A 57,671-nucleotide genomic window follows, 5' to 3' on the forward strand; every position below is an offset into this window, starting at 1 on the left:
CGTCATGGCAGGTATGCTGGCAGGCGCTCATGCTATGGACGAGCATTTTCGCACGGCCCCCATCAATCGCAATGCGCCCGTCCAACTCGCCTTGGCAGGCGTGGCTAACCGCAGTGTGCTTGGATTTAGCTCTCTAAATATTTCCGTCTACGATTCACGTCTATTTCATTTGGTGCCATATCTGCAGCAATTAGAAATGGAATCCCTCGGTAAGTCGGTCACGCTCGCCGGTGAGCCGGTGGGCGTCCCGACCGGCCCCGCTGTATGGGGTATGCCAGGCACAGACGCACAGCACACGTTCTTTCAATGGTTACACCAGGGTGACGGCGCTGCCGTGGATTTCATCGTTTGCCAGCAAGCTGACCATCGCTGGCCCGATCACCATCAACAGCTAATTGCTAACTGCCTGGCACAACGAGAGGCGCTGCTTCGCGGCAAATCGTACGAAGATGTGCTGGCCGAAATGGACAAGAATAGCGACCCCGAATATGCCAAATGGTTGGCTAAGCATAAGGTATATCCCGGAGGGAGACCCTCTAGCCTGATCGTTCTGCCGCGCCTAAGCCCATATACGCTCGGGGCATTGATAGCGCTATACGAACACAAGGTATTTGTGCAAGCCCTCATTTGGGGAATCAACCCCTTCGACCAATGGGGCGTCGAATTGGGCAAAACACTAACCGCACGTATACGCAAAGATTGGCAAAATATGGCGGATGGGAAGAACCTCACTAAGATGTCCCATGATGCATCGACGCAGCATTGGTTACAACGCTTCGCCCCACGTGCCTCACCGGAAAATAGCTGATCGAGATATACTCATTAGTTGTCCAACAATAACAAATCCACCGAGTGTCTTTGAAATTAAGTATAGCGGCCATCGTAAAAAACGAGGCCGACTCATTGCTGGAATGGATAGCCTTTCATCGCGTTATCGGCGTACAGAGCTTTTTTATTGCCGATAACGATAGTACCGACGGCACTAGCGAAATGCTGGAAGCGCTGGCCGAGCTTGGACTCGTGCAGCGGATTCCCTTCCCCACCCCTGAGAACGGCAATGTGCAAATGCCGGCCTACGCAGTACTTCTAGCGAACGCAAGAGGGAAATGTGACGTCGTCGCTTTCATTGATGCAGACGAATATCTATTGCCAACGGATGGCAGCACATCTCTCCTCCCTCTCATCGATCAACTGTTTGCCCGTCCAGACGTTAGTGCCGTAGGCCTAAATTGGGCAAACTTCGGATCTGGCGGCGCCTTGTTTGCTGAGGACGGGCTTGTTATTGAACGGTTCACTAAAAGGGCAAAGCAAAACTTCGGCGTCAATTTCCACATCAAGACACTGCTGCGCCCCGAACGTGGCCTAAAGTTTGCAAACCCTCACTTCGTAGATCTATCTAGCGGTCGATACGTTGACGCCACTGGCGGCGATATCGCGCCACACACCAAACACGGCAAAGGCCTGAGTAGCGAGATCGTATGGATCGGCGCACGTATAAATCATTACGCGACTAAATCTCTTGAAGAATTTCTTGTTGGCAAGAGCCGCCGCGGGAGCGCTACGAAAAAGGCTCGCATTAAGCACAAAAAATACTTTACCAGCCATGATCGTAACGAAGAGGAATGCTTGATCGCAAAACAATTCAGTCCTCAAGTGCGTGTAGAACATGAAAGATTAAGAGAATTGATTGAAGCGAAATTGAGCCGGCCAGAGAAAAAACCACCATTTACATCTCGTTGGCATGCTCTAACTCAACGCTTACGACAAAAAAATATAGGCTAGAGACGGCACTTCGAACCACACACTGCCAGGTCAACCGTCGAGACGCCAATTGATAAAACGCTGTGCATAGCGGAATAACGACCATGATCATGGCAGGCTTCCAGCCATGCGAGGCGCTGCCCCTCTATGACATTGCCCAGGATAACTCAAAGGAACTTAGCGGCCCCTCGTCGTTCGGGCAATGCCCCGTATTTCCTGGCCTGAATTGATTTAGGGCACGAAAGAGGCCAATGCCGCTTAGGACGTTACGCCCATTTCCAACTCCAACTTTCTATGTATATCCTTATCAACACCGTGTTGTAGCGCGCAAGCTAGATCAATCGCAGCACCGTCAGCATCTTGCATGATCTGGACCCTCAAAATAGCGCTAAACAACTTAATATAAGGGTAATCACCTTTCACTGAGAAGACAAAATTAAATTTTGGCTGGAAGTAATATCGTTTCTTATTGCTAACTCTTCTAATAAAAGCCGCTTTAATAACGTAGTCGTTCAGTATGCTCCCATTCAACGAAGCATTCCTGAATGCAGACTCCAAAATGCTCTCGCATCGGGAATACGCCATATTCTCGACAGCACTAAACAAACGATTCATGGCATAGAATCCGTTTTGCGGATCGAAAGATACCGCTTTACTCAAAACGTGATCAATACTCTCCGAATCTAGCTTCTCTCGCCCCCAATAGAATGCCGACCAATAAGCAAATGCCGTCTGTAATGAGGTATATTTTTCAGCGTTCACATTCAAGTCATCAATAATGATTGACGACTGCTCGCGACCACGAAAAAATTTTCGTGGTTCATGTATCTTAACGCTCGCCATCTTGCTTGCTATCTCGGCGAAACGACTGTCGCCAGCAACAATAAGTTGGCAACGCGACATCAAGGCAATTTCAAAAAGGGCTTTTTGATGGTCCGCTGTATCTCCTGGCAACTCAAAATCGTCAGCCAAGAAAACGGAATATTCTTTCTGCAAATAGCTGATAGTCTCGCTGTCCTGGCCATATAGTATTATCGAATATCCATCTTTCTGGAGTTTTTCAATTATTCTCTTTGCGACAGGCACTGAGATCGCCTTGTTAGTAAACTCCCCCCTATGTCGATGTGGGCCGTAAATCAAATCACCTGCACGTAAATGAATTGCAGCCGGATTATCTGGAAGGGTAAGTTGATAGGCAAAATCTATATATTTTTGTGCATCTGGATGAAATTTAATTAGGGAGAATGCCTCCGCTTGCGACAGGGCCCCACCTTTCAGCAGAATTGAATCAATATCCTCTAAGCCAGATATAAACCAGCCGCGGCGCTCTTCTAGCGCCAACTGCTCGCGTAACTGCTTCAGAGTTTGTTTACTTAGACTCATTCTCGAATAGCCCGCATCATCAAACGATGCCAGGAAATGCTTCTCGAGAAACCCCGCTGCAAACATATCTTTTGCCGCAGCTATGGCATGAAACTGCGCAGCAGTATTGCCGCGGGTTTGCCAGGCGAACTTGAATGAAGCACCCAAGATCGAGGCTAAGGAAATACCATTGACAATCGCCAATAGTCTTGCACCCAAGCCATCAGTACGCGCTACAACAATATTTTTATCAATCGTCTCTTGCGGAGTTGCCAACCGCTCACTCTCTACTTGCAGATTCATATTATGCGCCCCAAATAATATTTTTTTTGATATAACGACCGGTATTCACTTGGCTGTCTACTCTCACTGCACAAACGTATCTAATCAACAATATGCCACGAGGCCTACATACTCGGGCATGAGGAAATCCCTCGGAGCGCCCTATTTTTATTTCAGCATTGTAGTACTGAGCCTGCCAATCCCCCTAATATAGCCGGACACATCGTCAAGAAGCATCATGCCGGCGATAGGGCACACCTAATGCCATTCTCGGGATTCTAAAAAAGCATTATCTAATGCGCTCATTATTATGAGCCCGTCCGCCAGACATAAACCAATATCCCTGAGCGGGCCAATTATTCTTTTTCCAATAATATTCCTATCTCTTTGATAAGCGATCAAATCAATAGAAACAAGTGGCGCCGCCAAAACTACGCACTAAAAACGTTCGTCGCTCAAATACACATCCCATCTCTATTGTACTTTCCACTTACTCACATAAATTTCTCACATACTCAAGCTCGTTCGATACATCGTAGTGATGATTTCCTACAAAAAAACCTTTCTCGTCTATATAGCTAGCGACGTCAAGATTTCCCACCGAAGTATAGTCAAACCATTTTAATACTTCATTTTTGGCAAAGTTACCAGCCACAATAGGACGAACATCCACGCGGGCGTGCTCTAATTTCTTCATCAAGTTTATTCGATCGACGTTCGCATCGGGTTTTATAATCAACGCAAAACCGAACCAACTGCTTTCACCTATTTCCTCTTGAATACCGAGCCATGGATGATTTCTAAAAAGCGCCTGAAACCTCTCCGCATTTTTTCGACGACCAGAAATAATGCTCGGCAATTTCTTTAATTGCTCTATGCCAATAGCTCCGCTCATCTCAAGAGGGCGAAAGTTGTATCCCGGCAGTACAAAACGAAATGATTCCTCGAAAGCGTTGTCACTTTTAGTTCCACACACTAGGTTGTTCTGCGGTAGATTTCGAGTCCATCCGTGAGCACGAAGGCACAGCGAAATGTGGTACAGCTCTTCATCGTCAGTAACTAGTACCCCACCCTCCATCGTCGCAATGTGGTGACTAAAAAAGCTGCTAAACGTCCCCATTAAACCAAAAGTACCCGCCTGGGTGCCGCCCAACGTGGCGCCTAATGACTCACAATTATCTTCGAGCAAAATAATATCTCGATCGCCTATTATTTCCCTAATAGCCGAGAAATCATTCGGGTTTCCCAACAGATTTACTGCGAGAATAGCGCGTGTATTTGCGCTTACTGCCTCACGCAAATCAGCCAAATTAAAATTTAGAGTTTTCGCATCAACATCCACGAACTTTACCTTCAAACCATATTGTTGAAGGGGGTAATAAGTTGTACTCCAAGACACAGCGGGGACAATTACCTCGTCCCCGCGAGCTAACGGTGATTCCTTCTTGAAGAACAGCGCGGCAATCATCAGTAAGTTTGCAGACGACCCTGAATTGACCATAACTGCATATTGGCTGCCTACAAAGCTGGCAAATCGCTTTTCAAACTCTAGAACCTCCTTACCCATAGTGAACATGCCCGATTCAACAACTCGCTGAATTGCAGCATATTCTGCATCGTCCCAAGTAGTAGTCGCCAAAGGATAATGAATAGTCATTTTTTTCGGAGCTCGCTAAGATAGAATTCATACGTGGCCTCCAGTCCTGCTTTAAGCGTCGTAGTGGGAGACCATCCCCAATTTCTTGCTTTTTCAATACTGGTTAGCTTTTTACTCATACCGACCGGCTTAGTGAGATCGTGCTTAAAAGAACCGGTGAAGCCAATTACTTCAGCAGCGACTTCGTAGTACTCGTTAATCGTATAGTCCACACCCAATCCGATATTCAGCATATTCGGCAAATTTCGAGTATCTTCGACAGCGGCTAACACCGCCCCCGCCAAGTCTTGGGCGTATAAGAATTCCCGCCGAGCGCAACCATCTCCCCATATTTCTATTTCGCCTATTCCCTGCATCTTAGCTTGGTGCGTCTTGTGTATGATTGCAGGGATCAAATGCGACCTTATAGGGTCAAAATTGTCGTATCTTCCATACAAGTTGCATGGAATAAGGGAACGGTAACAAAGCTCGGGGCGTTCTCGTGAAATATAATCAGCGAGCCTTGCCACCGCAATTTTTGCAAGAGCATACCCTTCGTTAGTGGGCTCTAACTCTCCCGTCAGAACCTCCTCTTCAACAAGGGCATTTTGGCGATTTCGTGGGTAAATACAGGAGCTTGCGAGGTTAATTAAACGCGAGACGGAGTGCTGTTGGGCCGCAAGTAGCACATTGCGACCCATATCTAGATTATCTATAAGAAAGCGCACAGGCTCACGAATATTCGCATGGATGCCGCCTACCTTGCCAGCCGCATGCACAATGGCGTCAGGTCGCTTCGAGCCAATGTAATCAGATACTGCTGAAAACATCGCCAAATCGAGCTCTGCATGAGACGGCGTGAGCCATTGAAATTTGGCAGCCTTTGGATGTTCAAGCAAATTGCGGCCCACCATGCCTGTACTGCCCGTCAGCAATATCTTCATTTCCCAGGCTCGTTTATATTAGCGTTCAACACCGATATGTACATCGAAACCATGCCTCTTAAGCAGCGCATGCTGTTTTGCTTTTTCAAGATCGTGCATCACCATCTCTCGACATAGCTCTCGAACCGATATTTCTGGAGTCCAGCCAAGTTGCCTCTTAGCCTTGGTGGGATCACCTAACAGCGTCTCCACTTCGGCAGGGCGGAAATATCGTCGGTCGACTCGCACAACGACGTCACCAACCTTTGACGCTGGGGCTGAATCACCAATAATAGACTCCACCACTCCGATCTCGTCTACACCCTCACCTTCAAATCTCAATCGGAGGCCTAACTCCTCCGCTGACCAATGAATGAAGTCACGCACAGAGTACTGCACGCCGCTCGCGATGACATAATCATCAGGAGCTTCCTGCTGCAACATCAGCCACTGCATGCGCACATAATCCTTGGCATGCCCCCAATCCCGCAACGCCCCCAAGTTTCCCATATATAGGCAACGCTCGATGCCTTGGGCTATATTGGCCAATCCACGAGTTATCTTTCTGGTGACGAACGTCTCGCCGCGTCTAGGAGACTCGTGATTAAAGAGAATTCCGTTGCATGCATACATGCCATAGGCTTCGCGATAATTAACGGTGATCCAATAAGCATATAATTTTGCTACCGCATACGGTGACCGCGGATGAAACGGGGTAGTTTCCTTTTGAGGGATTTCTTGCACTAGCCCGTACAATTCTGATGTCGAGGCTTGGTAAAAGCGTGTGCTCTTTTCTCGACCCAATAGTCGTATAGCTTCTAATATACGCAATACGCCCATAGCGTCAACATCAGCCGTATATTCAGGCGCCTCAAAACTCACTGCAACGTGCGATTGAGCACCAAGGTTATATATTTCATCAGGTTTGACATCCCCGATTATGCGTATCAGGTTCGACGAGTCACTCAGATCCCCATAGTGTAAGAAAAACTTTGGATTGTCTTCATGGGGGTCTTGAAAAATATGATCGACCCTTTGCGTGTTGAAGGAGGAGGCGCGGCGTTTGATACCGTGTACTTCGTAGCCTTTGTTAAGCAAAAATTCGGCTAGATAAGAGCCGTCTTGGCCGGTTACTCCAGTTAATAAAGCTCTTTTGGGCATATGCACTCCAAAATTTCCTTGAGCAAGGATAGAAAGCTTCTACTGCCGCCTAACGTACCGCACTTTAGTTACATTACCACAATCTTATTACTAAAAAACCTTTGATCGCGGCAACCTAGTAACTCTGTTAATCGCTGCTCGTTTGCAAACAACAGATCCTCGAACGTGCGGAGCGAGCAATCCCCCACACGGGGCACGGCAAAATCTGGAACAGTTAAGAGCTTGGGAGCAGGCACTGTGTATCGCTTATTGCGACGGCTGCGCAGTAGGCTGGCGGCACACACGCCGGGCCCAGTCATGTCGCGGATGACGTTCAATCAACTTGACATACATCGGTAAATCACAACGATCTCATCGAACGGCCTAACGATCGACCGAAGGCCAGTCCGATGCTACCGGCAGTCCGGATTCCGTCATTCGCCTAATTCGTTCGGATATGCCTGCAGACCCCATGAAAAGCTACAGAGAACCTTTCCTGGCCTACTCACTCGCCTGTCAACCTCCGTAAAACTCTGCAAGTCATTGGGGATGAACCGCATGCTCGATTCGACATTCGCATTGGAAACGTAACTATTCAATACAGAGTCGTAGTAATTTCTCGAGTGTTGTCAACCACTGAAGAACTCAATCCGCTGTCGCGTGCGTGCGGGGCGTGCGTCGCTGCGACGCGCCGTATGTCCTCGCACTTGTTAGACGACGCGCCCTAGTCCCAGGTGCACCTTGAACCTCCCAATCAAGCGACGAAACACAAATTTACACTCATGACTTTGGGCGAAGAAAAAGATATTATTAGGATCTATTTTTTTCTGAATGTATCAATGCTGCCCCGCTTGGTAACGCTTATCTCGGCAATATCGTCGCCCTTCTTGCGAAGGCCTCGCCCGCCACCATTCAAGCAAGAGGCCACACCGGTCGCTATTCGGGTGGCCTACGGGCAATCCAATGCGCTCGGGGCCATCCCCGGATCTGCTCCAAACCCTATTTATCGAACAAACCCTTGGCCCGAGGCATTATGGATGCCGGACACAGGGATCGGCATGGGCTTGCACCGTCGTGGCCCAGTGTCACGCCTGCAACCTGATCAAACCAAGGGATTCCGGCCATTGGTTTCTCAGCCGAGTCTGAAGCGAACGCAAAGCACTACTATCGCCGAGGGAGCAGCGTTTCAAGTATGCGCATACTGGGCTCGCGTGCACAAACGAATTCCAAAGAGCGTCGTGGTCAACCTCGCATGGGGCGGAAGCAGTATTAAGGCCCTCTCCCCGGACACTGAACTATACGAAGATGCACAAAAAGCGCTCGATCGGGTTTGTTCGTTACTAGAAGCACAAGGTTTTAAGCCATACGTCGAATACATTGATTTTGATCAAGGGGAAGCTGACAGCACACATCAATACTGGGACAGCGCCATTATCGCGCTGCGAGATCGCTTTAATGCTGATGTCATGTTGCGTACTGGGCAGCATACGGACATTCCTTGGCTCCTCGCGCAGCCATCGTCTTTCGTGGTCGATTGTCATGAGATGGTTCGAGGCCAATATGCGTTATGCAAAGCTCGACCTCGCGAGTTCATCCAGACAGGCCCAAGCTACCATCTTCCTTACCAGCCTGACTTGCTACATCGGCGCGAACACAGCCACGCAATGAAGGGGGAATTTAACGGATTATGTTTGGCGCGAGCGCTTTATCAAAAACGAGAGAAAGCAATTCTCCAGTGGGATTCCGTTGAATATGATTCGAAGGCCTACATTATTCGGATGACTCCGTCGATCAGAGTAGCACGTGATCAGACCATAAAAGACCCGGGGAATTGGGGCTTTAATGTCTACAATGGTAAGGGCGAGGAAGTGCCCATCACTGCTGTACGAATAGTCGACAAAGGCATGTGCGTGACATTAGAAATGAGCGCTGCTGTTGAGCCGGGCCCCCACCGTTCCGTAGATTATGCACTCAACTCTCACCACGTACGCAAACTTAAACGAACTCGGACGAGCGATATTCCACGCGGGCAAATACGAACACGCCATCCTTTTGGCACCAGTTATCATGACCGATTACCATTACATGCGTATATGCCGCATGCCCGAGAATATTTTTAACTCTGCAATTACCCTGATCGTTTCTATCTAATAATAGATACGCTATTAAATTAGACTAAGTCATTCAACAATAACGCTTTTCCAAATTTCACATTGCAAATTCCGGATGTAGAACATCAGAGAGCCCCATCTTATGGGGCGATCGGCATAAAGTATATTTATTGCCTCAGCTGATGAATCGCACTTCATACTCCTAGATTTGAGTAACCAACACCGTGGTGAGCACTCGCAATTACTTCGGCTTTGTATTCAGAGATAAGGCCGCAAAATTACAAACGTCTCCACCCAGCCTTAACATATCCGGGCACTTGACGCCCCTGCGTACAAGAAAATTCGTTTCCCCAGCGACCAGACGTTCATAAACATTGATCCATGAAGCCTTAGAAATTCGTTGCTGCTTTACTCCAGCTTTTTCTGCTATATAGCCAGGATCAACGGCAGTCTTTTTCAACAATTCAACTAAATTCCCAAATCTACCTTTATTTAGCTCACTAAAATTCGCATCATGAATTAAGGCTAAACCAAAAATAGCTTGTGCTGCGAACCCATGATAAATTGAAGCTCTTTGCCCCCTTCCCAACTCGAAAGACAAAGTGCCATCAGGCTCTATAGAACTCAGCGCAAAATTAAAAATCTCTAGAGATTTTTTCTGATAATCGGCATTGTGAAGTACTCGCCCCATAACACCGAGCGCATAGCCCGACCAATAGTACAAGTTATTTTTCACTTCTCTCTGATTGATATAATCTTCTATTTCGTTGCCAAGAGCACGCAACCAATCACGAACGGCCGGTGAAAGGCTCTTCTCGTCCAAGCCCAGCTTCAATACGGCGACGCCAATCGACCCTGCAGCCCAAAACCTTACTAACTTCCCCTGGTTTGAAACGTTACCACCGATCAGCGCCTGCTCTTCGGCCCATTTCTCCAGATAGCTCTTCCCGCACGCCAATTTTTCTGGAGATGGCTTTCGATAATAATCATCAGCGACATTTTGAATGTCATCTATGAATTTATTAATGGGGGCACGTACCTTTTCGTTCGCCAACTCTCTCTCAGGGTCCACGATCGATCCACGTTTATCGACGTAGACGGCACGTGTCTCAATATTCTTTACAGCTGCTGGTGCCATAGGGCAAGAGAATGCATAAGCCTGTGCCGTAGCAAGGAAAGCCCCTGCGCATACAGCAATTCTCAATCCACGATGTGTTAAAGGGCTGGAGGTTCGAAATGTACGCAGAGTCTACACCTTTCACGTTATGTCGGCTTAGTCAGCAGCCGATATTAGACACACAAAAAAATACTTCCCCTGCTTTACCATTTTCTATTTAAGCAACATAGCACATGAAAAACAACCAGGACGAGCAATTATTTGCGCCTGACTAGTCACTGCATCCTGGCTTCTAATAAGATGACGATTTTATTTGTAGCACGTCACTGATCTGCACTCAACACTTCTCAAAACGGCCGTAAGAAAAGAGCCGTAGCTCTTTTGACGCGACCGTCAACGACGTATACAAATCGCCAGCCAGCTCATGAGTTCTAAGACACCACCTTTTCACTAGATGTTGATTTATGCATGCAAAGTAAATGCTCTACAGAATATCGGACAGAACGAGGCACCAGGACTTGCGAATCGTAATGTCCCACCGCAACAAACGAGATCAGCACCTCGTCTTCGGAGATTCTCGATACTTTCCTGATGGCATCCTCACGATCTGCGTCCATTGTAGTATTGAGCGGGCAAGCACCTAAGCCAACTTGCTCAAGTCCTAACAGCAACCCCATCAAGAATAAACCACCATCAACAAAGGCCTGATTTCGCTCCTTAGCCAGAAAGAACGCGGTCAGGTCGCATGTAACTAGAAGCAATATGGGCGGTTTACTGTACCCGCCAAACCCCTTTTGTAAGTCCACCAACGCGCGAATCTGCTCAGGATCACTAAAATGATGCACACGAGGACCTTGTCGATTGCAAACCGACGGCGCTTGAGACGCAATCTGTACCGCACGTCGGATATCTGCAATTTCAACCTTTGCATCAGTAAACTCTCGGACGCTACGGCGACTATAAACAACATCTATAAATGTACGATCTTCTCCCGCATTGATGATAGGCTCTCGATTGGCAGCAGCCGGAGCGACGCCACCATAAATATTATCAGCCTCAGCGATCATCTTTTGGACAGCAGGCGAAAACTGCTGGTGAAAGTGTGACACGTCAAAGTTGATTTGCCTGTGACGTTCAAAATAGGAATACATCACAGAAATTGCCGATTTAAAGAACGGATCGTCGATGCTATTATTCATCGCCAGCCATTGGCGAGTCCCGTTAGCCAAACGTTCAATTGCTGTTTTTCCAAATCCTGCTCGAAAATTGGCGTGACTCAGCCCCTTTTCAATCGAGTGAGCAGAATACATGAGACGGCCTCGCGCTCTGCCCAACGGGTCACCATGAGCATAGGCAGCGGAATAACGGTTGCTGTCCCTTAGAGCAAGCATACGAGCTTTATCCGCGTATTCCGAACGAGGAGATAAAGATTCATTCGGCTCCGCGACTGAAACCGCCAATTGCTGTAAGGTCATAGCCTCGATTTTCGCCCCGCCACTTGGTCCAGGGAAACTAGCGGCCCCTAATACAAACTGCGAGAAACCGTCACCCGGTGGAGAGAAGTCGATAGTATCCGTATGCATCTCAGCCATCTTAGCTTTCATACGTATAGCCGCCAGTGTGTGAATCTTCCCGGTCTTAGGATTGCGAATGCAAGGCTTAACCACCGAACCAGTAGAAGATACCGACCACTTTATAGATAATCGGTAGGACGAGCCGGCTTGAAGCCGCACAGGTAACTCACACCAAACAAGGTTACGGAGCTTGGCTGCCGCTCCTTCTGCGACCGAGAGTTCGACTCCCTGCCGTAACTTGTTCACGGACCAAGCTGAAGTATTATGTACGAACTCACTTCGAACTTTGAGAATTTCATTAGTTTTGGGCAACGCCACTGCCGGGGAGACTACACGCGCCTTTCCCTTACCAGCGAGTGCATTCGCTAAAAACTCATAGGACGAGGCTCGCCACTTAGCGAGCCGTTCATTAACTGAATCCCAATCAATGGGTTGCATCATCTGACTGACGTCAACATCAGATGATTTGGTAACTAATCTACTCTCCAATCCAGCAATTTTTAGCAACGAAGTAAAGCGGGACATACCTCGGCTTGGATTTCCATATGCAATAAAAGGCTTGTTAAACAGAATGGAGAAAGCTACACCATGAAAAGAATCAGTGACAATAAAAGCTGCTTCGTTTAACGAAGCTAGCCAATGTTGGACAGACTTGTCTGCCCCTTCATTCTCCGTTTCTTCCCCGCCCGGAAACGACTGCCCTGTAGTAGCAAATGCCTGCAGATCGAGCTCTCTTGCGAGTTCCTGCACAACCGCAACTTTCCCGGGAGTCACGTCAAGAACATAAGCAACGATCTGCCCGGCATTCGATCGCTGCGGCGCTTCGCTAATTATCGGCGCATAGGCATCTCGGTCAAGCAACAACGTCGGATCCAGAACGAGCTGGGCTTCAACTCCCAAGTGTTTGGCACAAAGCTCAACAGCTCGATCCTCGCGAACTCCAACCGCGTCAAAATGCTTTACTAATAGAGAAGCATCACGGGTCTGTTCGTCACTGAATTCCCAAGTAGAAGCCCCGAAAGAAGCAGCGTAACTGATCCGCTTGATTTTACTTTCCGGCGACAGAAAGTTAAAAAAGAAGCTACCCAGGTGAGCTCTTGCATATCTCGGACGCCATATTTGATCACTACCGGCCACGATCGCATCAAGCCCAAGGCGTTCTACGTCCCGTGCTAGCAGCTCCGACGAATTAAAAGGCACAGTGATTGGGACAAGATACTTGTCTACAAACTTCGTATTCGGCTGCGCTCGCCCCAAGCCGACACTTTTTGTCAAAAGAGGTCGTGACAGATCTGGCGAGCCAAGGGAAGATTTCCCTGTAGCATCACTCGGCAAGCGCTTACTATTAATGAAAACAGGCGAATGCCCTAACCGTCTCAGCGACTCCATCATTGCATAAGCTTGCAGGTTACCGCCTATGTTGCTGTTAAGCGGTAACGTAAGAATTCCTACCCTGAGGCTCTTTGCTGAGACTATTGGGCGATTTACTCTTACGTTAACACTTAAAGCGCCAGGATGTGACCGAGAGTGATAGGCATCGATATCCGCGACCAATTGCGCAGCACGCTCGCCAATTAGTTTCACAACTTCATTCGCAGACGCACTTCTAGATAGAAGTTGCTTTCTATTCGCAGCGTCGACTAAGACAATATCGGCGTCGTGGCGGCGCTCAATCAATTCCAAAAGGAACTGCCCGTTGGCCAACGGAGATACATCAAAACCGAACTTAACATCTCGATAAATAAAATCTACAACATAAGATACTTTTCTATACACCCATTTTCTGACAACGTGCTGGTCCAATCCAGTCCTTTGCAGAAACGAACTAAGCTTTCCTGATATCTCTTTGAACATGTATTGGTACCAACCTTTCTAAATATAACGGGTAACTACCGAGAACTGACGACGTTCTTCTAATCTTATCGATGATACCGTAAACCTCTCACCACCGACTAGATACCCGGTCAGGCGTCGGCTCCATCGCCTGGAGATCAGGCCTGAGAAAAAAGTCACACAGGAGATCACATACTTTCACCGCTGTCCTCGTGATAAACCGAGAATCCTCGGATTCTACGCGCATGTCTGCATCCTAAATTTGACCCTCTCGATATTTCAAGCTCATTGCTACTATGATGGTTTCAACTCATGCTTGAGTCAAACCGTATACCGAGGCGATAGCGTAAAACTCTGTAAATCCATCGTACCGGCTTGCCATCGCTTGTAAGCTATATCACGGACAAGTCGGTATGCCACAGCTGTTATGAAACGATATGCATTACGCATTCTGGGAAAGAATACTAACCAAATAGAAGGCAGCATTATCAATTGGCACTGGGTCAGGCGCCGCGAATGCATATTGACCTACGTATTTGTGAGTTAAATTGGCGCGGACATCTTCGGCAATAGCAGTAAATCGAATTTTCCTACGCCCAACACAACTCCCCCAACGCTTCCACGCCAACGGTAAGTTCTTCAGTGTAAATCGGGAGTGGTCTGCCTGCACCCATTTATGACGACAATCAATAAAAAACGGAGTTTCTCCTTCCTCTTCTACAAGAACAGATAAACAATCAAAAGTAGAAATAAAACTAAAACTAACAACTGAGCCAGGAACATCTAGCTCTACAGAATTACCGGCACCTATAACAAGCGCAGAAACTTCGAGCTTACTATTCTTAAATAATCTATGCGCGGCCCCAAACTGGCGAGCCGGAATAACGACACTGTGTTCAAAACTGTTGGTTGCCTGATCGCTTTCCAACGAGGAAAATTCAATTTTCCCTTTTTGCAAGCCGGCAACGTAGTGATTAAGCAATAAACTACCAATCAATGACGCGGCGACCGGCAAACTATAATGCGCGCCATCTTTATACATAGATGCATAAAGATCTTTTCTATTTTCGGAAATCTCCCACAATATCTTGGTTGCATCGAGAACTTCTACGTTAGCATATTTGGAATATTTCTTTGAAAGGCCGTGTATTTCCTTCGCCAGTCTTTTTTGTCGAAAAAATGTTTTGGGGTCACGGCGGCCTAGAATCAGACTGATAATCCGCACTTCAGGCGAGCAATTTTTTATCAAGAAGCGGATTATCCCTTCATATGCTTGTCTCCAAGTGTCAATTGTGCTGCTAGGGGCAAGCTTATGATCATTGACCACATACTCTACGACAATACAATCATACCCAGAAAGACTATTTTCGTTTTTTAGCAACTCAAGTCCGTGCACACAACTATTTGCCCCTATTGCAATATTCTTTATATTTATTTCTTCATTTTGAAATGTCTTATATAGCTTCTCAAACTGATAAACATAACCCCGCTGCATTAGGGTATTAGAGCCACCAACAAAAAGGAAATTCATAATCTGGGATTACCTTCGAACGTTGATTAAATACGACCACGATCCCCTGACGGCATCAAAATAAATCTAATTGGATATATAGAATGAATAAACCTACCGGGTCAACGCACGAAAATTACTGATCACTATTATCTAGGTTCTTTTTCTCGACGGGAGGCTGTTCCAGTCTGTTCAAAATATTTCTGTACAGTCCTACGGCGTACGCGCCATCTAAACGCGCTCGCTCGGCTACGAGTTTATTAGCATGCTTGATATTTTCAAGAATCAACTCGTCTGAAAAACCAGCCCTAACATTTCCCGCCAGAGTAGTTTTTACAAGCTCGAGTGCTAACTGCTGATTGGACAGCGGTGCGGCAGCAGCTTTGGAAACACGAGTTGCCATGACTTTACTCTCTCAAATTGGTTGTTTAAAAAAGAACTACGCAAATATGCCACTCATCTCACTTGCAAGCGAGATTAAGCCACGGTGTCTGGGAAGGCCGACCCTAACCCGTTGTTTCACCAGGAAATGTCTGCAAGGGAGCAGCACTAATATTTATCGCGTGACGAATCAAACTCGGAAATACCTCCGGCGATTCCCCTTTTCCATGCCCACCTTCATTTTCAAAAAAAATCGTCTTTATGTTCTTATTAGAATAAGATGATTCTTTCTCTAATCCTACCTGGGCAGCAAAAGGGAGAAAATGATCATTAATATGATGAGTATCTATTAAGTTCTGAGCGTAGATTATTTTTCGTGCCTTGAGTTTTTCAATATCAGGAAACACGCTAAGCCGATTTCGATACTGCTCAATCGCTCGCTCCCGAGTCAATCCATTAAAGCAAGTACGGAGAAATCTCTCCACGCCCGGGTTGTCGTACTTCGTAATCTCAGTCTGAGGGTTGATCACGACGGAAGTTACCTCCGGAATTAATGCCGCCAATTTCAATGCGGCAAACCCTCCCCCTGACGAAGCATAAATTATTACGTCACTCAACGGAATATCAATTTTCTTTGCAACCCGCAGAATCAATTCGGCCACGGACGGAAGAATATAATTCGCTTCTGTACCCACATACCATGCTAATCCTAAGTTCGCCTCCAAATTCAAACTAGGATCAGCGATGTAAAGGCTATGCCCGGGAAAATACTTTGCCCATGACCATCGTTGAAAAACTGGCGGAGAAAGTAGTTTTCGATCAACGTAACCACTTAAGAGCACAAAAAGTCGTCGTGTACTTGATGGCCGATAAATGAAATCATATTGGAAATTATCTTCAGCATACGTGTACAGACCCTTATTCAAGTCGTTCGGAAGGCTTGAAGATTGCAGATGAATGCGCTCCAATTGCTGCAACGATGCCGCGCCCGACTTCCCCGGTGCTTTAGATGGAATTTGTATTGTCTCGCTCATAACTTACTTGGCCTGTAACATAGGTAGTACATATAAATCAAAATCAACTAGTAACGAATCCTAGCACAATCATCTGCTCTACTTATGAGCCTTGTAGGGATGCTATTTAGAAATCTTCAATCCAGACTGAGCGGACCTTCGTATCCGCTAGAAATATCAAGCAGAGATCGTCTAATAATCACATCAAGGCCGCGAAGGAGATACGGTCCGTGCCATATGCCGCCAATTAACGCAGATAATTTGTAAAGAGCCAGTTCAACCTACTTTTGCCTATGCAATTCGGGGCGACCAATTTGATCTAAATATAGTGTGCTTATAAAATAATATTAAATTTATCCACAATATCACTCGCCTCCATCTCCTTCATTTTTAAATAAACACTAGCGCCTCTCTCTATCTGCGTATCTGCATGCTCATGGATCGTGCGAAGGAAACTGTGGCTTTTGGAATCCAAAATAGTCGGCACTTTCTGGTCGACTTTCAGATGATTGCCAATACCATATACAGATTTGAACCTCACAGGCCCATTCTTCGATTTATAGTTCACAAAAGCCATACCCATTGCAGCTTTGGGAGCATAGTAATCACGGAAAGACGTAAATTTTCCGTTCGTCATTAGTCCTGCCACGCCTTTCCCGAAAGAAATACAAAATCCATTAAACTGCGGCCTTATGTACCTCAATAAATTCTCAAAATAATCAAATGCCAACGCATCATCATCATCCAAACGAACAGTTGCGTAGGTCAACTCGCCTTTTTTTTCCGCTATCGCGGCTTTCACCGGACGCCCTAAAAGGGTGTTCTCTACAGGCAACGGCACAACCTTGATCCAGTCGTAGCCGGAGACTAAGCTCGTTAACGCATCTTTATGCTGAACGGGCATCTCTTCCGAAATTAAAAGAAATACTGTTAGCCATTCTGCCGAAGGCGTTTTTGACTGATGAACTAACGACGGCAAAGTTATCTTTTCGAATAGATCTTGCCTTGCATTTAGCCGCTCTGAAGCAAACAGTTTTTCTCTATACTCCTCGAAACCGGTTCTACCCACCACCCAGGTATCGCCGATATTTTTTGAGAGGACCGAGTACCGAATCATTACATAGATATGTTGTGACATGTCGTAGAAAAATATCAAATATAATTAAAATTGAGCACTTTAGGATCGATATATTTTCTTAAAGGGCGCGGAATCGACCCATGAAGCTCTTTACGTCACAATTCTTACTAACGAATTTTTTTGATTTTTTGCTAGCTTCAGAATATTTTTCTGTATCCATCCAATATTCAGTGCAAATAGACGAGACCCGTTCCGGCGCGGAATAGATTGCCGCGTCCTTAAATATTTTCTCTAACTTTGGGTATGTAATTACAGGAATACCGTTGCTCATAGCTTGCAACATTATGGGGTCACATGCGCCGTCGTAATTACGGTCTGGGTAATAAAGATAAAAATCAAGTTGACGTATGAAATCCTCGACGCTCGTGTCGTCGGTGAGCTCAAATCTCCAATTTTCGGGATTTCTGCCAAAATGACTGCATACTATGTCAGGATTACCAACGAAATGGATTTTCATCGCACTATCAGCGCAATATGCTCGCTTCACATCTCTAAAGCTCATAGGCCACGTCTCGCCTATCGTAACTTCATCATAATAGCGCCCCAGAGTTGGAGTCTCTTTCTTAGACTTCCGCCAATTCGATTTTTCCGAAAATTTGAATAATGGCCACCAAATATCGTTAGCAACACGCAGACTGGGCTCTATACTTTTAAGTTTCGATTGAACAGCCATAGAAATAGGCTGCCATTGACCCTCAGTACCTAGAAACTCTTGCAAATGGGACTTTATAGCGTCAGAAACCGTGTCTGTGCGCGACGCATTTCGAGCATCTTTAAACACAGTCTCAGTAGCTATGATAGTCGCTTGCTTTGCTTTTACCTGCGGAAATTGATCAAGTCTATATTCAAAAATTTCAGGGTGAGGCACGAGAGCAGAGCGCACATGAACGACGTCACCATTAGTGATAATTTCTATATCGAATTGCTGACATGCCTCATAGACACGGGGGTCAATTGGCATATGTACGTATCCGTCGTATCGAGGCCAGTGACATAGCGCCGTGCTCCAACCTGCTTGGTGCGCTGCGCTAATGTACAACAAGAGATCCGGGACCCAACTCTCTACACTCAAATCACTCACTATCAGAAAATCAAATGTACTCTCTTGATTTGAGCGGGATCGAAGAATCGTTGGCACAGGAAACGGACGGCGAGCGGATTTGGCCTTTATTGTCGGACTCTGTTTGAAATAATCAGAGCCATGCCAATATTGATATGCGTCCCGATAGAGCCAACGCAGCCCAAAATCCAAGCTCCTCAAATGCGTTATTTTCGTTTGAGTTAACGAGTCGTCTCTCATTAAGGACAGGGATAACAGATAGCCTTGAGATATTTTGACTATTGACTCTTTTCCATACCTACGGGCTATTCGCGCCCGAAACTCTGCATCGCCACTAACACGCACCTCATCCCATCCGCCGATTTCATCCAGAACTTCGCGTCTGAACATTAAGGAGGAGAAGTTCAAGTCAAAAAAACTACCAGTCGGACGCCACGCACCGAGCGGTCTAAGATATTGATCAAATCTAACCCAATGCGACACTACAGCAATTGGGTTATCTGCCGCTTTAAATCCGTTCATCTGGATTTCTAATTTCTGCGGATGCGACCAGTCGTCACTATCGTGCACCATGATGAAATCACCGGTCGCATGTTTCAACCCAAGATTACGGGCGGGATATGCTCCGCCGTTCATTTCCATACGGATCAACTTTACTCGACTATCTTTCCGAGCGAGCTCTTTGACTATCTCGCCGGTGGCATCAGGACTGCAATCATCGACTACAATAATTTCCAAATTTGACCAAGTCTGCTTTAGTAAGCTCTCAATTGGAATATGTATTGTCTCTTCCGCTCCATATGCAGGGATAATCACCGATATTTTTTCTGGTGTTTCAGACGATGGCAGAGGAGCGATGTCCACCGCCGTAAAATTGAAAAAACTGAGTGGCGCAGTTTCATCCCTTTTTCTTAATACGGCCAACCCTCGTTCTTCAAAAAGTCGATTAATCCACGGCAACGGCGCATCTCTGTCCGGCATAGAATGCTCGTCTATGACGTTTTTTTCCCCAGCAACGGCAGCCCAAGCCAAATTTAGATTCGAACTTCCTGACATACGTGACGTAATATTCACTAGCGACTTTCTAGCTCGCTTCAACTGCCCCATCTTAGTCAGGCATTGACTCTCCACTACTGCCAATTTCATTAGCGGAACAGTCAATTTTCGATAGTTTTTGATGCAGTAGTATTTAGAGAGCAGCACATTCTTTAGCGCCTCTTCGTATTTTCCCTCAACAAAATACCATCTGGCCAAATGCCAGCCAATATTTATCTTTTCAACAACACTGGTGGAGGAAGAAAATTTCATCCGTTCCAACGCTGAGATGGCATACGACGAGTATCCTCCCCATAGCTTAACTTCAAGATCCATCACTGAAAAAGGAGTCAGCACTTGATCTTTAGAAATCAAGGTCGCACGAGGCAGATGCCAATCTGGTAATTTAATTAGATTTTCATTTTCATCAGATTTCGCCAACCCCTCGAGCAATGAGGAGTCAAAAGCCGATGACAAAGATTTCTTGCTTAATTCTGAAAAACGTCTACCAGCATTCTTACTTTCCCGTCCTTCCTGTTCCCCCCAAACCAGATAATGATAGAGAGGATTAATTCCGGCGCTCAACACATCTGGGTTCTCGGCCAAATATGCGCTAGTCGAAAATTTTGGGCCGGGATCCCTATATAGTAAAGCGCCCAATTGCACGTAGTGAACGGCTGGATCTATGTTCATAGCCGCTACATCAGGATATTCTGACAGATACCATTTCTGGTCCAGAAGATCAGAATTCCTAATAGTCGATATCACTTTATCCATTGATCACTTCTCTTTTGCGCAATTGTTAGCCATTCTTCTTAATGTAATGTATTAACGGATTTTCACCTGACTCAGCCAGACCAGAATTTCTTCTCAAATACTCTGAGGTATTAAATTTTGGCCCCGGATTCCGCCCCTCCTTAGCCCCAAATTTTAGATAATGCCAGACTGGGTCAATACCGCTCTCTCGGACATCAGGATATTTTTCCAGATACCAGTCTTTATCAAAAAGGGGACTCTGCTTTAGTAGAGCAAGATCGTTTTTGTGGCTCGACGATACTCGGCGAGGAAAATAAGAGGAAATTCCCCATAATTTCCGTTTCTGAGCTTTATGGAGCTTTGGTTCTACCACCTGAGTTGACGATTCGATTTTTTTTCTGAGATCAAATACTATTTTGCTGAGAATAACAATCTCTTGCAATCTAGTATCCGCCAACGTCTGAGCATTAACCAACTGTTCAGACAAGTCCTTAATATGCTCAACCGCACTCTTATCTTTAGGGCTCATTTCAGGACGGCTTGGTTTTGCAAGCAGGCCTGGTCCTTTGGCTAGCCCCTTCCCCGCTGCGCGTTTATGGGGTTTCGGCAAGTCTTTCATAGTTGTATTCTGCTACCTATCGTCAGATAAATTAATCACTACCGAAAATATCTCTCGTGTAAACCTTGGCAGCAACATCATTGAGTGCATTTGACATGCGATTAGTAATAATCACATCTGACATTTCCTTGAACTCGTCGAAACTTTTTATAACCCGTGAGTGGAAAAATTCGTCCCCATCAAAAGTAGGCTCGTAAATTACGATTTCAATGCCTTTAGCCTTGATTCTCTTCATCACGCCCTGAATACTAGAGGAACGAAAATTATCAGACCCACTTTTCATGATAAGTCGATGAATGCCAACAATACGGGGGTTTCGATTCAACACGTCGTCCGCTATAAAATCCTTTCGTGTGGTATTAGACGCAACAATTGCCTGAATCAGGTTCTGCGGCACAACTTGGTAATTTGCTAGAAGCTGCTTAGTATCTTTGGGAAGACAATATCCGCCATAACCAAACGAAGGATTATTGTATCCCGGCGCTACGCGGGGATCTAAACATACACCATCAATAATTTGTCTCGTACTTAAATTATGAATTGCGGCATAGGTATCTAGCTCATTGAAAAATGATACTCGCATAGCCAAATAGGTGTTGGCAAATAGTTTTATCGCCTCCGCCTCTGTGGATCCGGTATAAAGCACTGGAATGTTTTCATCGAGAGCTGCTTCGCAAAGCATTCGCGCAAAAATTTCGGCTCGCTCCGATTTTTCACCGATTATGATCCTCGAGGGGTGTAAATTATCGTATAACGCTTTACCTTCTCTCAAAAACTCAGGGGAAAAAATTATTTTGTCGCAGCCGAATTCTTCGCTGATGCGTGTTGTGTAGCCAACAGGAATAGTTGACTTTATAACCATGACTGCGTTTGGATTAATGGCGATAACATCCCGAATAACTGCTTCGATAGACTTGGTATTAAAGTAGTTGGTGTCTGGATCGTAGTCGGTTGGGGTCGCAATAACTACATAGTCAGCTCCCAAATAAGCTTCCGTCTTATCGAGGGTCGCTTTAAAATTCAATGGCTTATTTTTTAAATAAAACTCAATTTCAGAATCAACGATTGGAGATTCTCTACGTTCGAGCATTTGAACTTTTTCGGGAATGATATCTAATGCCACAACCTCGTGATTCTGAGCAAGCAGTATTCCATTGGATAGCCCAACATAACCAGTACCCGCAATAGCAATCTTCATAAATATTCCTTAATATTGGCCCGAAACGCCAATGAACAACATATTCCTGGAAACTAATGACACATAGAACGTATCAAGTTCGTACGGACTAATCAATAAAACAGTCGGAGTGTCAGCTGTTCAGTAGATAGCACCGCACTAGCTACAATCCCATGGCCGAGAGCGGATTTTCAACTCATCTTTGAGCTGATCAGGCCATATATTATTCACTAGCATAGTGCGATACTCATTCTCTATATCTTCAGAATTCTTACTTAATGTATTCGTAGATATTTGTACTGCATGATGCACTTTTGCATCAGGTATATAGACAATTCGCTTGTTATGCACCTGCCTAACAAGATCACACATTATGCGGTCCGATCGATAATGGCGACCATTCTCATAATCAAGGCCTCCGCAAATATCCCATATAGATCTCTTTATATAGGCACAAAAGAAAGGTGCAAAATTTAGCTCAACCCTAACCCCATCGTGAAAGAGCCCCACCGACTCAATATTTCTATGATGGGATGAAAGGCTTACATCACACGCCACACTTGACGTAGCATATGGAACATGCAAGTTTATATTGTCCGTACCACCTGGCACGATTTGCCGTGGTATCGTTATCGCAATATCTGGGCTCTCATAAGCAGCTTGTTGCAATATTTCCAAACTATCGCCTTCGCACCAAGCATCGTTATTCAAAATAACCACATCTGCATCAGCAGACGCACGATCAACACCTTGGTTTACCGCATACGAAAAGCCGTAGTTCGTACGATTCAAAACTATTTTTATCTTATTCCCAGCTATCCCTCTCAAATACTCTCTAACATCTTCCGTTGAATTGTTATCAACAATAACTACTTCAAAGCCCGGATTCGCTAGATAGGGAGCCAACGACCTCACACACTTTTGAAGGTGATCGAGAGCCCGATAGCTGGGAATAATTACACATACCTTTTTTGACAACTGAATTTCAGAAGATACTTTTTTTTGTTTTTCCCGAGCCAGCAATATGCGATTAGTGGGATAGCCCACAGGCACTGTTTTTGTTATAGTATTTTCTGCAGCATGCAAATAGTACTTGGACAACAGAACTGGAATAGAACATATTTTAGAAACGTCGCTTATTTTTAAGATAAAGTCCCAGTCAACCAAACGTTGCAAATTTTCGTCAAAACGGATTTTTTTCTCAATTACAGAACGACGATGAACAAAACAGTTTAGATCGATATAATTATGCTGCTCTAATAACGAAACATTCATGGGCCCAAAGCGGATTGCAGAGAGCTTACTCAGATCTGCTTCGGCGTATACATATTGTCCGCTGTAAACAGCATCCGCGAGCGGTAATCTGTTAAGCGCACTAACGGATGCACCCAAATAATCTTCCAACCACAGATTATCCGAATCTAAATATGCAATTACATCGCCCGTCGAATTGTCCAAGCCCGCGTTGCGGGCAGCACAAACGCCTATGTGCTCGTTGAATTTCAGCACACAAACTCGCGGGTCACTTTCAGCAATTTTCTCCGCCAGCGCACAAGAGCCATCATCGCTAGCATCATCAATAACAATCAGTTCAAAATTGCTGTATCGCTGCAGGAGTACTGACTGAATAGCGGCTGGCAAGGTCTGGCGACGGTTTCGTACCGGCATAATGACAGACACCTTGAGGGGCTGCTCTCCATTCAGTTGGCCAACGAGATGTCGTGCAAGGCCCTCCATTACAGCAAAACAGCGCCTATCCTCTTCTCTGAAAGGGGCAGAGACCACGGGATTCAATAGCATGACCTTGAGAAAGTCCGCCAAATTTGAATAACCTCTCTTCCCCTGTATACTTTTTCGTGCAAATACTTCCCGTCGCTCAAGATAATCTAACAGTGGGTTATCGTTCTCGACCCCATCTCCCATAAGCTCACAATAGCTATCGACATCAAACCAAGGCCCGGGTTTCCTTCCCTCGAGTGCACCGTGACGCACATAGTGCAACACCGGATCAAACCCAGCTTTCAGAACATCGGGATATTGGTCAAGATACCAAGCAGAATCAAAAAGGTCGCTATTCCTGATCAAACTGCACGCGACTGATTCTGCGCTTGGCGGGCTCTGATTACGGCGTCGAAAAATCATCATTGACTCAATAATATGGATACCACCAATAGCTAGATGGGATCGTATCGTGCTGCTGTCCTATATTCTTGCCTCTACAGCGTTGGCGAGGATGTCGTAACCCAAACAAAGCCAAGTGACATATTTCAGATGACATTTATTTAAAGTCAGCTGATCCGAAGTGCGGTTAAAACCCATTCTGCAATGTTCTGCCAGCTGCTATAGCCTGAACGATCGGCGTAATTATTTTTTGCCATTCATAGACTGCAGCATTCGTCACATACACGGCGTCTTCAGGCTGTACCAAAAACTGTTTTGCCAAAAATATTGCTGCCGGATCACGCATATTGAGGGAAAACACCTCGGGGGTGGCTTCGGCCGCACCGGGCATTCGTGACAACCGGAACACGAAAACCCCATGAGGATCAGCCTTGGCTTCATCCAACCATCCTGCTTGTCCAAGCACCTCTAATAAGCTAGATTGATCTGAGGGGAGATCATGCAAACCAGGTTGGCCGACCGCACCCATGGCAACGAAACGCTTCTTCGATCTGGACACCACAATTTCCGAACGTGGTGAAACAGGCCTATTCAGTCCATTCAGCAAACTTTGGTAGGAATACACTTGCGCATCTTTACCATTGCGTACGGTCACATCAACAAGATGCGGTTCTAGTACCGGACCGCCCGCCAAATTAATAGCGTCCAATAACGTCAGCGGGCCCTGAAGAGCAGAAAATCTACCAGGCTGCTTCACAGCGCCGGCAACCAAAACTGAGCCCGAAACATCCCCGAGTAGACTGACCATTACCTGTGGATCAGTCGCCACATTACGCAAACGGCCCCGGATTTCGCTCACCACTCCCTCCGGCGTTTTGCCGGCTACCGAAAAACGTCCGGCATATGGCAGCGAGATTTTCCCGGCAGAATCAACACGAGCTTCGAACTTTGTCCCGCCTGTCGCCAACGGTGCAAACATGGCATTCTGCTCACCAATATCAGCGATGATGACCTGCAGCACGTCACCTGGCACCAACCGGATCTCAAAGGCTTTTGTCGGAGACACTGTCGTTGCAACTGGCTCATTAATAGGTCGGGCATAAGCAGCGATTGTCTCAGGCCCAAGCTCTATTAATTCATATGGCACTGTCCGGTCTTCCACATCAGTCGACACGATAGTCGTCATGCGTGGTCCTGCACCCGATAAAATCCCTCCAGCACAACCGGACAGTAGTACTAACATACCCAGCGCCCCAAAAATTCGAGAGGGGCATCTCGAAGAAAAGATATGGCTAGTCACGATGATCCTCAATACTGGCGATTACAAATCGGGTAATTCCATAAATGAATAGCAAGACAATAAAAAAAGTAAATAGATTATAAATTTTCCGAGGATAAGACGAGTCTTCCGGCATATTCGGTTGAACCACCGTCACCAAGCTATGTATATTTTTATTCGCTTCAATCTTGGCATTTTGCAATGCTGAAACGCTAAGCTTATAGGCCTCTTCCGCAACTTCCGCATCGACAGTTAATTTTCTAAAATCAGCTGCGACCACGTTCAGATGACCGTCCACCGATGAGGACACAAGGGCTTTTTTCTCAAAGGCCAATTGTTTCTCTATTGCGTTCACGCGATTCTTCTGTTGGCGAACCTGCGGAGAATTTGAATTGAGCGTTGCCAGCAACCCGTTCAAATTAGCCTGCTCCGTCGCCAACGTCGCTTCCAGCGTAGCAATTATCCCTGCTTGGGATTTGGCTGCCGCTTCTGCATCCAATATGCTGTTCTTGCTTTGAAAATCAATTAATGCAGCTCGCTTACTCTCATAGTCAGTACGTGCCTTAATTAATTCATTTTCTGCAAAACGTACTTGATCCGTTGCTAGCTGACGCGATAAATCATTAATGAATTTTTGACTTTGCCCTAACATTTCCATCAAGGTTAAATGCGCAAACTCCGGCGTTAGTCCCTGAACTTCGATTGTCAATAGGCCGGTCAACTCATCAACATGAACCGTTGTCAGGCGTTGGTAGTACTTTAGCAAGTCTTCGCGTGATACTTTCTGAGAGATCCAATAGAACGGATCAGATAACTGCTCAGCGAAATGTTCATGCCATTTGAGCTTTTCTTCCAGCACTTTCAGCAGATCTGGCGAAGTCAAATAAGAGAGCAAAAAAATGGTTTCTTGTTTCGAAACCTGTTTAGCAGTAGAAGCTAATATTGCAGCTCCAGCAGTCTGTTGAGTCAAGCTGGACGCCCCACCAGTTGAATCGACCACTACCACCTGCGCGGTACTAGCATAACGATTAACCGCAAAAAAAACATAATAAATTATTGCAATGGCCATTGGCACCACAATAATAAATAGCTGGAGAAGCTTATTTCGTCGTTTGTTATTTCGATCCATTATCTATTCCATGCATCATTTTGTTCGATATGCTTCGATACCCTTCGCAACGTCGTCATAAAGCTTTAACTCCCCGTTATCCACCAGAAGCACAATATCACAGAGGCGTTCCACTTCCTTCATATTGTGCGTAGTGAGAAAAATTTTTGATTTCCCCAGTTTTTCACGAAATACTTCTTCGCACTTTTTCCGGAAAGAGTTATCCCCGGCAGCCATGACTTCGTCAATCAAGTAGTAATCAAACTCGAAGGCCATGCTTAGGCCAAATGCGATACGGGAACGCATCCCGGAGGAATACGTGCGGATGGGCTCATCAAACCAAGCCCCTATTTCTGCAAACTCTTCAACATAACGCACTCTGCGCGTCATTTCCTCGCCAACAAAACCATAAATGCGGCAGACAAACTTTACGTTATCTCGCGCACTTAAGCTTCCTTGAAAGCCGCCCGACTGTCCTACCGGCCATGAAATACTCTTGTCAGTTCGAATTACACCGGAATCAGGAGTGTCCACCCCAGCCAACAATCGCATTAGCGTCGACTTTCCTGCACCGTTCTTACCGATTAGACCTATATTTTTGTCTGGCGGCACTACCATGGATAGGTTTCGGAAAATAAATTTCCTCCCACTACCAGTGAGATACGATTTCGTAATGTTATCTAAAGTAAACATCGACTAGACGATCCCCTTAATCGCCAACATCCTCGAACGTCTAATTCTAAATAGTCCGAGACCGACGCAAAGAAGGAGTGCCATGCAAATCAACACATACGGGAGAGACACTAATTCAAGGGCTTGATAAAATGGAAAGACAGCCTGTCGTATCAATTCCGTCATATGCAGGAACGGATTCCAAGCCAAATACGGCAAAATATAGCTCGGAAAACGTGACACAGGAAATATTGCACCAGACGAGAAATAGAGCACCATAAAGAAGAAGCGAACAAAGGTGCGTATTTCAGGAATTGCATCCGCAATCACGGCAAGCACCATACCCATGCCAAAAGACAAGGCAATCCCTATCAGCAACAATCCAAGCCACTCCAAAGGCCTATGAATACTCACATCATATCCATACCAAGCGAAGGCGGCTAATACAAACATGTACGAGATACTGGCGATACAACACTGCATTATCGTTCTCGCCACGAAAGTATCCATCGGAGTCACTTGCTTGTACGCAAATAACCCACGGTTGGCGGATAGGCCTTCCATAATTAGCATTGCGATACCTCTGAACATAACAAAGGGCGCAACACCCGTTAACAGAAATACGGGGAATGGGATGCCTTGAGTAGGTCCGCGGCCACGAATTATCCCCATCACGACAACCATGACTATCAGCTGAATAATGGGTTCAGCTAGCATCCAAAATGCCCCCATCCGCCGCTGACCAAAGCGCGTGCGCATTTCACGCAACACCAATGCGAAAATTACGGCACGGGTAATTTGGAACGAAGTACGTGGAGTCATAAGGACGGAACTCTAGTAGATCGATGTTGCATCGCAGTATACCTATAAAACATAGAAGTACGTTCAGAGAGTGTTGCAGACTGCTAAGTAAACAGCGCTTTACTCCATCCTGTGGGCGATCTACTTTCTATCCCAAGGCAACATCACATGTGGCATGCCACTCAAACTGAAATCAGGATGTTGGTAGTTAAGATTTGGGTTATAGAACGGGTCATGGTGCATCAAATGAGCCCAACGCATACGCATATACTCCACTTCCATCCGTGCACGCAAGATCTGCGCCGGACTCGTATCTTTACCACGGGTGATCGATTCGTGATGGTAGAGCAGCGCATGTGGAGTCCATACGACCCGCAGGCCTTTGTCTCGTACGCGCAAACAGAAGTCTACGTCATTGAAAGCAACGGTCAGATGAATCTCGTTCAAACCGCCCAAGGCTTGATACAGAGACTTGTGCGTCAATAGGCACGCAGCCGTCACCGCAGACAATTCTTGTGACACCAACGCTCGGCCACAGTAGCCCGGCTCGTCTCTTCCAATACCTGTGTGTAGATGATTTGCACATCCACCAGGCCCAACCGTATCTCCACCATGCTGAACGGTGTCGTCTTCATATAATAGCTTAGCACCAACGACACCTATACCGTCCTGCATCAGCAAACGAACCATTTCGTCCAGCCACTCAGGTGATATCACTTCAGTATCGTTGTTCAACAAACAAATAATCTTACCCCGAGCCTGTTCAACAGCGCGATTGTTTATTTTGGAATAATTAAATGGCTCGTCAAATGATAGAACGCGAATGTTTGGCTTGAACGCAATTGCCTTCAGATACGCCAAAGTCTCGGGCTGAACGCTCTGATTATCCATGACGATAATCTCGTACGCAGAATAGGAAGTCTTTTGCAAAAGACTATCGATACAACACTGCAGATGAGCCAAACCATCTCGTGTTGGAATCACGATGGTAACCAGGGGAAGAGGCTCTGGCAGGTCATAACGGACATGACAACGGCCTGTGCCGGTAGCCTCCACCGACGCCCTAATGCCTTGCCTCTGCAGATGTGCTGCAACAACATCGCGGGTTTCTGTATCGAGACTGATGACGCGGCGTTGAGTTTCCTCATTTAAATGACAAATTGGCGCAAGTACATGCTCCACCCGCGGCGTATCAGCTGTTAGGGCCAATAGCAAGCTATGCAACGCACCCGTTGTGCTATAACTCGCAGCCTGTGCAACGTCCCAAATAGGCGCTAACGGCCTAGTACGCCACGTGAACACTTCGCCTATATAGTTAGTTGCGCGAAGTAGCTCGGGCGACCAATCAGGCTTGAAGACCGGCTGCGACAGGCGATTATCAACCCCAATGCTATCGTGATCTGCGTAAATAACTCCCGGGTGGTTGGCATTTACAATACGATGTGCAAACCAATACAGGGCAGCCTCAGACAACTGCGTATCGTGCCGCAAGATGATCGTCCACGCAGTACCTAGAACAGGGGCTTGGGCGCCCCCCGGCATCGCATCTAGCGCAGGAGCTTGAGACAATGCTACCAACGCCTGAACCCAGCCCTTGTAAGGCAGGCGGATCCGTGAAAAATGCGGATAGATCTGTTTATCCAAGGTTTGGTCGGCTAACGAACTCGCCCCATGACTCTCATTAGTTAAGATAAATATCTGAAAATGAGGAGGCTGCGCCCAGTGGCGCAAATGCTTGAGCATTAAATGGCGGTCCTCTGGAGACACGCTATAGAATTCGGCATGCCAATCCGCGTAGCTACGCATATATGCGTTCGCCCTAAACCGGCAAGACACGCCATAGGCATGATTCAGATTGGTAAACAAAGTGCGCAACTTAAGACCAGCTCGAGCCCGACGTTGCTGTGATTGTCGAAAAAATACGGGTACTATCCGCCGCAACTGCCGAAAACGATATTCCAGCCAAGACAAACGCTGCAATGACACAGAGATATTACCTGGTGTCGTTAAATCGGATGCAGGATTGACTTTCAGAGCTCGAATACCGCCCGGCACATTGACCATCTCTTGTATCTGGCCACGTCGAGTCACTAGAATATCAACATCTACCGTTTGCCCATCCATCAAGCTCAGTTTCAGTACGGCGCTATAGGCGCGGTCGTGCCCAGAAACCTTGCCTTTAATCAAGTAGACACCACCAGCTGATGCACCATCTCCCTGCCTGGCCGGAGTCAGCCAGGCATTTGGGGCCTGTTGCGTGAAAACAGTGCTCTCGGAAAACATCGCTTAACTAACCCCGTTGCAAGCCGGATTTCAAACTATGTAACCACTGTCGCCAAGCCGAGCCCGGCGCTCTAGCGTCCAACTCGGGGGCAACCAGGGCCTCTAAGCGAGCGACCTCTTTTTTAACGGCAGGTACAAAAATCAACATATCGTCGCACTGTTCGTTATTTTTATCGTGCAGTTCGAAATACTTACGATGCTTAATACGACCGATTTTAGTAGCGCTGCCCTTTGGACTTTTGCGCAACACAAACTCTTCGAATGATTTTACGACATAGTGATTAATGCGCATATTCGACCAGATAACCGACTTGCTCAAGCTGTCCTGCCGACCATCACGACAAACTAAGTCATTACTCAACGCATCGACATACCGCCCACTTCTCAACACAGCGTGGTGTGGTGTCGCCCAGTGATCAACACTCGTCGGCCTAACCACAGCCTTATAATGCTGATTCACAGGAAATTTCGCTAATGATCGCCGCAAAAAACGCTCAATAACCAAGCCCTCTTCCCAAAATTTCTGCCCTGCGGATCCAAAACACGCCCAGTTCAGCGCCAAGCCGCCCACACCTGGATCTGAGAATATTTCTGTCAGCTTTGGCACGATTGATTGCATGCCATCCATCGGCGTGATGAACTCATCCGCATCGACAAACGCAATCGCATCAATATCCGCCGGACACATCTTCGTCAGTAAGTTATATGCACCCAACTGCGGCCGAACATCCGGCTCATCCGGATAATCCACCAGCGTAATAGGCTCATGCTTCTGCAAGATCGACAGTATCTGTCGAGTCAGGTCAGTGCTGCCATTATCGGCAATCAAAAACTGACTGAACCCGACGATCTTGTGGAACGCCAGCCATTCCAATACATATGCGTCTTCGTTTTTGAAGATCGCACCCACAGCAAACTTCATAGGATGATGATCAAAATGGCTGTTGAGGTGATTATCAAAACGGCGTCGCGATTATTCGGTAAAGCCGTGATATTTTTTGCCCAAGGCCACGGTGGCGGAAAAGAAACCTTGTTTATTACCGCAATCGTAACGCGTACCCTCGTATTGATACCCAAAAACCGCGCGGTCACGCAACATGGCGGCGATACCATCGGTCAATTGGATTTCGCCACCAGCACCCTGACCCGTTTGGCGCAGATATTCGAAGATCTCCGGCTCTAGCACGTAGCGACCCACCACAGCTTGAGTGGACGGTGCCTGAGCGGGCTCAGGTTTCTCAACCATGCCGTCCAAACGCCACGTATCACCATCCACCTGATTGCCAGAAATAATCCCATACTTATTCGTCTCATGACGCTCAACGTTCTGAATCCCCAGCACGCTGCCCTCGCACGAATGGGCAACCTGCACCAACTGGCGCGTCACAGGAACTTCAGCGTCAATCAAGTCATCCGCCAGCAACACAGCAAACGGCTCATTGCCCACCACAGGCGCCGCGCACAACACCGCATGCCCCAACCCCAGGGGAGCCGGCTGACGGATATAAACGCAGTTCACATGCGCCGGCAGGATGCTGCGAATCGCCTGCAGTTGCTGCTGCTTGTTTTTCGCTTCCAGCTCGGCCTCGAGCTCGGGCATCGTATCGAAATGATCCTCAATTGCACGTTTGTTACGCCCAGTTACGAAAATCAACTCGGTAATGCCAGCCGCGACGGCTTCTTCAGCCGCGTATTGGATGAGAGGCTTGTCCACCACGGGAAGCATCTCTTTGGGCATCGCTTTGGTGGCCGGCAAAAAACGAGTGCCGAGGCCCGCGACAGGGAATACTGCTTTACGGATTGGTTTCATAGCGACCTACGGAGAAAACGCGAGTATGAAGGAAGTTAACGGGCGAAACTGCAAGGAAAGGCAAACATGACTTCGGGAAACTAACTGAGCATTCTGACGGTTTGAAGTGGCACACTACGAAACAATCTATCAATTCTGTAACTGAGTCGTACTTTTTCTTCACACTCTATCGATTAGAGCACCTTCCCTGCAATATGACGCATCATTTTTCGCGAAATACTTTCGCAATGCAATGACGCCAACGGTTGGTTTGTTTTGGCATTTGCCGCCAATCAATTAATTCTTGCAACACACGCTCGGGAGTAGCAAACCGGCGGGTGATCCGGCTGACGTAGGTGGGGTACAGAATCAAGGTACCGGCCACTAACTCGTCCAGCGTCAACAATCGATCACGTCTGCGACATACTTCGTCGATTAACGCCCTATCCTCGGTTAATCCCCAGCCCGCATAAAACGGCTGACCGTAGGTCACGACCGGTATACGGCGCAGCAACGCCTCAAAACCCGCCAGGGAGGTCAGGACATGAACCTCGTCCACCTGGGGGAATAGTTGTTCCAACGAAACTTTGCCGATGACTTCATCACACCATTCGAGCGCCCCGCCCTCGCCCTGGCCGGATGATCGCAGCCCAGCCGCAACGTCGGGATGTGGTTTATATAAGACGTAGTCGTCGGGATAGCCCTGTCTCACGGCGCGCAGCAAATCCATGTTGCGTCGAATGGTGCTGGCGCCATAGCGGATCGAGGCGTCGGTCTCGACCTGGCCCACGACCAGGAGCACTCGCTGCGCCTGAGGCGGACGCGACCACGCGGTCTGCCCCGCCAAATTGTATTTGGTGATACCGGATGCGCAGATGGTCTCGCGTAATGCGGCAGCACGGGCCAGCAAGGGTGCCGAAAACTCAGTCTGGACCAGGATCTGCTCTAGCCGCGATGCGCGAGTGGCGTCGTAGTAGATACCCACGTCGTCTTGCACCCAGGACACGGGCCGGATCAGGTCGGCGCCCAACCCTACGGATCGCAGAAAGCCGTCTTCGACCCGAATGACGGGCTTTTCCGGCGGACGGCTCGCCAGGGCCGCGTCGAGTTTGCGGCCCCAACTGGCGACGCTATCGTGTTGGCTCGCCCGTTTGGCGAACCAGGTGAAATGCATGCGGCTGCCGCCAAAGAAGTCTCGGACAAAACCGTGTTTCCAGCCGGAAAATCCAACCGCGGTGATGTGTTCGGGAAAGCGCTGGCGCATGCGGCGCTGCAGGGCGATCCAGGCCAAGACGGTTTCGACTTCGCAGCGACGGCCCGTTTCAGGGTCAACGTAGCGGCAGTAATCGATCAAGGCGGCGTGGGTCAGTTGTGCCAGCGAGACGGCCTGTCGCCGCCTCTCGGGCGCGAGCTGTTCGTCATGGGTCAGGCCCCAGCCTGCATAGAACGGCATGCCGAATACGCGGACAGGCTTGCCCCATAACAGGGCCTCGAAACCCAGCTGGGATGTCACGGTGTAGACGGCGTGGGCGTCGAACAGTAAGCCCGCCGGATGTACGTCCTGGTCCATCAGTACGACGCGCGGCATGGCGCGCACCTGCTCGACGTCGAAATAGCCGCGTTTACGGCCGGAAACGACGTCGGGGTGGACTTTCAGGACGATGGTGCGCTCGGGATGCTCGGCCAAAGCGGCCTCGAGCATGCGCCGAAAATCCTCGGGACTGGCGCCGCCTGCGGTGACGGACGCATCGCCGTAGGTTTGGTCGACGACCAATACGTACCCTGTAGGCAGTGGCGCATGAGCGTCGCGGGTGTGGTTGTATTTGGACACCCTGCCCTGGCACCAGGCCGCGATCAGCGCCTGCGCGCGCTGTTGCTGGGCGGTATCCAGGGGCCGTTTGATCAGGGCCTCTAGCCGTGTGGGGCGGCCCGCATCCAGGTAGAGACCTTGATCGTCCATGACCACCGATAAAGGCGGGTCCGTGAAACCCAGGCCGACAGAACGCAGAAAGCCGTCCTCGATGTGCCATACGCGCAGACCATGCCGCTCCGCATAGCGCTGTGCGCGTTGCGCACTAGGACGCTGCCCCCAGGCCAGCACGCTATCGCCGGGCCGGGGTTGCGAGGGCTTTGGATAGACCAGGTCGAAATCATCCAGCAAGGCGGCCAGGGTCGCATTGCGGCGTACGCCTGCCGAGCAGATGATGAGGCGGGGCTGCGTCATCGGCGAGGATCAATATTCAAACAGTTCTGCCTGCGCAAAGGTGCCGGCTTGCAGGTCTTTGGCAGACAGAATCAGCTGCGGGCTCGCAGGCCAGTCGATTTTGAGCTGGGGGTCGTTCCAGACGATGGCGCGCTCTGAGTTTTTGTCCCAATAGTCGGTCGTCTTGTATGACACGTCGGCGGAATCGGACAGAACGAGAAAGCCGTGCGCAAAGCCCTCGGGGATCCAGAGCTGGCGGCGGTTTTCCGAGGACAGGATTTCCCCTACCCACTGCCCCAGCGTGGGCGAACCGCGGCGCAGGTCAATGGCGACATCGTAGATCTCGCCCGAGAGGACGCGCAGGAGCTTGCCCTGGGCGTGCGGATTCAATTGGTAGTGCAAGCCGCGCAACACGCCGCGCACAGAATGGGAATGGTTGTCCTGGACGAACGAGACCGGACGGCCGACGGCAGCCTCGAAGCTCTGTTGATTGAAGCTTTCAAAGAAAAAGCCCCGCTCGTCGTCGAACACGCGAGGTTCAACAACACATACCTCGGGGATCGCAGTTCGAATGACGTTCATGGAGGCTCAGATTTCGGTCACGATGTTCATCAAGTATTCGCCATAGCCGTTTTTCCTCAAGGGCTCGGCCAGATGCACCAGTTGCTGGGCATTGATGTAGCCCAGGCGATAGGCGATTTCCTCGGGACACGCGACTTTCAGGCCCTGGCGGGCCTCGATAGTGGCGATGAACTGGCTGGCCTCGAGCATGGATTGATGCGTGCCGGTGTCCAGCCACGCATAACCGCGCCCCATGGTGACGACGTCAAGCTTGTCCTGCTGCAGATAGGCCCGATTCAGGTCGGTGATTTCGAGTTCGCCGCGAATGGACGGCTTGATGGTTTTGGCGATCTCGGGCGCCTGATGGTCATAGAAATACAACCCGGTGACGGCGTAGTGCGAACGCGGCCGCAGGGGTTTTTCTTCCAGGCTCTGGGCCTTGCCATGTTTGTCGAACTCGACGACGCCGTAGCGCTGCGGGTCATGGACGTGATAGGCGAAAATCGTCGCCCCGGTTTCCTGGGCGGCCGCGTCGTGCAGCAGCTTGGAAAAGTCGTGGCCGTAGAAGATGTTGTCGCCCAGGACCAGCGCGGACGGCGCGCCATCCAGGAATGTGTCGCCGATGAGAAAGGCCTGGGCCAGTCCCTCGGGGTTGGGCTGAATGGCGTACTGCAGGTTCAGCCCCCATTGGCTGCCGTCGCCCAGCAGTTGCTCGAACCGCGGCATGTCCTGCGGCGTGGAAATCACCAGGATGTCTTGAATACCCGCCAGCATCAGCACGCTGAGCGGATAGTAGATCATCGGTTTGTCGTAAACGGGCAATAGCTGTTTTGAGACGGCCAGTGTGGCGGGATACAAACGTGTACCCGAACCACCCGCCAGAATAATGCCCTTGCGCCTCTTCATTGAGTGTGATCCTTGCGTATCTTATCGGCGCGCTAATTGCGCAATCGTTTGTTGAACGCCGTCTTCCCAGTTCGGCAGAGATACATCAAACGTCTGACGTAGTTTAGAGGTATCCAGGCAACAATTGGCAGGTCTGGGCGCGAGTGATGGATATGACGAGGCTGGAATCGGCCGAATGGTATCGGGCGATGCCTGCAGCGCCATACCGGCCTCTCGTGCCAATCGCACCACCAGGCGGGCATATTCGTACCACGAGGTATGGCCCGCCGCCGTCAGGTGATAGCAACCGTAGGCGAACTTGCCGGTTGTGCCTTTGCTCTGCTGATACCGCGCAATGAGTTGCGCCGTAACGTCGGCGATCAGCGCCGCACTGGTAGGTGCGCCGACCTGGTCAGCGACGATGTTCAGTTGTTCCTGGTTCTGCGCGATGCGCAGAATGGTCTTGATGAAGTTACCACCGTGTTCGCTGTGCACCCAGCTGGTACGCAGGATGAGGTGCTGCGGCAGATGCCTGACGATGCCCTGCTCGCCCGCGAGCTTGCTGCGTCCATAGCTGGACTGCGGGGCGACCTCGTCGGATTCGACGTAGGCCGCGGGTTTGTGTCCGTCAAAGACGTAGTCGGTCGAGTAGTGCACGAGCAGCGCGCCGGATGCGCTGGCCGCTTTGGCCAATAACTCCGGGCCAATACCGTTGATCTGCATGGCGAGCTCGGGCTCGGCCTCGGCGCGATCGACGGCGGTGTAGGCAGCGGCGTTGACGATGATGTCGGGCTGGTGGACGTTGAGCGTGGCCTGGATGGTCGCTGGGTTGGCCAGATCGCAGTCCTGGCGATCTACCGCGACGAGCTCGCCCAAGGGAGCCAGGCTGCCTTGCAGGGCGTGACCGACCTGGCCGTTCTTACCAATGATCAGAATCTTCAAACGTTTGCTCCCGCTGGGCCGTAGTGCTGTGCAACCCACTCACGATAGGCGCCGCTGACGACGCCCTCTACCCAATCGGGGTGATCCAGGTACCACACGACGGTCCGGCGCAATCCGGATGCAAAGGTTTCGGACGGGGTCCATCCGAGTTCCTGGGCGATTTTGCTGGCGTCGATGGCATAGCGCCGATCATGTCCGGGCCGGTCACTGACGTGGGTGATCTGCTGGGCGTAGGATCGGCCGTCGGCGCGCGGCCGCAGTTCATCCAGCAACGTACAGATTGTGTGGACGACATCGAGGTTGGCACGCTCGCTGGCGCCGCCGATGTTATAGGTCTCGCCGAGCCTGCCCACCTGCAGGACGCGCCGCAAAGCGCTGCAATGGTCTTTGACGTACAGCCAATCGCGCACCTGCTGGCCATCGCCATAGATAGGCAACGGTTTGCCGTCCAGGGCGTTCAGGATGACGAGCGGGATCAGTTTTTCCGGGAATTGGTAGGGACCGTAATTGTTTGAGCAATTGGTGGTCACCACCGGCAGGCCGTAGGTGTGGTGCCAGGCGCGGATCAGGTGATCGGACGCGGCCTTTGAGGCGGAATACGGGCTGTTGGGCTGGTACGCATGCGTCTCGGTGAACGGCGCGTCGGACGGGGCCAGTGAGCCATAGACCTCGTCGGTGGAGACGTGCAGCAAACGGAATTCGTCTTGCTGCGCACGCGGCAGCGACGCGTGATAGGCGCGCACAGCCTCCAGCAGGGTGAATACGCCAATGATGTTGGTCTGGATGAACGGCGCCGGACCATCGATGGAACGGTCCACATGGGACTCGGCCGCAAAGTTGATGACAGCACGCGGGGTGTATTGGGCTAACAGCTGGTCAATGCACGCACGATCGGCGATGTCGCCGCGGACAAAGTGATGCCGCGCATCGTCCTGCAGGGATGCCAAGGTGTCGCAGTTGCCCGCATAAGTGAGCTTGTCCAGATTGACCACCGGCTCATCTGATTGCGTCAACCAATCCAGAACGAAGTTGCCGCCAATAAATCCGGCGCCGCCCGTAACAAGTATCGTCATTGTTCAATTATTTCTTAAAACTCGGTCGCGGCAAAGGTATCGTACGGGACGGTAATGTACTATTGCGACCATCGGTAGTATAAACCTTCACTGTTGTTAGGAATAACGGTGCCGTTGTCCCGTCTATTTTCCCGCCTGATGCGTTCGCGAGGCGGCCAAACGCATTGGCCGCAGAATACGCTGCGTCAATGGCTGGTATTGCAACAAAGTGACAACCCCTCTACTGATTATTACATTCGCCCTCGGCTGCAAGAATCCGGGCTGCCGGTCTCATATAAAAACATCGATAAGGACCTGCCCCATTTCGGCGATCTGGCGCCGGGAACGGGGGTGGTGATTGTTCGATATTTAAATTCCCGGTGGGTGTCGGCGTTACGCACGCACCGCAGCCAACTCAGCCAAGTGGCGTATTTTATGGACGATGATTTACTGCGTCCGAAGCATTGGGTAGGTTTGCCGCGGGCTTATGTCAAAAAACTAAATAAATATTGCGGCACGTTTATTCCGGATATCCTGACGCTGTCATCGGAATATTGGTTTTCTACTGAGGAATTGCGTCAGCGATATTCGTTTAAAACGGCGCAGGTGATTTCCCCTCGTCCCTTGGTGGGGGATGCATACGGCCCGAGCTTGCTACATCCCTTGGGTGAACGTGGCCCTATTCAAATGTTTTATCACGGCTCGGCCACGCATCAGGCCGAGATGGAATGGCTGTTCCCGATTATCGAGTCGCTGCTGGAAAAATGCCCGGATCTGCATTTCGAGTTAATCGGCAATCACACAATCAATCAGAAATTCCGCCATTTGCCTCGTACCCGGATTTTGCATCCGCTATCCTGGCATAACTACATCAGCCATTGCCATACCTTGCATGGCCATATTGGCCTGGCGCCGATACTGCCCTCGCCTTTCAATATGGGCCGTTCGCATAGCAAGATCTACGACATCGCGCGCTGCGGCGCGGTCGGGGTCTATTCGACGCCGAGCCCCTATGTGGATGCGATCGCGGACGGGCAAGACGGGTTGTTGTTAAAAAATGACCCGGACTTGTGGGTGGAGACGATTCACGAGCTCGTGAACGATCGCGCCAGGCTCAATGCCCTGCGCGCCGCAGCCATCGAGAGACACGCGACGCCGATGGTAGAGTCCGCTGCGATATTGGGCCAGGCGTTGCAGACCGCACAGGCTTGATGCGGGTTATCCCCACATATCAACTAATTGTCAGGATCCTTTCAGCAAGGTTTAATCCAGTAGCGGTAAGTCGTAGTACGACCCGGTACTCAATCTGATCGGTCGATGGCTGCGCCGTCCAGTCTCATGCATTGCGCTTTGTTCTTGCTGCACCTTTAAAGCTGTTTCATAACAAGCTGGTTCATGCAGTTCACTCAGGAGACAACAAGCCATGCTAAACAATGCGTCATCTCGTCGCCGTTTCATTGCCGGGGCCACCACTATCGCAGGGTCTGCGGCGCTGGGATTTCCGGCTGTCACTCGTGCCCAGGGTTCACCGGTTTCTCTACGATTTCAAAGCACCTGGCCAGCCAACGATATTTTTCACGAGTTCGCACAGGACTACGCCCGCAAGGTCAACGATATGGCCGAGGGTCAGTTAAAGATCGAAGTGCTGCCGGCAGGCGCCGTGGTCAAGGCCTTTGACCTGCTGGATGCAGTGTCCGCCGGCACCTTGGATGGCGGCCATGGCGTGGTGGCCTATTGGTACGGAAAGAATACGGCGGTAGCGCTGTGGGGCTCGGGCCCCTCGTTCGGCATGGACGCGAACATGCTGCTGGCTTGGCACGAATATGGCGGCGGCAAAGAGCTGCTGGTCGAAATCCAGAAGGCGATGGGCGTCAATGTCGTGTCGTTGATGTACGGCCCGATGCCGACGCAACCGTTTGGCTGGTTCAAAAAGCCGATCACGAAATACGAGGACGTCAAAGGGCTGAAGTTCCGTACGGTGGGTCTGGCGATCGATATGTATACCGCGATGGGTGCGGCGGTGAACGCCCTGCCCGGCGGCGAAATTGTGCCCGCGCTGGATCGCGGGCTGCTCGATGGCGCGGAGTTCAATAATGCGTCGTCCGACCTGGCCCTGGGCTTTCAGGATGTCTCAAAGATCTGCATGCTGCAAAGCTTTCACCAGAGCGCGGAGCAGTTCGAGATCCTGTTCAACAAGAATAAATACGAAGCATTGCCCAAGCACTTGAAGCACATCCTCGCCTATGCCGCGCAGGCCGCGAGCGCCGATATGTCCTGGAAGGCGGCCAATCGCTATTCGGCCGACTATATCAAGCTGCAGAAAGACCACAACGTCAAGTTCTACAAAACACCCGACTCGATTCTGCAAGAACAGCTGAAGATCTGGGACACCATGATCGAAAAACGTTCGGCGGAAAATCCCTTGTTCAAAAAGGTGCTGGAATCACAGCGCGATTTTGCACAACGGGCCGGACGTTGGCAGAACGACGTCTCGGTAAATTTCCGGATGGCATTCAACCATTATTTTGCGCGCAAGCCTGCGGGTTGAAGGGCCTTCGGTTGATATTGCAACACGACCTCGCACCCGTTCGCCACGCCGGGCATTAGCCCAGTGCGGCGAACGGGTGCGAGGTCGTGCCTGCGCTGTATCGCCGAGTCGATGTAGGTACTTCGAGATATTCGATGTAGTACTTCGATGAGAATGCCTCGATGCCGTTGCCGCAATGCAGTGTCTTCCGATGCCGCCGTCCTGCTGCACCGCCCCGCTGTGACCACCCTATTTTCTCCTGACCTGGATCAAGCCCTATGCTAAAGCTGATACGCATGGTGGACCGCTTGTCTACTTTTGTCGGGCAGGCCTTTGCCTGGCTGATCGTCGTGCTGACGGTGCATATATGTTGGGAAGTGTCTGCCCGGTACATATTCAACACGCCCAGCGCCTGGGCGTTTGATCTGCAACTCATGTACTACGGTGTGCTGTTCATGATGGCGGGTGCGTATACCCTCGCGAAAAGCGGCCACGTGCGCGGCGACATCCTGTATGGATTTTTGCCTCCGCGCGTGCAGGCAGGGCTGGACGTGATCTTGTATATCGCGTTTTTTATTCCGGGTGTCGTCGCGCTGGTCTGGGCCGGATGGTATTACGCAGGAGAGTCGATTGCGATTCGTGAGCACTCGTCGTTGATGGCGAATGGACCTCCGATTTATCCCTTTAAGGCGTTTATCCCGGTCGCTGGGGCCGTACTGCTGTTGCAAGGCTTCGCAGAAATCGGGCGCTGCCTGCTCTGCCTGCGCGATGGCGCGTGGCCCTCACGCGAAGAGGACGTAGAGGAAGTCGACGTCGACAAGCTCAAGAAAATGGTGCACGTCAAAGACGAGGACATCGCAAAGCTGGATCGCTATGTCATTGATGAACAACACGGTGAACGGGATCCCGCGGTGACAGACGAAGCACGCAGCAAATCAGGCCGCTCCGCCAATGACCAGGAGCGCACCAAATGAAAATTCACAAAGCACTGTGGTTTGGTTTGACGTGTATCGGCATTGTGCTGGCGATGATAGGTTTCTTGACACCATGGCACGATCTGACGACGGGACATTTGGGGTTGTTGATGTTGGCGTTGATTGTGGTCGCCATCATGTTGGGCTTTCCGACGGCGTTTACGCTGATGGGTATGGGGGTGTTGTTCACGTTTCTCGCGTATTACCTGCAGAATCCGGATGTGCAGCGCTCGATTCATCAGACCTTGGATTTGATGGTGCAGCGAACATACGCCACGATGACCAATGATGCGTTGATCTCGGTGCCGTTGTTTGTGTTCATGGGCTATCTGGTCGAACGTGCGAACCTGATTGAAAAGCTGTTTCGGTCAATGCATCTGGCGTTGTCCAGACTACCCGGCGCATTGGCAGTGGCGACGCTCGCAACGTGCGCCATATTTGCGACGGCCACAGGCATCGTGGGTGCTGTGGTCACGTTGATGGGGTTGCTGGCGATGCCGGCAATGCTAAAGGCCGGCTATAGCGTTCGATTGACCGCCGGCTCGATTACCGCTGGCGGATGCCTGGGTATTCTGCTGCCGCCGTCGGTGATGTTGATCGTGTACGGTGCAACGACGGGCGTGTCGGTCGTGCAGTTGTATGCCGGGGCGCTTTTTCCGGGCCTGATGCTGGCCGCCCTGTATGTGCTGTACGTCATGCTTGTCGCCAAACTGCGGCCCGATATGGCGCCGCCATTGACGGCCGAAGAACGGCGTATTGCCCTGCCTGCAGAGGCTGATGCAATAGCGCGCCAAGGCTATACCCATGCTGTCAACGGACTATTGGGAACCCTGTTCAAGGGTCGCCGCAATGCCGGCGTATCGTTCGGATTTCTGTCGCGATACACGATGTTGGCGTTGACGCCATTGCTGGCGTTCGCGGTGTTGACTGGGTCGGTCTATTACCTGGTGACGCAACCGCCGACGGTGTATGAGATCCCTGATGAGTTGCGGTTGGGCAGCGGCGGCGATGACTATGGTGGACTCGCTGAGCCTCCGATGGCAGGGGGATTGGCTGAACCGCCTGTTGAGGGAGGTTTGAGTGAACCGCCGATGGAAGGCGGATTAAGCGAGCCGCCTGCGGATGGTGGTTTGGCAGAACCTCCCATGAACAATGGCGTCGCGGAGCCGCCCGCCAATAGTGGTGTCGCAGAGCCTCCAGGTGCCTCATCTTCCGGATTGAGTGAGCCCCCGGGCAGCGCTGCGGCAACTAATCCTACAGCTGCCAGTACGGCCAGCGCGGCATCGTCGCCGTCCGACACAGGCCCGGCAAGGGTCCCTGCTCCCACCGGCTATTGGATATTCTTCGGCATCTGCCTGGCCATCCTGGCGGTCTTTTATCTGCTGCTGACCTGGGCGCGGTTGGAAATCTTCAAGATGCTGATGGGGTCGTTCTTTCCCCTGGCATTGATGATTGCCGCGGTATTGGGCTCCATCACGTTCGGACTCGCCACCCCGAGTGAAGCCGCCGCGATGGGGGCCATGGGCGGCGCGTTATTGGCGCTGGCCTATCGACGGCTCAACATGCCCGTGCTGAAAGAATCGGTCTACCTGACCGCAAAAACTAGCGCCATGGTGTGCTGGCTATTCGTGGGATCGTCGATCTTTTCCGCCGCGTTTGCGCTATTGGGCGGCCAACGCATCATCGAAGAATGGGTGCTATCGCTGGGACTGACGCCGATCGAATTCATGCTGCTGGCGCAGATCATCATCTTTTTGCTGGGCTGGCCATTGGAATGGACCGAAATCATCGTCATCTTCATGCCGATATTCGTGCCGCTGTTGATCACGTTCCAGATCGACCCGCTGTTCTTTGGCCTGCTCGTGGCGTTGAACCTGCAGACCGCATTCCTCTCGCCTCCGGTCGCCATGTCTGCGTTTTATCTGAAAGGCATATCGCCGCCTCATGTCACCTTGAATCAGATATTCTTGGGCATGCTGCCGTTCATGGGCATCCAGGTTGTGGCGATTTTCTTGCTGTACATGTTCCCGGGCATCGGGCTTTGGCTGCCGACAGTGTTGTATCGTTGAAATCGACGAGCGATGCACCCCTGCTGCACGTGCCGCATCGTTGCGACCATGCTTTGAACCATTAAAGGAATCCGTTCACATGCTGCAAACGCTGGAAGTAGCCTATGGTCCGCAAACCGCTGTCATCTGGCTGTCCCGCCCTGAGGTGCGCAACGCATTGGATGCGCGTCTCATTGCCGAATTGACCGAGACATTCATGACACTCGCCGACGATAGCGAAATACGCGCCATCGTCCTGGCAGGCCACGGCAAAGTCTTTTGCGCTGGCGCCGACCTCAACGCCATGCGCCACAGCGCCCAGGCCAGCGAAGCCGACAACCGCGCCGACGCGCTGGCGCTAGCCACCCTGCTGCACACCATCTACACCTGCCCCAAACCCACCATCGCGCGCGTACATGGCGCCTGCATGGCCGGTGGCCTCGGCCTGGCCACCGCCTGCGACATCGCCATCGCCAGCCGCGACACGCGTTTCGCCCTCACCGAAACGCGCCTGGGCCTCATCCCCGCCATGATCTCGCCCTACGTCCTGCGCGCCATCGGCCCCCGAGCCGCCAGCCGCTGGTTCCTCACAGCAGAGACTTTCGATGCCGCCGAAGCCTGGCGCATCGGCCTCATTCACGATATCTGCGAAGCCGAAGAACTGGACGCACACATCAATGCATTACTCGGCAAACTCATGCTGGCCTCGCCCAATGCACTGAAAGAATCCAAACGTCTGATCCATGACGTCTCTCAGCCCCCCATCGACGACGCCATCCTGGAAGACACCGCCACCCGCCTGGCCGCGCNGCGCGCGACTCCCGACGGCCGGGAAGGTATCGCCGCTTTCCTGGAAAAACGCACACCGTCCTGGGTACCCGACCAAGAACCATCCTAGCCGCTGGCACGTGTCCTGAGGGGCAGTTCTACGCAAATGGCCTTCTCACGTTGTTGGCAATATCGCGTCGCCGAGCCATTACATGAATTCCCATGCAGATGGCATCAAACTGGCGCATCGTCGCTTTGCTGATCGCTCCGACATCATACAAAGTGGCACCTGTTCTGCCCTGTAACCATGGTCAGCCTTCATCGCGAGTCCCTGCCGGGCGCGTGTGGGTGGTGCCGGCCCGTTGAGCCGCGATTTAGCCTCGCGCAGCGNGGCCGAGGCCCCTGGTCATGGGCCGAGTCCGNGCGATAGGGCCGGCGCCCCTCACACGCGCCTGGCAGGGACGCGTCAAGAAAGACCATCTGCATCAGCCCAAAACACCAACCAAAGCCCCACACCTACTCCGCGTCATCCCCCAAAGCACCACGAGACTTCAAACTCATCAAGATCCGCATCCCCCCAAGATGCCGCTCCTCCCCCGTCTCGCAAGACTTGCAAATCCCGCCCACATAGCGCCCATTCACCACTGTCTCAGCAAACACCCCTGATCGATAATTGTGCCGCGCATCCGTCTCAACCCGGTACCATTCCCGATCGCCGATCCGCACCAATTCAAGCGGTTGGCGAATATCAGCATCCGGCCCAGTCGAACGCAGCACCGCCCGCAGACGGAAATAACGCTTGAACGGCGACGCATAATATTCACGCAGCTTGTCCGCATCGTCCTCGCCTGGCAGCGACTCATTACGCATCAAGATCGTGCAAGTCTCCTGCGTCTGCTCGCAGGCCTCGGTCTCGCAAACGAATTGCACACGGCGCAGCCCGCTTTTTTCCAGCATGCCCTGCGGCGAACCCTTCAAGGACCAGCCCTCGGGAAGCTCAACCGACAGTCCATTGGGCATAACAACGGTCTCAGCCCATGAACCCATCGCCGCCAACGAAAAAGCCAGCATCGCAATAACGCGAGCGGCAACAGGATGCCTCATACGCCCGCCTCCAGTCGATGGTTTTCCTCGTCAATACGACGCGCCACAAAACGCTCGAAAGCAGCCTGTTTATCGTCATCAAACGCACGTAACGGCACGATCACCGGCTCGCCGACCCGCCGCAGCAACAGAAAATGCTCACTCCGCCGCTCGACGCGCTCAAAGCTGATCATCTCGAAACGATTCAGCAGCCCCTCTTGCCAAATGTCGAGCCTGTCCTCATAAAGCCGCACCTCTTGCTCATAGACCCGCATCCGTTTGTGCAGTTGCTCGGCGAGCCGGTGCACATGCCGGCCCCTCGCCCACGGGTGCAAGACGATGATGGCAACAATGATTGCCCAAAAACCCAGCACATACTGCCAAACAGAGCTCGCAAGCATCTGGAGGAAAAGCGGAAACGCATAGCGAAAAGGAACGCGGTCTGCATCCAGCAACCAGAAAAAGACCAAAATCGCCGGCCAAATAAGTGCAGTCACTAGAAAGGCCAGCGCAAAGCCTCGGCGGCGGCGTCGGCGCATGCCGGGACGCTCCATTTGCCAACCGAGTGCGATGGCGCGATCCGCAGCAGTTTGCTCGAAACGCACAGTCATCAATGGCTGCGAGTCAGTTTGATCTTCCAGTCCCTGAAAATCCCGGGCTTCCCCAGCGCCGCCAACCTGGCACGATGCAGCCCATGTCTTGATGCGTACGATCTGTTCATCGGACAATGCACTGCGCCGCAAGACAAGGACATCCTCGATATCCTTTAGCCGAATGAAGAAATGCGTGTTCCCCTCGGTCAAACCGTTGATGCGCTGGCAAGCAATAGCGCTGCAGTGTCCCGGCGTGTACGCAGTGATGCCGCCCGGCTCAAAGCGATAGGTGACGGCCATAGGCCGATCGAGCTGTTCATCGTGGCACCAACGCTTTAACCGGCGTCGAAAGATCATCGGTTGGATCGCATAGTAGGCCAGCGTCGGCACGACAACGAGAAGGATCACCAGGCCATCCAAGCCAAACAGCTTGCCGCCCAAACGGGAAACAAAGGCGCCGAAGCCTTGATCACCGCTATCCTGCCAGGACGAGAAACCGATCAGCACCACCAACAGAAGCACTACCCAGAACAGAATGTATAGCAACCGCCGCCGGGCGGCCTCAAACAGATCTGCATAGACAAAGAGTGAGCCCGCGAGCCGCTCGGGCAACTCGATCGAGGACTCAACGACAAAGGCTTCTGACGATGCTGAGGTTCCGGATGTTTGAATAGACGGTGTCGTGTTCGTGCTCGTCATCGCTGGTTCAGTTCGGCATCGTGAATGTTTATGTCTATCTCGATATCAGTTTCGACGATACAGGTTCAGAACCGCAGAGCCCGTCTCAATGTTGATGCTCGTCGATCACCAAATGCGCCATACCTGTCTCGGTAGCGATGCCGACCTTTTGACCAATGGGCAGCGTTGCCTTGGTGCGGATGTGCCCGTAGGGCAGCCCAGTGATGACGGGGACTTTGACGACACTGCGCAGCCATTTCACGACGGCGGGCATGTCGTACCCGGCATCATGCGGCGCCAACCGATAGTCCGTGAAATGACCAAATACGATGGCTTTTTGGCGTTGCAGTATGCCCGCCTGCCACAGTTGAGCCAGCATGCGCTCCACTCGATAGGGATGCTCTGCAACATCCTCAATGAACAGAATGCCGCCGCGCACTTTAGGCATATATGGCGTGCCCATCAAGGACATCAAGGTCGCCAGATTACCGCCCCACAGTACGCCGCGCGCATCGACGGAATCAGCGTCCTGTGTCTCAAAACTGAGGATCTCGAGCTCGCCGCGCATGATCTCACCGAACAATGCAGCCGTCAGATCGTCGACCTTTTTACCACCAAAATCCGCGACGGCTGTCGGGCCGCTGTAGCTGACCGCACCCGTCTGCGCGAGCAAGGCGAGATTGAACGCCGTGAAGTCGCTCAAGCCCACGAAACGCTTGCCACTATCCGCAACAGCGCGCCAATCGATCTGAGGCAATAAACGGCTGAGCCCATAACCGCCACGCGTGGCCATCACAATCGGATGTTTTTGCTTCAACGCGCGAGTGATGCCTGCCAAGCGCTGCTTTTCCGTGCCGGCAAAACGTTGGTGCACCGCCAAGGCGGCGCGATCCACCGCAGTCTTGAATCCCTCTTGTGCCAGGCGCTCGCACGCCAACGCCACTGTGTCCGGGTCACGCACCGCAGACGAAGGCGAAATCAAATAAATCCCGCCGGCAGGCTTGGCATGATGATGATGCGAGTGGTCATGATCGTGACCACAATCATCATCGCAATCATGCCCATCGTGTCCGTGTGCAGGATGTATAGAGGTACTCATTTAGCAGATTCCTTTATGCGGCGTTCGCGGAAAAACCGCCGCAGCATATCGCCGCAGGGCTGCGCCAACACGCCGCCGATAACAGTCGTGTGATGATTCAATCGCTCTACCGCGCCGACGTCCAGCACGCTGCCGCAGGCGCCGGTCTTGGGATCGGAAGCGCCGTAGACGACGCGCGCCAAACGCGCATGCAACATGGCGCCGATGCACATGACGCAGGGTTCCAGCGTGACGTACAGACTCAACCCAGGTAAACGGTAATTGTCCAAATGCCGCGCGGCCGCGCGTAATGCGACGATCTCTGCATGCGCTGTGGGATCGCTATCGGTAATGGTGCGGTTATAACCAGTGCCAAGCACTTGACCCTCTGCATCGACGACGACCGCGCCGACGGGGACTTCGCCCACGCGCCATGCAGCCTCGGCCTGCTCGATCGCCAGAGCCATGAATCGTTCATCCGCCGGCGACGCCAGCGTCACCTCATCAACCACGATACACCCGGGATTTCAGTGCGATGCGTCCGGCCAGACTGGTGACGGCCTCTTCGAGCCATTGATAGAGCTCGGCGTCTTCGCCGTAGCGAGCCTGATTCAAATTCGACACGCGGCCTTCTTCGATAAAGCCCCATGCTCGACTGCGTTTGTCGCGGTGTTTCGGGTCCCATACGCCGAAGGCGAACCCGCCGGCTTTGCGGATCAAGGAAAAACACGGAATGTCGGTGTAGCCGTCGCCAACAAAGACCATCTGGTCAAACGGGACGCGCAGGCGGTCTTCGGGGATTTTGCGGTTGACTTCGAAAGGCTTGTTGCGAAACTCGCGTCCGATGATGCCTTTTTGGATGTGGAATAGATAACGGGTCTTGTCCGTAAAGCTGACCAGGCGACGCGGGAAAATGATCCCGCCGTCGGAGCCGTACACAAACTCCGATGCCCAGATCTCGGTGAATTCGTGGGCGATGGGCGTGGACCGCACTACATCGCCGATGCCGCTGGAGATCAAATAAAACTCCAGTTGCACTTGAGGGTGTTCGGCTCGAACCGCGGCACGCAGACGTTGAAACAGTGTCGGGACACCGTCATGCAGGGGCAGTCTGGCGCCCCAGTCTCGCAATCGCTGTTGCGTGATCAAACCGTGCGCGCCACTGCGCGACAGTTCGATCATCTCGTACAGATACGCCGGCACCGGGTCCCAATCCTGATCGGAGAGCAACGGACCGACTCTGTCTTTCCAGAACGCAGCCGTATCCACCCCCAGGCTGTCGAGGAAGCCAGATGTGCTGTCCGGCGCCAGCGTGTCGTCGAAATCGAATATCAGGGCGATGACGTCAGACATGGATGCGGCAAAGAGTCGGTAATAGGCGACATTTTGCCTGATCCCGACTCTGCCGTCTTATTGCTGCACGGGCACGGGTGTCGCGGGTGTCCCGGCAGGTGGCGTGGTTACCGTGCCTGGTGTCGTCGAGCTGCCCGGCGCAGCCCCTGGGACCGTACCCGGCGCGGTGGAGCTACCGGGCATGGCACCCGAAGTCCCCGGCGTCGTGCCCGTCTCAGATGGGGGCACCTGGATCACCGTTTCACGCAGAACGCCGCCGCTCTCTACACTGCCTTTTACCGTGGACGGAGACTGCATCTGCTGCAGGCAATCCTGACGCTGCGGTTGGGGCAATTTCGTGCAACGATCTACGGAATTGTTACTGTAATTCGCCGATTGGCCATCGTCGAGCCGCTTGCGCTGCGCCTCATCGCGCGCCGCGCCTGCCTCTTGCAGGCACACGGCCTTGCTCTGATTGGTCTGGCCGCTGTTGCAGCGCTGCACGTCATATTCGTACTGAGATTGGATAGAGGCGGCCGTCGGTGCATCGGCCGCGTTGGCGGCAGAAATCCCTGCCATCCCGCCCAACGCGCTCAACGTCGCAAATGCCAGGCTGCAATACCGATTGTGCATACGTAGGTTCATTTTCCGCTCCTTCAGCTTGGCCGAGCCGCTACTGCGCCCAGCTAAGTTTTTACAGTACGCCAAAGCGGCAAGCCAGAAGGCGTGCAGATGTTACAAACACTAGCAGATTCGGACGATGTAACCGCCCTATTCCGCGTTGAAATCGCCGCGGTCCCGCCGGCTGCGATAGACCGCTGCGCGCATCAGCAACATGGCCGTCACCGGCGAGGTGATGAACAGCAACAATATGATGAGAATTTCATGGATCACGAAACGTTGCTGTATCGAGGAAAACACCAGAATCGACGCCAGCAATACGCAAACCGCGCCCAGGGTATTACCGAGCGTCGGCGCATGAATACGCGAGACGAAATCCTTGAAACGCAGTAGCCCGGCTGAGCCGATCAGCGAAATGACGCCCCCTGCGACCAGCAAGATGCTGGCCGGGATGCCCGCCCACAATGGAATCTCGACGTTCATGGCTCGATCACCTCGCCACGCAGCAAAAATTTGGCCATTGCGGTAGAGCCGACAAAACCGAACAAGGCGATCAGCAAGGCCACGTCAAAATAGACCGGCGTACCTGACCGTATGCCAAAGGCCAGCATGGCCAACATGCCATTGATGTAAAACGCATCCAACGCCAGCACGCGGTCCTGCGCGGTGGGACCGCGCACCAGCCGCACCGTTGCACACGCCATGCCCAAGACAAAACACAACAAGGCAAAGGATGCGGCCCAGAATAGAACAAGGTTCACTGAAACACCTCAATCAGGGTACGCTCGTAGCGCTGTTTGACCAACTCGACCCAGGCTGCTTCGTTTTCCAGATCGAGCACATGCAATGTCAGAATATTGTTGGACACATCGACCCATACCGTGCCCGGCGTATAGGTCAGGATGCAGCCCAGCAACGCACGGCCATGCGGGTCATGCAGATCCAGCGGGATATGCACAAATCCCGGGGTGTACTCGCGCCGATAGGCAATGATCAGTTTACCGACCGCGATATTCGACCGGATGATGTCGATCGCCACGCGCCAACTCAGCCCCAGCAGCAACCATAATTTATGAGGACGCCCGCGCAGCGGGCGCAGGCGGCTGGACGCAAAACCGAGCCACAGCGCAAGCGCCAAGCCTAATGCGATCTGCCCGACAGACAGCGACTCGTTGAGCAACAGCCACAGGACGAGCAATGCCGCAGGCAGCAGGAGTTTGTACCAACGCCGCATCAATGCCCCCCCAAGGTACGCGCCGGGTTGGCCGACAACACCGCATCGATGTATAGCGCAGGTTGATCGAGCGAGCGCGCCGCATCATCCAGATAAGCCGACACCGGCCCTGCGCCCGCCGCGAGTGCGACGCACAACAGAATCAACACGGCAACCGGCCCCGCCTCGAACACACGCAGCCGCGGCGTTGTGCGTTCCTCGTTGCCCCAGAAAATCCGCATCCCGGCGCGGCCAAACGCCACGATGCCTGCCAACCCCGCCGTCAACACGGCAGCCACCAGGATCCAGGCATCCGCCGGCTGGGTCGAGGTATTGGCCTCGGCAACCGCCGCGGACAGGAGCGAGAACTTGGCCACAAAACCGGACAATGGCGGCAACCCGGTCACGAGCAACGCGCACGAGACAAACGCCAATCCCAGAAAGGCCATTGCCGCAGGAATAGCCACACCCACTACATCATCGGAACGGTTCGGGCTCTCTGGATCATCCAGGTCGAACAGATCCAGCGTGACCGCCAACACGTTCGCCCCGAAAGTCTGCGTGCGCTCGACCAACTCGACCAGCATGAAAAATGCGCCCGTGGTCAGCACGGAGCTCAGCAGATAGAACAACGCCGGCCCTGTCAGCCGCACGCCCGGCATGCCTAACGCGGTGAGCAGCGTGCCGGCGGAAAGGATCACGCAATAACTGACCAACTGATCCAGTCGCTGGGTCGCGAGCAAGCCGATGGCCCCAAAAAACAAGGTCGCCAGGCCAACAGCAAACATCCAGTCCAGGCTGAATGCCGCCGGCGCGCCCGTGGGCAACAATAGCGAACCGATGCGCAACAGGGCGTAGATGCCGACCTTGGTCATGATGGAGAACACGGCCGCTACCGGTGCGCTGGCTGAGCTGTAGCCGCGCACCAGCCAGAAATTCAGCGGCCAGGCCCCGGCCTTGACCAGAAACGCCAGGCCCAGCACCGCCGCACCGGTCTCGAACAACAAGCGATCGCTGCCCCCCAGGACGCCAGCGCGCACAGCCAGATCGGCGAGGTTCAAGGTGCCCGTGACCCCATAGATCAGCGCAATACTGATCAGCAGCAGGAACGACGCCACCAGATTGACCGCAATGTATTGCAGGCCGGCACTGACCCGCGCCACCCCCGATCCGTGCAGAATCAGACCATACGACGCAGCCAGCAAGACCTCGAAAAACACGAACAAGTTGAACAGGTCACCCGTCAGGAATGCCCCATTGAGGCCCATCAACAGGAACTGGAACAGCGAATGAAAATGCACGCCCAGGCGGTCCCAGCGCGCCAGGGAATAGATCAGCGAAGCCAAGCCGAGCACGGCCGTCAATGTCAACATGACGGCCGACAATCGATCAACAACCAGCACGATGCCGAACGGCGCCGGCCAATCTCCGGGTAGATACACGCCTATGCCATTGGGCCAGACGCCGCCGACACCGCCAGCCAGTGCCAGCAACGTGATCGCCGCCGCGAGCTGAGCGAGGCTGGCCGCCAGCGCAATCCCCGCCCGTAAACCCCGGCGCTTGTCCGCCAGCAATAACATCGCCGCGCCCGCAATCAGCGGGACGGCAATGGGATATATAGGCGCGTGTTGCAACCAATCAATCAAGATTCCGACTCCCTGCCATCAACGTGGTCGGTGCCAGTCAACCCGCGAGAAGCCAGCAATACGACAAGAAACAATGCGGTGGTTGCGAATCCGATCACGATGGCCGTCAACACCAACGCCTGCGGCACGGGATCAGCCATGGCGGCCGGATCCGGCGTGACAGCAGGATCAATGACAGGCGGCCGGCCGACGGTCAGCCGTCCCATTCCGAAAATAAACAAGTTGACGGCATAGGACATCAAGGTCAGCCCCATGATGACCTGAAACGTGCGGGGCCGCAGGATCAGCCACACGCCAGAGCCAGCCAACACGCCAATCGCGATGGCATATATCAATTCCATTAGGCAGGACTCCCGGATTCTGCGGCGGCTTGAGCTTCTGCGGCCGCCTTGCGTTGTGCGCGCAAGGATTGGTGAGCCAGGGCCACCAACACGAGCACGGTGCCGCCCACGACCAGCATGTATACGCCCAAGTCAAAGAACAACACGCTGGAAAGATGGACGTGGCCAATCAGGGGCAAGGAAACATCCCACGCCATGGCCGATAGAAAGGGACGCGCGGCGAACCAGGCCGACACCGCAGTGAGGCCCGCGCACAGCAGGCCCAAACCGATCCAATGCTGTGGATTCAGGCGGCTGCGCGACTCCACCCAGTACACGCCACCCACCATGTATTGCAAAATCACAGCGGTTGCCATGACCAGGCCGCCAACAAAGCCGCCGCCTGGCGCATTGTGCCCACGCAAAAGCAGATACACCGACGCCATCGCCGCAATCGGCAACAGGAGACGCACCAGCACGGCAGGCAGGGCCAAGGCGTTCTCCGGCAACAGTGCCTGGATATCGGGCGCTACGACAGGCTCCCCCTGGTCACGCTGCTGACGCGGCAGATCGACACTTTCCGCCGCTGGCCGGAAACGACGCAGCAAGGCATACACCGTCAGCGCGACAATCCCAACGACAGTGATCTCGCCAAAGGTATCAAAACCGCGGAAATCCACCAGAATCACGTTGACCACGTTGGTGCCTCCGCCCTCGGGCAAGGCTTTTTCCACAAAATACGAGGCCACTGTCTGCCCCGGCGGACGGGTCAATATGGCATAGGCCAAGGTGGCCAGGGACGTGCCCGTCACCGTGGCAATCACCAGATCGCGCACGCGGCGTGCACGGGCGCGGGCGCTCCCATCCAGGCCACCGCCCTCGATACGGCGCGGCAACCACCGCAGCCCCAGCAGCAACAGCACGACGGTTACGACCTCGACCGCCAATTGCGTCAATGCCAGATCGGGCGCGGAAAACCAGACAAATGTCAGACAGGTCACCAGGCCTGCCCCGCCCGCCAGAATCAATGCTGCCAACCGATGGTATTTGGCCTGGAAGGCCGCCCCTACCGCGCAAATCGCACCCACCACCCACAGCACGGCAAAAGCAGGATCCAGCGGCGTGATGGGCGACGGCGCGTCGTTCCACTGACCGCGCTGCAATGGCAGCCAAGCCACGAGCAGCGCGCCCAGCACGATCAGCACCATCTGGATCTGCATGCGTGGCGACGAGACACGGCCCAGCACCCAGTTGGCGGCAACGCTGGAATAGTCGAACAAAAATTCGAACGTGCGCCGGCCATCGAAGCGGTAGATAAATGGCACCTGCCCTGGCAACGCACGCTGACGCGCACGCAATCCGGCATACAGCAAAATGCCCGCAAGCATGGCGACAAAACTCATCACCAGTGGCAGATTCACCCCATGCCATACGGCCAGGCTGTATTCGGGCATGTCAGCACCGAGAACGCTTTGTGCTGCGGTATGCAGAAAGGGGCCGACTGTCAGCCCGGGGATGACGCCCACGACCAGACACATCAGCACCAGCAGACCACTGGGCACAAGCATGAAGCGCGGCGGCTCATGCGGCGCGCGTGGCAAATCCTTTGCCGGCGGACCGAAAAACACCTGCAGGATGAAACGCAGCGAATAGGCCACGCTGAACGCGCTGGCCAGCACCGCCATCGCGGGCAGACCATATTGAATCATCGGATCGCCACTGACAAAGGTCGTCTCGGCAAAGAACATTTCCTTGGAAATGAAGCCGTTGAGCAGCGGCACGCCCGCCATGGCTGCGGCCGCCACCACGGCCAAGGTCGCGGTAATCGGCATGGCGCGCCTGAGCCCGCTCAGTCTGCCCAGATCGCGCGTACCCGTCTCGTGATCGACGATCCCGGCCGCCATGAACAGCGATGCCTTGAACGTGGCGTGGTTCACCATGTGGAAGATCGCGGCGACCAGGCCGAGCGAACTGTTCATCCCCAACAACAAGGTGATCAACCCGAGATGGCTGATCGTGGAATACGCCAGCACGCCCTTCATGTCCTGTTGGAAAATCGCGGCATAGGCGCCCAGCACCAGCGAACACAGCCCTGCTCCGCCAATGATCCAGAACCATTCTTCTGTGCCCGAGAGCACCGGCCAAAACCTCGCCAGCAGGAACACGCCCGCCTTGACCATTGTTGCCGAGTGCAAATAGGCCGAAACCGGTGTCGGCGCCGCCATGGCATTGGGCAGCCAGAACTGAAACGGGAATTGTGCGCTCTTGGTCAGCGCGCCGAGCGCTACCAGCACCAACACGGCGGGATACCAGGGATCAGCGCGAACCACGTCACCCGCGGCCAGTACCCGGTCCATGTCGTAACTGCCCACGATATGGCCCAGGATCAAGACGCCAGCCAGGAGACATAAGCCGCCCGCCCCTGTGACCGTCAACGCCATCCGTGCACCGCGCCGGGCATCCTGGCGATGATGCCAATAGGCAATCAGCATGAACGACGCCAGGCTGGTCATTTCCCAGAACAGCACCAGCTGAATCAGATTGCCCGACAGCACCACGCCCAGCATGGCCCCCATGAATGCCTGGAAAAACGAGAAAAACCGCGGCACCGGATCCTCGGGCGACATGTAATAGCGTGCATAGAGCACCACCAATGCGCCCATGCCCGAGACAATCAAGGCGAATAACCAGGCATAACCGTCCATACGCAGCGTGAACTGCAGGCCCAGCGCCGGTGCCCATTCCAGATCGGCACGAACCACTCCGCCATCGGCGACCTGAGGATAGAGACTGGCCACCAGGACGAAGCAGCTCAGTGCCATCAGGCCTGCCAACCACGCCTCGGCATTACGGGCGTTGGAAGGCAACAGCGCGGCGCACAGGCTGCCGATGAACGGCAGAGCGAGTATGAGAATCAGCGACATGGTATTCCGGGAGGGCCGGCGGCCTGGCTCTTGGGCAGGAGCCAGATCTCAGACCGGGGTGACGTTATACAGATGCGAAATTGAACCGATCGTTGCCGCAACACCGCCGATCCGGTGTCACGCTGCCGACAAGCGCCAATCAAGTATCCACCCCGAAAAATATCAGATTCTTGTAAGGTTCGCATGGCGATGTAAGTGATTTTTATGGTTGATCAGTGCTTTAAGTGCATTTTTCGCGTTAATTTGACTCATTTAGCTGGCAACCAAATGAAACAACCGACCCGATCAGGGCACCGCCCGAACCCCTACTCCCATGTCCTGCCACGACTCTCCATGACAGGTCAGCAGCAATACCTGATGCCTTGAGGCCGCATCGTAAAGCGCGCGCTTCATCAATTCTCGCCGTTCCTGATCCGCGTGTACCAGAGTATCGTCCAATACCAGCAAGGTGGGCCTGCCAGCTTGCTGTAACAAATCTGCGTAGGCAAAACGCGCCAGCACGCCGAGCTGCTCGCGTGTGCCAAAGCTCAAGGCGCTCAACGTTTCCGTCGCATCGGGCCCTGACCCGCGCACCACGGCGGCAGGCATCAGCGCATCGTCCAGGCGCCACTGCGCCCCTGGAAACAACAGCCCGACATAGTGTTGCAGACGCTGGGCCAGCGGCTCCAGCAAACGTTGCGTCGCGTCGGCGCGCCGCTGCCCCAGCAATTGCCATAACAGGTCCAATGCCTGCGCCCGGGTCGCGAACTCGTCGCGCCGCCGGGTCAGCCGCTGCGTCTCGGCCTGCGCCTGCAGCAGTTGCTCGCCCAGGCCGTGAGCCTGTGCTTGTTCGAGTTTGCCCTGCAACTGCAGTAATTCGGCATGGCGGCGCTGCTGTTCCTCGCGCTGCAGGCGAGCGGACTGCTCGAAACGCTGTGCATCCTGCTCGATCAGTTCCGGCTGCAGGGCCTGCAAGGCGGCTTGCGCCGCCTGATAGCGTTGCGCCAGGGTGTCACGGGTCGCGCGCGCCTCGACCAGCCTGGCGCCTCGCTGTTCACGTTGCTCTACCCGGCTCGCCGCGCCCAGTTCCGCCTGGAGTGCAGCCCACTGCGTCTGAAAAATCTGCGCCTTGGTCTGCTGGGTATCCAATGCGGTGCGGGCGGCTGTCACCGCCTGGCCCGCCAGGTCGGCCTCGACCGTCGCGGCGTGCAAAGCCTGCTGCGCCTGGGCCAAATCCACGGCAGGTGCCGCGTTCTCCGGCAGCCCGGCTAGCTGTCCCTGCAATTGCGTCAATCGCGATTGCGCCTGCGACTGCAATTCGCGCAATGCCTCGATACCCTCCGGCGCCTGGATGCGCAAGGTCTGGCGGGCCATGTCCAGATCGCGCCGGGTCTGTTCATACGTCACGGCTCGTGCCTCGGCCTGAGCCAGCGACGCCACGCCCAAGCGGGCCAGACACGCGGTGCGCTCAGCCCGTGTCTGCTGGATAGCCGTCAATACGGCCGGCAAGTCGCTGCCGCCCGGCTCGATATGCAAGACGCCGATCCCCGGGATCTGCAATTCGGCGGCCTCGGAAACAAGGACCTCGCCTTCGCCCGCGATATCCCGGCCGGCCAACTGCAGTGTCTGGCCGTCCAGCAAACGATGACGCACCCGCGTCGCACCGGCATTCTGTTGAGCCTGCAACTGCGCCAACCGCTGCTCTAGCTGGCGCAAGGTGCGCAGTGCCTTGTCATCGATTTCCAGCTGCGTGGCCGAGGCTT

The 57,671-nt window shown here is 52.3% G+C and carries 46 protein-coding genes and 2 pseudogenes (2 of these 48 cut by a window edge); 9 read left to right on the forward strand and 39 right to left on the reverse strand.

What is annotated here, in order from left to right; all coding sequences use genetic code 11:
- On the forward strand, positions 1-808 hold the final stretch of the coding sequence (gene pgi, locus ACNA0I_RS17275) for a glucose-6-phosphate isomerase (RefSeq protein ID WP_415807238.1). 809 nt of this gene lie to the left of the window's left edge; only the last 808 of its 1,617 coding nucleotides appear in the window; the start codon falls outside the window, past its left edge; it ends in the stop codon at positions 806-808.
- Between the two features lie 50 nt (positions 809-858).
- Positions 859-1,782 (forward strand): glycosyltransferase family 2 protein, encoded by a 924-nt coding sequence (locus ACNA0I_RS17280; RefSeq protein ID WP_415807239.1) that lies wholly within the window; start codon positions 859-861, stop codon positions 1,780-1,782.
- 237 nt (positions 1,783-2,019) lie between these two features.
- On the opposite strand, the gene ACNA0I_RS17285 is transcribed toward ACNA0I_RS17280, so the two are convergent.
- From ACNA0I_RS17285 to gmd, 4 genes are all read right to left on the reverse strand, one after another.
- Positions 2,020-3,426 (reverse strand): hypothetical protein, encoded by a 1,407-nt coding sequence (locus tag ACNA0I_RS17285; RefSeq protein ID WP_415807240.1) that lies wholly within the window; start codon positions 3,424-3,426, stop codon positions 2,020-2,022.
- Between the two features lie 469 nt (positions 3,427-3,895).
- Positions 3,896-5,062, reverse strand: a complete 1,167-nt coding sequence (locus ACNA0I_RS17290; RefSeq protein WP_415807242.1) for a DegT/DnrJ/EryC1/StrS family aminotransferase — start codon at positions 5,060-5,062, stop codon at positions 3,896-3,898.
- Positions 5,059-5,985, reverse strand: coding sequence for an NAD-dependent epimerase/dehydratase family protein (locus ACNA0I_RS17295; RefSeq protein WP_415807243.1), 927 nt, complete (start codon positions 5,983-5,985; stop codon positions 5,059-5,061). The genes ACNA0I_RS17290 and ACNA0I_RS17295 overlap by 4 nt, the downstream gene beginning before the upstream one ends.
- 18 nt (positions 5,986-6,003) lie before the next feature.
- On the reverse strand, positions 6,004-7,125 hold the full coding sequence (gene gmd / locus ACNA0I_RS17300) for a GDP-mannose 4,6-dehydratase (protein WP_415807244.1): 1,122 nt from the start codon (positions 7,123-7,125) through the stop codon (positions 6,004-6,006).
- 761 nt (positions 7,126-7,886) lie between these two features.
- Between gmd and ACNA0I_RS17305 the strand changes: the two genes are divergently transcribed.
- On the forward strand, positions 7,887-9,224 hold the full coding sequence (locus ACNA0I_RS17305) for a hypothetical protein (RefSeq protein ID WP_415807245.1): 1,338 nt from the start codon (positions 7,887-7,889) through the stop codon (positions 9,222-9,224).
- 232 nt (positions 9,225-9,456) lie between these two features.
- Here ACNA0I_RS17305 and ACNA0I_RS17310 read toward each other — a convergent pair whose 3' ends face one another.
- From ACNA0I_RS17310 to rfbB, 22 genes are all read right to left on the reverse strand, one after another.
- On the reverse strand, positions 9,457-10,353 hold the full coding sequence (locus ACNA0I_RS17310) for an alginate lyase family protein (RefSeq protein ID WP_415807246.1): 897 nt from the start codon (positions 10,351-10,353) through the stop codon (positions 9,457-9,459).
- A gap of 410 nt (positions 10,354-10,763) precedes the next feature.
- The gene (locus ACNA0I_RS17315; protein WP_415807247.1) at positions 10,764-13,760 is read right to left on the reverse strand and encodes a polysaccharide pyruvyl transferase family protein; all 2,997 of its coding nucleotides are present in this window, start codon (positions 13,758-13,760) and stop codon (positions 10,764-10,766) included.
- A gap of 421 nt (positions 13,761-14,181) precedes the next feature.
- Positions 14,182-15,270, reverse strand: a complete 1,089-nt coding sequence (locus ACNA0I_RS17320) for an SGNH/GDSL hydrolase family protein (RefSeq protein ID WP_415807248.1) — start codon at positions 15,268-15,270, stop codon at positions 14,182-14,184.
- 115 nt (positions 15,271-15,385) lie between these two features.
- A complete protein-coding gene (locus tag ACNA0I_RS17325; RefSeq protein ID WP_415807249.1) occupies positions 15,386-15,652 on the reverse strand; it encodes a hypothetical protein in 267 nt (88 codons plus the stop codon).
- A 103-nt stretch (positions 15,653-15,755) separates the two neighbouring features.
- Positions 15,756-16,664, reverse strand: a complete 909-nt coding sequence (locus tag ACNA0I_RS17330) for a hypothetical protein (RefSeq protein WP_415807250.1) — start codon at positions 16,662-16,664, stop codon at positions 15,756-15,758.
- Positions 16,665-16,977: 313 nt separating this feature from the next.
- Positions 16,978-17,781, reverse strand: coding sequence for a glycosyltransferase (locus tag ACNA0I_RS17335; protein WP_415807251.1), 804 nt, complete (start codon positions 17,779-17,781; stop codon positions 16,978-16,980).
- Between the two features lie 58 nt (positions 17,782-17,839).
- Positions 17,840-20,653, reverse strand: coding sequence for a glycosyltransferase family 2 protein (locus ACNA0I_RS17340; RefSeq protein ID WP_415807252.1), 2,814 nt, complete (start codon positions 20,651-20,653; stop codon positions 17,840-17,842).
- Positions 20,654-20,678: 25 nt separating this feature from the next.
- Positions 20,679-21,251, reverse strand: a complete 573-nt coding sequence (locus ACNA0I_RS17345; RefSeq protein ID WP_415807253.1) for a hypothetical protein — start codon at positions 21,249-21,251, stop codon at positions 20,679-20,681.
- A 31-nt stretch (positions 21,252-21,282) separates the two neighbouring features.
- Positions 21,283-22,449, reverse strand: coding sequence for a nucleotide sugar dehydrogenase (locus ACNA0I_RS17350; RefSeq protein WP_415807254.1), 1,167 nt, complete (start codon positions 22,447-22,449; stop codon positions 21,283-21,285).
- Positions 22,450-22,587: 138 nt separating this feature from the next.
- Positions 22,588-24,573: a glycosyltransferase gene (locus ACNA0I_RS17355; RefSeq protein WP_415807255.1), complete on the reverse strand. Its 1,986-nt coding sequence runs from the start codon at positions 24,571-24,573 to the stop codon at positions 22,588-22,590.
- A gap of 163 nt (positions 24,574-24,736) precedes the next feature.
- On the reverse strand, positions 24,737-25,735 hold the full coding sequence (locus ACNA0I_RS17360; RefSeq protein WP_415807256.1) for a polysaccharide biosynthesis/export family protein: 999 nt from the start codon (positions 25,733-25,735) through the stop codon (positions 24,737-24,739).
- A gap of 106 nt (positions 25,736-25,841) precedes the next feature.
- Complete coding sequence (locus ACNA0I_RS17365; RefSeq protein WP_415807257.1) at positions 25,842-26,957, reverse strand: ABC transporter permease; 1,116 nt, start codon at positions 26,955-26,957, stop codon at positions 25,842-25,844.
- A 15-nt stretch (positions 26,958-26,972) separates the two neighbouring features.
- Positions 26,973-27,629: an ABC transporter ATP-binding protein gene (locus ACNA0I_RS17370; RefSeq protein ID WP_415807258.1), complete on the reverse strand. Its 657-nt coding sequence runs from the start codon at positions 27,627-27,629 to the stop codon at positions 26,973-26,975.
- A gap of 3 nt (positions 27,630-27,632) precedes the next feature.
- Positions 27,633-28,430 carry an ABC transporter permease gene (locus tag ACNA0I_RS17375; RefSeq protein ID WP_415807259.1) on the reverse strand — a complete coding sequence of 266 codons (798 nt, stop codon included), beginning with the start codon at positions 28,428-28,430 and terminating at the stop codon, positions 27,633-27,635.
- A gap of 120 nt (positions 28,431-28,550) precedes the next feature.
- A complete protein-coding gene (locus ACNA0I_RS17380) occupies positions 28,551-30,692 on the reverse strand; it encodes a glycosyltransferase family 2 protein (RefSeq protein WP_415807260.1) in 2,142 nt (713 codons plus the stop codon).
- A 7-nt stretch (positions 30,693-30,699) separates the two neighbouring features.
- Positions 30,700-31,614 carry a glycosyltransferase family 2 protein gene (locus ACNA0I_RS17385; RefSeq protein ID WP_415807261.1) on the reverse strand — a complete coding sequence of 305 codons (915 nt, stop codon included), beginning with the start codon at positions 31,612-31,614 and terminating at the stop codon, positions 30,700-30,702.
- A 51-nt stretch (positions 31,615-31,665) separates the two neighbouring features.
- Positions 31,666-32,502, reverse strand: coding sequence for a UTP--glucose-1-phosphate uridylyltransferase GalU (gene galU, locus ACNA0I_RS17390; protein WP_415807262.1), 837 nt, complete (start codon positions 32,500-32,502; stop codon positions 31,666-31,668).
- Between the two features lie 202 nt (positions 32,503-32,704).
- Positions 32,705-34,705 carry a capsular polysaccharide biosynthesis protein gene (locus ACNA0I_RS17395; protein WP_415807263.1) on the reverse strand — a complete coding sequence of 667 codons (2,001 nt, stop codon included), beginning with the start codon at positions 34,703-34,705 and terminating at the stop codon, positions 32,705-32,707.
- Between the two features lie 9 nt (positions 34,706-34,714).
- Positions 34,715-35,266 carry a dTDP-4-dehydrorhamnose 3,5-epimerase gene (rfbC, locus tag ACNA0I_RS17400; RefSeq protein ID WP_415807264.1) on the reverse strand — a complete coding sequence of 184 codons (552 nt, stop codon included), beginning with the start codon at positions 35,264-35,266 and terminating at the stop codon, positions 34,715-34,717.
- A gap of 6 nt (positions 35,267-35,272) precedes the next feature.
- Positions 35,273-36,151 carry a glucose-1-phosphate thymidylyltransferase RfbA gene (gene rfbA / locus ACNA0I_RS17405; protein ID WP_415807265.1) on the reverse strand — a complete coding sequence of 293 codons (879 nt, stop codon included), beginning with the start codon at positions 36,149-36,151 and terminating at the stop codon, positions 35,273-35,275.
- A 21-nt stretch (positions 36,152-36,172) separates the two neighbouring features.
- Positions 36,173-37,072, reverse strand: a complete 900-nt coding sequence (gene rfbD / locus ACNA0I_RS17410) for a dTDP-4-dehydrorhamnose reductase (protein ID WP_415807266.1) — start codon at positions 37,070-37,072, stop codon at positions 36,173-36,175.
- Complete coding sequence (rfbB, locus tag ACNA0I_RS17415; protein ID WP_415807268.1) at positions 37,069-38,145, reverse strand: dTDP-glucose 4,6-dehydratase; 1,077 nt, start codon at positions 38,143-38,145, stop codon at positions 37,069-37,071. Before rfbB ends, rfbD begins: the two co-directional genes overlap by 4 nt.
- 108 nt (positions 38,146-38,253) lie before the next feature.
- Here rfbB and ACNA0I_RS17420 point away from each other — a divergent pair, with 108 nt between their 5' ends.
- The 6 genes and pseudogenes from ACNA0I_RS17420 to ACNA0I_RS17445 form a co-directional block, all read left to right on the forward strand.
- Positions 38,254-39,336 carry a glycosyltransferase family protein gene (locus tag ACNA0I_RS17420; protein WP_415807269.1) on the forward strand — a complete coding sequence of 361 codons (1,083 nt, stop codon included), beginning with the start codon at positions 38,254-38,256 and terminating at the stop codon, positions 39,334-39,336.
- Positions 39,337-39,547: 211 nt separating this feature from the next.
- Positions 39,548-40,672: a TRAP transporter substrate-binding protein gene (locus ACNA0I_RS17425; RefSeq protein ID WP_415807270.1), complete on the forward strand. Its 1,125-nt coding sequence runs from the start codon at positions 39,548-39,550 to the stop codon at positions 40,670-40,672.
- A 257-nt stretch (positions 40,673-40,929) separates the two neighbouring features.
- Positions 40,930-41,529 (forward strand): annotated as a pseudogene (locus ACNA0I_RS17430) (TRAP transporter small permease subunit); the annotation flags it as partial.
- A 92-nt stretch (positions 41,530-41,621) separates the two neighbouring features.
- Positions 41,622-43,694, forward strand: coding sequence for a TRAP transporter large permease subunit (locus ACNA0I_RS17435; protein ID WP_415807271.1), 2,073 nt, complete (start codon positions 41,622-41,624; stop codon positions 43,692-43,694).
- Positions 43,695-43,773: 79 nt separating this feature from the next.
- Positions 43,774-44,482, forward strand: a 709-nt coding sequence (locus ACNA0I_RS17440) for an enoyl-CoA hydratase/isomerase family protein (protein ID WP_415807272.1), incomplete at its 3' end; no start/stop codon positions are given.
- Position 44,483: 1 nt separating this feature from the next.
- Positions 44,484-44,571, forward strand: a pseudogene (locus ACNA0I_RS17445) (hypothetical protein); the annotation flags it as partial.
- A 386-nt stretch (positions 44,572-44,957) separates the two neighbouring features.
- On the opposite strand, the gene ACNA0I_RS17450 reads toward ACNA0I_RS17445, so the two are convergent.
- From ACNA0I_RS17450 to ACNA0I_RS17510, 13 genes are all read right to left on the reverse strand, one after another.
- Positions 44,958-45,512: a hypothetical protein gene (locus ACNA0I_RS17450; RefSeq protein ID WP_415807273.1), complete on the reverse strand. Its 555-nt coding sequence runs from the start codon at positions 45,510-45,512 to the stop codon at positions 44,958-44,960.
- A gap of 29 nt (positions 45,513-45,541) precedes the next feature.
- Entirely contained in the window at positions 45,542-46,816 is a 1,275-nt protein-coding gene (locus tag ACNA0I_RS17455) for a YcxB family protein (RefSeq protein WP_415807274.1), read from the reverse strand.
- An 85-nt stretch (positions 46,817-46,901) separates the two neighbouring features.
- Positions 46,902-47,894, reverse strand: coding sequence for an LD-carboxypeptidase (locus ACNA0I_RS17460; protein ID WP_415807275.1), 993 nt, complete (start codon positions 47,892-47,894; stop codon positions 46,902-46,904).
- Positions 47,891-48,385 carry a tRNA adenosine(34) deaminase TadA gene (gene tadA, locus ACNA0I_RS17465; protein WP_415807276.1) on the reverse strand — a complete coding sequence of 165 codons (495 nt, stop codon included), beginning with the start codon at positions 48,383-48,385 and terminating at the stop codon, positions 47,891-47,893. The genes ACNA0I_RS17460 and tadA overlap by 4 nt, the downstream gene beginning before the upstream one ends.
- Positions 48,378-49,226, reverse strand: coding sequence for an HAD family hydrolase (locus tag ACNA0I_RS17470; RefSeq protein WP_415807277.1), 849 nt, complete (start codon positions 49,224-49,226; stop codon positions 48,378-48,380). The genes tadA and ACNA0I_RS17470 overlap by 8 nt, the downstream gene beginning before the upstream one ends.
- 57 nt (positions 49,227-49,283) lie before the next feature.
- Entirely contained in the window at positions 49,284-49,850 is a 567-nt protein-coding gene (locus tag ACNA0I_RS17475) for a hypothetical protein (protein ID WP_415807278.1), read from the reverse strand.
- Positions 49,851-49,976: 126 nt separating this feature from the next.
- Positions 49,977-50,309 (reverse strand): monovalent cation/H(+) antiporter subunit G, encoded by a 333-nt coding sequence (gene mnhG, locus ACNA0I_RS17480; RefSeq protein WP_415807279.1) that lies wholly within the window; start codon positions 50,307-50,309, stop codon positions 49,977-49,979.
- A complete protein-coding gene (locus ACNA0I_RS17485; protein WP_415807280.1) occupies positions 50,306-50,587 on the reverse strand; it encodes a K+/H+ antiporter subunit F in 282 nt (93 codons plus the stop codon). The genes mnhG and ACNA0I_RS17485 overlap by 4 nt, the downstream gene beginning before the upstream one ends.
- A complete protein-coding gene (locus ACNA0I_RS17490; protein WP_415807281.1) occupies positions 50,584-51,060 on the reverse strand; it encodes a Na+/H+ antiporter subunit E in 477 nt (158 codons plus the stop codon). The genes ACNA0I_RS17485 and ACNA0I_RS17490 overlap by 4 nt, the downstream gene beginning before the upstream one ends.
- Positions 51,060-52,685 (reverse strand): monovalent cation/H+ antiporter subunit D, encoded by a 1,626-nt coding sequence (locus ACNA0I_RS17495; protein ID WP_415807282.1) that lies wholly within the window; start codon positions 52,683-52,685, stop codon positions 51,060-51,062. Before ACNA0I_RS17495 ends, ACNA0I_RS17490 begins: the two co-directional genes overlap by 1 nt.
- Complete coding sequence (locus tag ACNA0I_RS17500) at positions 52,682-53,026, reverse strand: Na+/H+ antiporter subunit C (protein ID WP_415807283.1); 345 nt, start codon at positions 53,024-53,026, stop codon at positions 52,682-52,684. The genes ACNA0I_RS17495 and ACNA0I_RS17500 overlap by 4 nt, the downstream gene beginning before the upstream one ends.
- On the reverse strand, positions 53,026-55,929 hold the full coding sequence (locus ACNA0I_RS17505; RefSeq protein ID WP_415807284.1) for a monovalent cation/H+ antiporter subunit A: 2,904 nt from the start codon (positions 55,927-55,929) through the stop codon (positions 53,026-53,028). Before ACNA0I_RS17505 ends, ACNA0I_RS17500 begins: the two co-directional genes overlap by 1 nt.
- A 285-nt stretch (positions 55,930-56,214) precedes the next feature.
- Positions 56,215-57,671: the 3' portion of an AAA family ATPase gene (locus ACNA0I_RS17510; RefSeq protein ID WP_415807285.1), read on the reverse strand. Its footprint extends 1,174 nt past the window's final position; 1,457 of the gene's 2,631 nt are visible here — the last part of the coding sequence; the start codon falls outside the window, past its right edge; it ends in the stop codon at positions 56,215-56,217.

The sequence above is a fragment of the Bordetella muralis genome (assembly GCF_965139205.1).
Lineage (GTDB): Bacteria > Pseudomonadota > Gammaproteobacteria > Burkholderiales > Burkholderiaceae_B > Bordetella_A > Bordetella_A muralis.

Coding starts and splice junctions, on each gene's coding strand:
- ACNA0I_RS17285 (WP_415807240.1), bottom strand. CDS start 3,426: ATGAATCTGCAAGTAGAGAGTGAGCGGTTGGCAACTCCGCAAGAGACG.
- ACNA0I_RS17290 (WP_415807242.1), bottom strand. CDS start 5,062: ATGACTATTCATTATCCTTTGGCGACTACTACTTGGGACGATGCAGAA.
- ACNA0I_RS17295 (WP_415807243.1), bottom strand. CDS start 5,985: ATGAAGATATTGCTGACGGGCAGTACAGGCATGGTGGGCCGCAATTTG.
- gmd (WP_415807244.1), bottom strand. CDS start 7,125: ATGCCCAAAAGAGCTTTATTAACTGGAGTAACCGGCCAAGACGGCTCT.
- ACNA0I_RS17305 (WP_415807245.1), top strand. CDS start 7,887: ATGACTTTGGGCGAAGAAAAAGATATTATTAGGATCTATTTTTTTCTG.
- ACNA0I_RS17310 (WP_415807246.1), bottom strand. CDS start 10,353: ATGGCACCAGCAGCTGTAAAGAATATTGAGACACGTGCCGTCTACGTC.
- ACNA0I_RS17315 (WP_415807247.1), bottom strand. CDS start 13,760: ATGTTCAAAGAGATATCAGGAAAGCTTAGTTCGTTTCTGCAAAGGACT.
- ACNA0I_RS17320 (WP_415807248.1), bottom strand. CDS start 15,270: ATGAATTTCCTTTTTGTTGGTGGCTCTAATACCCTAATGCAGCGGGGT.
- ACNA0I_RS17325 (WP_415807249.1), bottom strand. CDS start 15,652: ATGGCAACTCGTGTTTCCAAAGCTGCTGCCGCACCGCTGTCCAATCAG.
- ACNA0I_RS17330 (WP_415807250.1), bottom strand. CDS start 16,664: ATGAGCGAGACAATACAAATTCCATCTAAAGCACCGGGGAAGTCGGGC.
- ACNA0I_RS17335 (WP_415807251.1), bottom strand. CDS start 17,781: ATGTCACAACATATCTATGTAATGATTCGGTACTCGGTCCTCTCAAAA.
- ACNA0I_RS17340 (WP_415807252.1), bottom strand. CDS start 20,653: ATGGATAAAGTGATATCGACTATTAGGAATTCTGATCTTCTGGACCAG.
- ACNA0I_RS17345 (WP_415807253.1), bottom strand. CDS start 21,251: ATGAAAGACTTGCCGAAACCCCATAAACGCGCAGCGGGGAAGGGGCTA.
- ACNA0I_RS17350 (WP_415807254.1), bottom strand. CDS start 22,449: ATGAAGATTGCTATTGCGGGTACTGGTTATGTTGGGCTATCCAATGGA.
- ACNA0I_RS17355 (WP_415807255.1), bottom strand. CDS start 24,573: ATGATGATTTTTCGACGCCGTAATCAGAGCCCGCCAAGCGCAGAATCA.
- ACNA0I_RS17360 (WP_415807256.1), bottom strand. CDS start 25,735: ATGACGACTATCGTGTCGACTGATGTGGAAGACCGGACAGTGCCATAT.
- ACNA0I_RS17365 (WP_415807257.1), bottom strand. CDS start 26,957: ATGGATCGAAATAACAAACGACGAAATAAGCTTCTCCAGCTATTTATT.
- ACNA0I_RS17370 (WP_415807258.1), bottom strand. CDS start 27,629: ATGTTTACTTTAGATAACATTACGAAATCGTATCTCACTGGTAGTGGG.
- ACNA0I_RS17375 (WP_415807259.1), bottom strand. CDS start 28,430: ATGACTCCACGTACTTCGTTCCAAATTACCCGTGCCGTAATTTTCGCA.
- ACNA0I_RS17380 (WP_415807260.1), bottom strand. CDS start 30,692: ATGTTTTCCGAGAGCACTGTTTTCACGCAACAGGCCCCAAATGCCTGG.
- ACNA0I_RS17385 (WP_415807261.1), bottom strand. CDS start 31,614: ATGAAGTTTGCTGTGGGTGCGATCTTCAAAAACGAAGACGCATATGTA.
- galU (WP_415807262.1), bottom strand. CDS start 32,502: ATGAAACCAATCCGTAAAGCAGTATTCCCTGTCGCGGGCCTCGGCACT.
- ACNA0I_RS17395 (WP_415807263.1), bottom strand. CDS start 34,705: ATGACGCAGCCCCGCCTCATCATCTGCTCGGCAGGCGTACGCCGCAAT.
- rfbC (WP_415807264.1), bottom strand. CDS start 35,266: ATGAACGTCATTCGAACTGCGATCCCCGAGGTATGTGTTGTTGAACCT.
- rfbA (WP_415807265.1), bottom strand. CDS start 36,151: ATGAAGAGGCGCAAGGGCATTATTCTGGCGGGTGGTTCGGGTACACGT.
- rfbB (WP_415807268.1), bottom strand. CDS start 38,145: ATGACGATACTTGTTACGGGCGGCGCCGGATTTATTGGCGGCAACTTC.
- ACNA0I_RS17425 (WP_415807270.1), top strand. CDS start 39,548: ATGCTAAACAATGCGTCATCTCGTCGCCGTTTCATTGCCGGGGCCACC.
- ACNA0I_RS17435 (WP_415807271.1), top strand. CDS start 41,622: ATGAAAATTCACAAAGCACTGTGGTTTGGTTTGACGTGTATCGGCATT.
- ACNA0I_RS17450 (WP_415807273.1), bottom strand. CDS start 45,512: ATGCTGGCTTTTTCGTTGGCGGCGATGGGTTCATGGGCTGAGACCGTT.
- ACNA0I_RS17455 (WP_415807274.1), bottom strand. CDS start 46,816: ATGACGAGCACGAACACGACACCGTCTATTCAAACATCCGGAACCTCA.
- ACNA0I_RS17460 (WP_415807275.1), bottom strand. CDS start 47,894: ATGAGTACCTCTATACATCCTGCACACGGACACGATGGGCATGATTGC.
- ACNA0I_RS17470 (WP_415807277.1), bottom strand. CDS start 49,226: ATGTCTGACGTCATCGCCCTGATATTCGATTTCGACGACACGCTGGCG.
- ACNA0I_RS17475 (WP_415807278.1), bottom strand. CDS start 49,850: ATGAACCTACGTATGCACAATCGGTATTGCAGCCTGGCATTTGCGACG.
- mnhG (WP_415807279.1), bottom strand. CDS start 50,309: ATGAACGTCGAGATTCCATTGTGGGCGGGCATCCCGGCCAGCATCTTG.
- ACNA0I_RS17490 (WP_415807281.1), bottom strand. CDS start 51,060: ATGCGGCGTTGGTACAAACTCCTGCTGCCTGCGGCATTGCTCGTCCTG.
- ACNA0I_RS17500 (WP_415807283.1), bottom strand. CDS start 53,026: ATGGAATTGATATATGCCATCGCGATTGGCGTGTTGGCTGGCTCTGGC.
- ACNA0I_RS17505 (WP_415807284.1), bottom strand. CDS start 55,929: ATGTCGCTGATTCTCATACTCGCTCTGCCGTTCATCGGCAGCCTGTGC.